The following is a 57671-nucleotide window of genomic DNA, read 5'->3' on the forward strand; positions in this document are numbered from 1 at the left end:
TTGCATTGCCTCGTCGAGGTGGCGCGTATGTTACTCAGCGCTTGTTGTGCTGTCAAGCACTCCGCCATCACTTGGCTAACTGCCCCACTTTCAACCGCCTGCCCCTGAAAAGCAGTTCCTACCCTGGCAGAACGCACACTGAGGGTGCCTTGTGCACTCAGGAGGCGCCATAACGGTGCAAGCGGTTATTTTTCCTGTACTTAGCCTTGCCATTGGCAACCTACAAAATCCTTAAAAATCTTTTATTTATAATAAAATCGATTTTCTTGGCACACCCCTTGCTACCTCATTATGTTCCTTTGCTGACCCATTCCCCATTAATGAGGTGTGCGATGTCCTTATCCCGCCGCAAGTTTCTTACCACAGCTGCAGTCTCCTCCACTGCTGGCCTAGTGCTGGGCGCCCCTTCGATCGCCCGCGCACAATCCTCAGAAAGCTTTAACTGGCGTATGACCAACGCCTACCCACCCGGCTCGCCCTTCTACGTGGAAGGCCCTGGCAGCCCCACTGATGTGATTGCCAAAATCAACGCCATGTCCGGCGGGCGCCTTAACATTCAACACTACGCGTCCGGTGAGCTGATCCCAGCCTTTGAAGGCTTCGAGGCCGTTCAAAGCGGCACCATCGAAATGAACGCCGCTAATAGCTACTTCTGGTCGGGCACTACGTTCGCCGCTCAGTATTTCACCACGGTGCCCTTTGGAATGAGCTTTATGGGCCATATGGCGTGGCTTTATCACGGCGGTGGTTTGGAGCTTTGGCACGAAGTGTATGAGCCGTACGGCATGGTGGCCTTCCCGCTGAACAACACCGGCGTGCAGATGACCGGCTGGTTCCGCGAACCAATCGAGGATATTAGCCAGCTTAACGGCCTGCGCATGCGCGTTCCCGGCTTAGCAGGCCAAGTCTACTCCTCGCTGGGTGTCGATGCCCGCGTACTGCCCGGTGGTGAAATTTTCCCGGCACTGGAGCGTGGCGTGATTGACGCAGCCGAGTTTGTCGGTCCCTTCCAGGACCGCCGCATGGGTCTGCATAACGCTGCCAAGTTCTACCACACCACTGGCTGGCACGAACCGGCTACCACCGGCGAGCTGCTGATTTCCAAGTCCCATTGGGATAGCCTGCCCGAAGACCTGCAGATGATTGTCAAGAGCGCCTGTATGGCCGCCTGCCTGGAAAGTGTGACCTGGTCTGAAGCCGTCAACGGTGAGGCACTAACGGATCTGGTAGAGAACGAAGGGGTTTCCGCCAGCATGCTACCCGAGCCGGTCATCGCGGCGCTCCGCGAAGCCACTATGGACACGCTTTCAACCGAAGCCGATGCCGACCCACTCGTGCGCAAAGTGCACGACAGCTACATGGCGTTTAAAGCCAATCACGACCTCTGGGCGGGTGCCAGTGAACGCGCGTGGCTAAATGACATTATTGGAGTCTGATATGCGCGCCGTGGCAACGTTTGTCCACGGAGTCGAGGCAGTGGTCCGGCTATTTGGCTTGATCGCTGCCTGGACCTGCGTGGTACTGGTTGGATTAGTCGCCGGCGACGTGCTGTTGCGCTACGTGTTTCGAATTGGCGCGGTCTGGCTACAGGAGCTCCAGTGGCACTTGATCTCGCCCATCGCCCTATTCGGTATGTCGTATCTACTGCTGATGGGCGAGCAGGTGCGCGTGGACGTTTTTTACGAGCGCTTTCCAGCCGGTGTGCAACGGGTGATTGAAGTCATCGGCGGGCTATTGCTGCTGGTCATGGGGCTGTATATCGCCTGGCTGACGCTGCCCTGGATTGCCCAGTCGTTCGTCCGTGGTGAAGCGTCGCCGAACCCCGGCGGCCTGCCCCTACGCTGGCTACTCAAATCGCTGATTCCATTTGGTTTTGTCCTTCTCGCACTACAAGGGCTGGCCCACGCGCTGCGTCATATTTTCGCCCTGCCCACACGAGGTGAATAACACATGTCTCCCAATGAATGGCTAGCGATCGGCATGATCGTGGCTTTTTTCGTGTTCTTGCTAATTGGCATTCCGGTGGGTATCAGCATCGCGGCCACGGCTTTCTTTTTTGGCTATATCGGCTTTGGCCCGATGCTGTTTAATCTACTGCCGTCGCGTATTTACGGCGTGATTACCAATTACACCTTCATGGCCATTCCACTGTTTGTGTTTATGGGAGTGATGCTGGAGAAGTCGAAACTGGCTGAAGAGTTGATTGATGTGATCGGCCACCTGTTCGGTGGCCTGTCGGGCGGCATGGGCGTGGCAATTATCTTAGTCGGGGTGCTGTTAGGCGCCGCCACGGGCATTGTTGGCGCCACTATCGTCACCCTTGGATTACTCACGCTGCCGACGCTGCTTCGCCGCGGCTACCCTAAAACCCTGGCCACCGGCATGATTTGCGCGTCCGGCACCTTGGGGCAGATTATTCCGCCTAGCTTGGTGCTGATTCTGCTCGCGGAAATTCTCGGTGAATCGGTCGGTACGATGTTCGCTGCCGCCATGGTGCCGGGGCTAACGCTGGCGGCGGTGTATGTGATCGCCATCCTGGTGGTCGCCAAGCTCAACCCTAACCTAATGCCGCCAATTCCCGCTGAGGAGCGGGCAGCCATGAGCCGGCGCCAGCTCATAGGTAAAGTGATCACCGTGGTGGGCCCGCCGGTGGGCTTGGTATTTGCCGTATTAGGTTCGATTATTGGTGGCATTGCCGCCCCTACCGAGGCCGCCTCCATGGGCGCGCTCGGGTCACTGGTATTTGTCGCCTGCTCTGGGCGGCTAACCTTTGGGCTACTTAAAGAAGTTGCCAAAGGCACGCTGGTGATCTCGGCGATGGTGTTCTTTATCTTAATCAGCGCGCAGGTGTTTGGCCTGGCGTTTCGCGGCTTGGGCGGCGAGCACTTGGTTGCCCGTATGTTTGACTGGGTACCCGGTGGTGAGTTGGGCGCCATGCTGTTTATGCTACTGCTGATGTTTGTACTGGGCTTCTTCCTGGAGTGGATTGAGATCAGCTATATTGCCCTACCGTTGTTTTTGCCGTTCTTTGTCCAGATGGGCGTCGATATGGTGTGGTTGGGCATTCTGGTCGGCCTGGTACTGCAAACCTCGTTTCTCACCCCGCCATTTGGCTGGGCGCTGTTTTTCCTTAAAGGCGTCGCCCCCAAAGGCGTTACCACGCTGGATATTTACAAAGGTGCGCTACCCTTTATCGGTTTACAGTTTGTCGCCGTGGCGCTGGTGTTTGTCTTTCCCAGCATTGCGACCTGGCTGCCCAAAGCGATTGGCTGGTAGCAACGCCGCATCAAAGATTTTAATAACAATCACTTAAACATAAAGGATACGCATTATGCTGCACACCCAACGTAGTTACGGCGGCAGCTGTGTCGCCCCTCATCACCTAGCCGCCAGCGCCGGGCGCGACGTGCTGAAACAGGGTGGCAATGCAGTTGAGGCAATGGTCGCCGCTGCCGCTGCCATTGCGGTGGTTTACCCGCATATGAACGCTTTGGGCGGCGATGGCTTCTGGTTAATCCATGAGCCGGGCAAAGCGCCCATTGCCATTGACGCCTGCGGCCCGGCAGCAGGATTAGCCGACGCGCATTTCTACGCCGGTGAATTGCAGATCCCCGAGCGCGGCCCTAAAGCCGCCTTGACCATGGCCGGCACTATTGGCGGCTGGCAGGAGGCGCTAAATGTTGCCGCCCATTGGGGCAAGTCACTGCCCCTAACAACGCTACTGGCCGATGCCATTCATCATGCCGAAGCGGGTGTCGCCGTTACGCAAAGCCAGGAAGCGCTCACCGCCAAACACCTTGAGCGCCTGTCTCAAAGCCCTGGCTTTAGTGAGGCCCTGCTGCTCAACGGCAAGGTGCCCCGTGAAGGCGAACGACTGCGCCAGCCGCGCTTGGCCGCCACCTTTAAACGCTTGGCGGAAGCGGGGTTAGATGACTTTTACCGCGGTGAGCTGGCCGCCAGTATGGCGCGGGATTTAGAAGCAGTGGGTAGCCCACTGCGTCTGGCAGACTTTCACGCCTACCGTGCCCAACAAGTCACGCCATTGGAAGTAACGCTGCAAGATGCCACGCTGTATAACCTGCCCGCGCCCACTCAGGGCATGGCCTCATTAATGATTTTGGGCATCTACGAGCGCTTAAAAGCCGCCGAGCCAAACGGCTTTGATCACTTGCACGGGGTAATTGAAGCGACCAAGCGGGCTTTCATTCTGCGCGACCAAAACGTCACCGACCCCGGCCGCGTGCCGACACCGCTGCAGGGCTTACTCAGCGCAGAGAATATCGGCTTGGAGGCGGCGCGCATTGACCCCCAGCACGCCCTGCCCTGGCCCCACGAACCCGCCCCTGGGGATACCATCTGGATGGGCACCGTGGACAGCGAAGGCCGTTCGGTGAGCTTTATTCAGAGTATCTATTGGGAGTTTGGCAGCGGCGTGGTGCTGTCGGAAAGTGGCGTGCTGTGGCAAAACCGTGGCATCAGCTTTTCGCTTAACCCCGACGACCTGCGCGCCTTAGCCCCTGGCCGCAAACCCTTCCACACCTTAAACCCGGCGCTGGCCAAGTTTAACGATGGCCGCACCATGGTCTACGGCACCATGGGCGGCGAAGGCCAGCCGCAAACCCAGGCGGCGGTGTTCTCACGCTATGCGTTGCACGGTATGCCTCTGCAGCAGGCGATCACCTCACCACGCTGGCTACTGGGCCGCACCTGGGGTGACACCAGTACCAATCTGAAACTGGAGAACCGTTTTGACGAAGCCCTAGTCAACGCCCTGGCTACAGCGGGCCACGATGTGGAAGTGCTGCCCGAGGCGTTTAGCGACACCATGGGCCATGCGGGCGGCATCGTGCATCATCCGGATGGGCTGATAGAAAGTGCCCACGACCCGCGCAGTAACGGCGGTGCGGCCAGCGTGTGAACACTCTCCACGCCGTTTTCAGCAGGCTGAACTTGTGTAAGTGACTGGCTGTCACTTACATAAGTGATAAGCTAGTCTGCTTATAAAGCCTCTGCAGAGTGGCAAACCAGAGGGAGAGGAGAACCCCATGGCGAAAATCGAAAAATCCCCTGACGAGTGGCAACAGCAGTTAACACCCGAGCAGTATCGGGTGGCACGCGAGAAAGGCACCGAACGCCCCTTCACCGGCGACTATCAGGTGCGCGATGCGCAGGGTATTTACCACTGCGTGTGTTGTAATGCGCCGTTGTTTGAGAACGAGCATAAGTTTGACGCTGGCTGCGGCTGGCCAAGCTTTGATCGGCCGCTGGGCACCCGTTGTGTGGAAGAGCATACCGACACTACCCACGGCATGCGGCGCACCGAGGTGGTCTGCTCTCACTGCGATGCACACCTAGGCCACGTCTTCCCCGATGGGCCACCCGAGACCACCGGCTTGCGCTACTGCATTAACTCGGTATCACTGGAATTTCACCCCGACGAGTAATCGCCGCTAAAACCCTCTCAAGGAAAACCAGCAAGGCGGGTGCTACAATAGCAGCCCGCTTTTTTGTGCTTGTAGGAGAGACTCATGCTCGGCTGGTTCCCAGGACATATGAACAAGGCCCGCCGCCAGATTGCGGAGGTGCTGCCAGAGATCGACGTCGTGATCGAGGTACTCGATGCGCGCCTACCCTACTCCAGCGCCAACCCGATGCTGGCCGAGCTAACCCGCCATAAGCCGGTGCTGAAAATTCTTTCGCGTGCGGATCTTGCTGATCCAGAGCGGACGGCCGAATGGGTGGCCTTTTTTGATGCCCAGGAAAACATGCGCGCCTTGGCCGTCACCACCACCAACACCCGTGAATTAAAGAAGATTCCCAAGCTGTGCCATGAGCTGGCCGGTGCCGTGCGCGCCGACCGGGATGTACGGGTAATGGTGATGGGTATACCGAATGTCGGAAAATCCACACTGATTAACGGCTTGGCCGGGCGCAAAATCGCCAAAACCGGCAATGAGCCCGCGGTAACCAAGCGCCAGCAAAAGGTGCGCATTGATGGGCGTGTGGCGCTTACCGACACGCCTGGGGTGCTATGGCCCAAAATTGAAGATCAGGCCAGCGCCTATCGCCTCGCGGCTACCGGCGCCATCCGCGATACCGCTATTGAATACACCGATGTGGCGATTGTTACCAGTGCAGAGCTAGCCAAGCGCTACCCGGAAGCGCTCACCAGCCGCTACAAGCTCAAAGAGCTGTCACCTTACGCCGCACCGGACATCCCCCATGACATTGATGCGGATGGCCCGAAAAAACCCGATTTTCTAGCCATTGCCGGCTTCGATGGCAATGCCATCTTGAAAGATATTGCCGCTCGCCGGGGCGGTCTTCGCCCTGGCGGCGCCGTGGACCTGCATCGTGGCGCAGAAGTGCTGCTCCACGAGCTGCGCGATGGCAAACTGGGCCGACTGACGCTGGAAACCCCCGCGGATATTCCGCCGCCGCCAATGCAAAACGACGAAGACAATCAAGCACTTTCCGACGCATAATAGCTTAAAGCCCCCCTACGCCGTTGGGCGTCGTGGGAGGCACTATCGCGCTGGACACTTTTGGGCCACTTTTGGACAAACACCTCATGGACACCCCGCAGTCGCAGGAATCACAGCCGTTAAAGAAATCGCACAAGCTGCACAATGTCTGCTACGACATTCGCGGCCCGGTACTCGACCACGCCAAGCGCCTGGAAGAAGAGGGCCAGCGGATTCTTAAGCTTAACATTGGCAACCCGGCGCCGTTTGGCTTTGAAGCCCCGGAAGAGATCCTCCAGGATGTGATGCGTAACCTGCCTACCGCCCAGGGCTACTGCGACTCCAAAGGGCTCTACTCCGCGCGCAAAGCGATTATGCAGGAGTGCCAGCGCAAGCAGATTCCAGCGGTGGGTATTGAAGATATCTTCATCGGCAACGGCGTGTCTGAGCTGATCGTCATGGCCATGCAGGCGTTGATCAACGACGGCGACGAAGTGCTGATTCCGGCCCCGGACTACCCGCTCTGGACCGCGGCCGCTCACCTTTCCGGCGGCCACGCGGTGCACTACCTGTGCGACGAGCAGGCCGACTGGACGCCCGACATGGCGGACATTCGCGCCAAGATCACCAGCCACACCCGCGCCATTGTGTTGATCAACCCCAACAACCCCACCGGTGCGGTGTATCCCCCCGCGGTGGTCAAAGAAGTGCTGGCAATCGCCAAGCAGCACCATCTGGTGGTGTTCTCTGATGAGATCTACGACAAGATCCTGTATGACGGCATTGAGCACACCGCCACCGGCGCGCTGGCGGATGATGACCAGTTGGTGATTACCATGAACGGTCTCTCCAAAAGCTACCGCTGTGCGGGTTTCCGCTCTGGCTGGATGACCATTTCCGGCACCCTGGCCAAGCTAAACGCCAAGGACTATATCCAGGGGCTGAATATGCTCGCCTCGATGCGCTTATGTGCCAACGTGCCTGCCCAGCACGCGATTCAAACCGCGCTGGGGGGCTATCAGTCGATCAATGATTTAATCCTGCCCGGCGGGCGGCTACTGGCCCAGCGCGATATCACCGTTGAGAAGCTGAATGCGATCCCCGGTGTTTCCTGTGTCACGCCCAAAGGCGCGCTTTATGCGTTTCCGCGGCTCGACCCCAAGGTGTTTAATATCAAAGATGACCAGCAGCTGGTGCTGGATCTGCTGCTGCAGGAAAAAATCTTACTGGTTCAGGGGACGGCCTTTAACTGGCCGGAACCCGATCATGTGCGCATTGTGACCTTGCCCTGGGCAGATCAGCTGGGCGATGCACTCGACCGCTTTGCCAATTTCTTGTCGCGCTATCGCCAGTAAGTCTGGGTAACTTAAACATCGCTATGACTTGAAACTGCCATGAACAGCACGTATCTAAGCCATTATTCTAGCAACGCTTCGATCAACCTTAAGGGAGAACCCCCACCATGATGCGAATTTTGCTGTTTTTAGGCACCAACATAGCGGTCTTGCTGGTCGCCAGCATTACCCTGCGCCTGCTAGGCGTCGAGAGCTATCTACGTGGCCAGGGCATCAACTTCACCAGCCTGCTGATTTTCTGCTTTATCTTCGGCATGGCGGGTTCCATCATCTCGCTGTTGATTTCTAAATGGATGGCCAAGCGCAGTACCGGCGCGGTGATTATCGAAAAGCCCTCCAACAGCACCGAGCAGTGGTTGCTGGATACCGTCGCCGAACTCGCCCACCAGGCCGGCATTAAAACCCCGGAAGTCGGCATATTCCCCGCCCAGCAGTCCAACGCTTTCGCCACCGGCTGGAACAAAGACGATGCGCTGGTGGCCGTTTCAGCTGGCTTATTGAACCGCATGCAACCAGAAGAGGTACGCGCGGTACTGGCCCACGAAATTGGTCACGTGGCGAATGGTGATATGGTCACCCTGGCGCTGATTCAAGGCGTAGTGAACACCTTTGTGATGTTCTTTGCCCGGGTAGTGGCGCACTTGGTCGACAATTTCCTACGCAGCCGTAGTGAAGGCGGTGGTGGCCTGGGCTTTATGGGCTACTTTGCGGTGGTCATGGTCGCTGAGATCGTGTTTGGTCTTTTGGCCTCGGCTATTGTCGCCTGGTTCTCACGCTTTCGTGAATACCGCGCCGATGAAGCGGGTGCACGCTTGGCGGGCACTAACGCCATGGTCAGCGCGCTGGCGCGCTTAAAAAGCGAAACTGAAATGCCCGATCAAATGCCCGATACGCTGCGTGCCATGGCCATCACCAAAGGCCAAACGCGCTCGCTGGTGGAGAAAATGTTTGCCAGTCACCCGCCGCTGGATGAGCGTATCCGCGCGCTAAAAGAAGCCGCTTATCGTCAGTAAGTGTTTCAGCAACTCCCTACATTTAAGGCCCGCATCTGCGGGTCTTATTATGCTGTGCGTCTAGCATCTGGCTAATCAGCTACGCTTATAGACTTGCTTTCGGTGACCAACCTTAACGACAGTCACGATAAGAAGTTCATCTGCCACTTCATATATAATTCTATAAACGCCCTGCCGGACACGATAGCGCTCTTGCCCTGAAAGCTTTTCACTACCGACAGGGCGAGGATTTTCTTGCAATTCCTCTATGCGCTGAAGAATGCGGGTAACGTCTTTGTTGGGAATGGGCCGAAAATCTTTGGCGACAGATTGCCTGAAGACGAGCTTATAATTTGCCATGAGCCTTCAAATCGTCCAGCAACGCCTCATAGCTCATTGTTGGTTCGGAAACCCGCTCCTCGAATGCCGCCAAGTCCTCCTGATCTTCAGCCAATGCCGCCCGAACAGCATCGTTAACGATATCTGATAACGAACGATGCGTATGCGCGGCCTTCAAACGCAACGCCGCATGTAACTGAGGATCAAAATAAACCGTAGAACGCTTCGATGTCTCACTCATGATATTGCCCAAAGCCAGTAACGTCTTAGCACTATAGCGTTAGAGCATCAAAGCGTCAAAAATACCACTAGCCATCGTTTAGTTACTACTTACATCAAACCCTGCCCCACGCAGTATGACCTCTAGCGCCACCGCCTCCCCTGACAGCTGCACATTGAGCGTGGCGAATTCACGCCGCAGTGGGTAGTTGGCGCGGTAGTCATCAAAGCCTTTGCGCATGCCGTGATGCTGGGTTTGGCGCTGTAACGCATCGTGGTCGCGGCGTACGTCGTACACGGCGCGCATGCAGAGCCGCAGGGCATCTTCGGGCGGTAGTGCGTCTTGCAAATGCAGCGATGCCAGCGCGGGCGATGGGCAAATATCGGCAAAGGTTAGGTCGCTTGGTTGGTCGCAGTCACGGGCCAGCGCCTGCTGAATCATCCAGGTGCCACGTAGCTTGCCATCCAGGCTATGCCCGGCAATATGCGGCGTTGCCAGGGAGACCATGTCGCGTAAACTCGCATCGATGTCCGGCTCCTCTTCCCACACATCCAGCACGGCACTGATATCGCCCTTGCCCGCCAAACGACTACGCAGGGCTAGCCCATCCACACAGTCGCCGCGCCCGGCATTGAGCAACACGCTGCCCGGCGCTAGTTCATCGATACGTTGAGCGTTGAATAGCTGATAAGTCGCGTGCGGGCCTTCACGGGTCAGTGGCATATGCAGGCAGAGCACGTCACAGCGCTCGATCAGAGCGTCCAAAGAGTGAAACGCCTGCCCAGGCGCCGCTTCCGCTCTGGGCGGGTCACAGGCAAGCGTTGCCACACCCATGGCGGTTAGCCGTGCCTGCAGTCGGCTACCCACATTGCCTACCCCCACAATGCCCACGGTCCGCTCGCCAAGCGCCCAGCCATCGCGCTCCGCCAGGGTCAATAAACTGCTCAACACGTAATCCACCACCGCTTCGGCGTTGCAACCGGGGGCGCTGGCGAACGTTATATCGCGCTGGGCAAGCACCGCCTGATCGATATGATCGGTGCCGATGGTGCAGGTGCCAATAAAGCGCACGGAGCTATCGGCAAGCAGTTTATCGTTGACCTGGGTAATCGAGCGCACGATAAGCGCATCGGCATGCTTTAGATGGGCGGCGTTGATCTCCCGCCCTGGCACGCGGGTGAGCTTACCGAAATGGCTAAAGCAGGCATCAGCAGCGGGGATGTTGGCGTCGATGACAAGTTTCATAGGCGTTTGGGTATCCGGGCTTTACAATACGCCCGCGACGGCTTGATGGGCAGGCGTGTTTCAAGGCTATCTTTTAAGGACTATCTAAGGAGAATGTTGTGATCGTACGCTGGGAAACCAACCATGACTATGTGTTGGTTCATATTCACCAGGATATGTTTGGTGACTGGATTTTCAGCCGTGCCTGGGGCCAAATCGGCACTCAGTTCGGCGGCCTGAAACATCAGCTAGCCGATACGCTGGAGCAAGCCCATATGTGGCTTGAGGATGAAACCACTATCCAGTCCTCGCGGGGTTTTCGCAAAGTGCTGGAAGTGGCCGACCATACCCCAGAAGGTCAGGAGGCCATGCGCCAACTCTCGCTACTGGATATGCTTTAGCCACTCATTGCAGCCCAGGGATTAGCCCAGAAAACGCCGCCCGTTACGCTCATGGGCACTGTTGGGCTGCGTAGTATCTGGCGGCGCTGTCAACGCCGCCAGAGCCACCTCATCCAGCCAGCCGCGTTCGCGCAGCCAGACGCTTAATCGCTCCGGTTCAAAACCGCGATCAAGCTCATTGCCACGACTATCCACCAGCACCGGGATTCGCACGCCGTAGCGCTCAACCAAGGCGTCGTCGTCGCTAATTTCGATGTGATGTAGCCACACCTTTTGATTGGCCAGCGCGGCCACCAGTGCTTCTAACTGGCTGCACAGATGGCAACCCATCGTTGTGTATAGCGATAGCTGAATCATGCAGAAGCTCTCTTATAACGCCTTATGGCGAAGTAAAAACACATGGTGCAAGTTCGTGCGTCGCTGAAAATCAGGGTCAAAGCTACGCCCGGTGATGTCTTCTACTGCAAATTGCTCGCTAAGCGCTTCATCGAGTTTAAAGCGGCGTTGGTTATTAGAAAACACCAGGGTGCCACCGGGTGCCAAGCGCGCCATGGCCAGCTCCACAAGCCGCGGGTGGTCACGCTGCACGTCGAGGGTATCGCGCATTTTCTTGGAATTTGAAAACGTCGGTGGATCCATAAAGATCAAGTCAAACTCGGCGTTGGCGGTTTCCAGCCAGCGGAAGCAGTCGTCGCGAACCACGCGATGCAGCCGCGTGTCGAGCTTATTCAGCGCAAAGTTGTCCTTGGCCCATTCCAGGTAGGTATTGGACATATCCACGCTGACACTGTCACTGGCGCCGCCTAATGCCGCTTGCACCGTCGCCGTCGCCGTGTAACAAAACAGGTTTAAAAAGCGCTTACCGCTGGCCATTTCGGCGATCATACGGCGTACCGGACGGTGGTCAAGAAACAGTCCGGTATCCAGGTAGTCGCGCAGATTGACCCATAGCCGCGCATCGCCTTCCTGCACTTCAAAACGCTCCCCGCTGGCGGCGCGTTTCTGGTACTGGGCGCTGCCGGTTTGGCGTTCTCGGCGTTTGATATAGATCTTGCTGGCATCAACGTTGAGTGCCTCGGGCATCACTTCCAAGGCGTCGTACAAGCGCTTCTGCGCCTGAGCCGGGTTGATCGAACTCGGCGCCGCGTACTCTTGAACATGCACGCGGTCGCCGTAGCGGTCTACCGCCAGGGCATACTCGGGCATATCGGCGTCATAGACGCGATAGCTGGTTTCGCCGCTCTGTTTCAGCCATTTCTTCAAGCGCTTCTGATTTTTGATCAGCCGATTGGCAAACATCTGGGCATTGTCTTGGTTTTTATGAGCAGCCTGCTCTTCGCTCGCCACCTCACTGGGCGTGGCCTCTGCCTGGGTCTCAGGCAGTGCGGGCGCAACATCGCTTGCCGCAGGCGAATGCTCGGCACCACCAATTTCCATAAGCAGCAGCTTGGCGTCCAAGGCGCCATTTTTGAGCGCGTACTGCTTGTGCGCGCGCATCCCCAGCCGGTGGCCGAGATCTGGGTTGCCGGTGAACACCGCCAGGGTCCAGCCGGGGAACAGCGCTTTGGCTTTTTCACCGAGCTGGGCATAAAGGCGCACCAGCTCAGGCAATTCGCCCAGGCGCTCGCCGTAAGGCGGGTTGGTAATCAGCAGGCCGCTTTCCGCGGTGAGCGTTTCCGGCCGGGTAAGCTGACCGAGACTTTGCCCGTGTAGGCTAATCAACGCGGGAATACCTGCCCGCATGGCATTGGCTTTCGCCGCAGTGAGTGCCGCTGGGCTCTGGTCGAAGCCTAATAGCTGGGCTTTGCAGCGTTTTCTACCGATCGACGCGCGTGCTTCGGCTTCACGCTTCTGCTCCCGCCACGCTTCGTCATCGTGCCCTGCCCAGCCGTGAAAGCCGAACCGCTCACGGTTCAGGTTTGGCGCCTGGTCGGCGGCCATCATGGCGGCTTCAATCAGCAGCGTGCCCGCGCCACACAGCGGATCGATCAACGGCTCCCCTGCTTTTAAGCGCTCGGGCCAGCCCGCACGCACCAATAGCGCCGCGGCTAGGTTCTCTTTTAGCGGTGCATGGCCTACATCGCGGCGATAACCCCGGCGATGCAAACTCTCCCCAGAGAGGTCCAGGCCGATGGTTAAGTTCATCCGGTGCAGGTGCGCGTAGATACGCAGATGCGGGGTTTTGGTATCAACGTTAGGGCGTTCCTGCCCGGCCAGCTGGAGGGCATCGACCACGCCGTCTTTAACGGTTTGCGCGCCAAAGCGGGTATGGCGGATATGTTCGCTGCGACCGTGAAAATCCACCGCCAGCGTATTACCCGGCGCCAAGTGCTGGGACCACGCGATCCGCGCGACCACGTCACGCACCTGCTCGGCGGTGTCGATCATCGACTCGCGCACCAGGGTTAAAATAATCCGGTTGGCCAGTCGCGACCACAGGCATACGCGGTAGGCGGTCGCTTGGCTGGCGGTGAAATATACCCCCGCCACCGTGGTTTTGCCCGGCGTGGCCCCCAGCGCTATGAGTTCATCGTGGAGCAGGCCTTCTATGCCTTTAGGGCAGGTGGCTAGCAGGTTTAAAACGGTATTTTGGTTCGACTCGATCATGATAATAGCGGCGCTTAACGGCGCGATATTCCTGTATATAACAAATGAGTTTACGTTTTATGACAATTTGGTAGTCGACAGATAGCCCCATCATGGTCTAACAATAAGAGAGTAGCTACTGAAAAACGCATGCGTTTCTTGTCAGGGTCGGTTCAAAACCAGACCTTTGGCTTGTAAGTATTTTTTGTAAGAGACTGCCGCCCGACCCGTTCAGCTCGTGAGTGCTAGACAGTTGGGTCAATGCGGCATCTCGCTCTTGAAGCAAGCTCTCGGAATAGGGTTGTTTTCGATAACTCTCTATTTCTTATTAAAGGCTTTCGTGAAAAGAGGTTAGCCAATGAAACGGCAAAAACGTGATCGCTTCCAGCGGGCTTATGTCCACGGCTATAAAGCGGGTGTATTGGGTCGTTCTCGTGATGATTGTCCCAGTCAAGAGATCAATTTACGCGAATACTGGATGAGCGGTTGGCGTGAAGGTCGCGGCGACCAATGGGATGGGATGACTGGCATTTCCGGCATCCATAAAAATCCCTTAGTCACGGCCTAACGTTTTATTTTTCAAGGCTGTAAAAAGAAAGATTTTAAGTGAGCCCACCTTAGTGTGGGCTTTTTAGCGGCTGGCGTTCCAGTGGCTGGCATCCCAGCGGCTGGCGCCCCAGCGGCTGGCGCCCCAGCGGCTACCCCTTGAGTGCGCGGGCACATTCACTTACCAGCGCCGGGCCTTGATAAATCAGACCTGAGTAGAGCTGGACTAAATCTGCCCCGGCGGCGATTTTGGCCTGGGCGGCAGCGCCGCTATCGATACCGCCGACGCCGATAATCGGCAGCGTGGGCAAGTGCTCACGCAGTTGGCGAATTACCCGGTTAGACGCTTCAAACACCGGCTTGCCTGATAGCCCACCGGCCTCCTCCGCCTGTGGATCATCCTGCACCGCCTCACGGGAAACTGTGGTGTTGGTGGCAATCACGCCATCCAGGGCATTGCGCTCGATACTTCCCGCCATGAGCGCTACTTCTTCAGCGCTCATATCCGGGGCGATCTTAATTAACAGGGGCACTTCTCGCCCGCCGCTGGCATTTAGCTCGGTGGCACGTGCCCGAATGGGCGCCAGCAGCGCATCCAGCTGTTCACCAAACTGGAGGCTGCGCAGCCCTGGGGTATTCGGCGAAGAGACATTGACGGCAATATAGTCCGCATAGGGGTGCACCGCGTCCAAACAGATCAGGTAGTCATCCAGCGCCTGCTCCACTGAGGTGGTAAGGTTCTTGCCAATATTGATACCCACAATGCCGCCGTAATGGCGATGCTTAACCTGCTGGACAAGGTGCGCAACGCCTTTGTTGTTAAAGCCAAAACGGTTAATGATCGCCTCATGCTGCGCTAACCGAAACAGCCGGGGCTTGGGGTTGCCCGGCTGCGGCTTGGGCGTCACCGTACCCACTTCGACAAAGCCAAAACCTAGCGCCCCCAGGGCATCCAGATGGTCGGCGTTTTTATCCAACCCAGCGGCCAAGCCGACTCGATTAACAAACCGCAGCCCCATCAGCTCAACAGGATCATCCACCGGCGGGCCAAACAGCCGCGCCACCCCGCCCACACGATGCAGTGTGTCCAACGCGCCCAGCGCCATACCGTGGGACCTTTCTGGGTCAACGCGAAAGAAAATCGAGCGGGCGAGGTTGTACATGGCAAGTCTCTTGAAGCAGGGTCAAAATGGGCGCGGCGTTGAAAATGGCTGCTAGTATAACGCAATAAAGCGCGCCCTGGTTGAAAACCAAGACACGCTTTATATAGGTAGGCACGCTTTAACCAAACGAGCTAACCCAGTGGGTTTACGCTTCGCTATCGCTCTCGGCGAGATCCACCAGCTCGCGCACCGCGACGGCGAAGAGCGCAAAGCCACCTTCGCTACCGCCACGCACCTCTTCGATCAGACGACACCAGCGGCGGTGCAGGTCGGCATGCTGGTCCAACCACTGCGCTACCCGCTCCTCGGTATCACGGCTAGCGGCGTCGAGCTTCAACACGCTAATGGCTAGCGCCAGTTGCTGACGCTCAATATCGTCGCGGAAAGTCTCCCGCGCCTGGGCCTGCCAGGCGTCACGCACTTCGAGCTGGGTGACCTGTTGAATCATCCACGGAAGCTCCAGGCGATTGCCAATTTCGTACAGCACCTCTGCCACCCGCTGGGGCTTTTCATTGATCAGGCGCGCCGCTTGGATAATACCCAGCCCGGCGTAGAGGCTTGATGAAGCCGCCACCGTTGAGGCCAATGCGTCGGGCACACCGGCATTGAGCAACGCGTCGCGCCGCGTATCCCAGGCGCTCAACTCCTCACCGCTGAGCAGCTCACCAATGCCTTCTTGCAGCTGCGCCAAACGCGGCGCGAAGTACTCGATAGTGTCTTGGGTTGAGAGTCCCAGGTGCTGACGCACAAACCAGCGCGTGGCGCGACGAATCAGACGCATCAGATCGAGCATCATCGAGTACTGAACGCGGTTGGGCACCTGATTATCCAGGGCTTCAATTCGCGCCCACAGCTCCGGCAAATTGAAGCTATCCCGGGCCACGATGTAGCCGCGGGCGATGTCGGCGCGCCCCGCGCCGGTGGAGTCCATCAGGCGGCGAACGAACACGATGCCCATGTGGTCGACCAGGTCATTGGCGACTTGGGTGGCGACAATTTCACGCTTGAGACGGTGCTCGTACATCTCGTCTTTGAAGCGCTCAACCAGCACTGACGGGAACAGCCGCTCCAGATGACGGCGGATATACGGGTCGTCCGGCACGTCAGAGGTAATCAAATCGCCTTTCAGGGTGCTCTTGGCGTAGGAGATCAGTACCGACAGCTCCGGCAGGCGCATCCCTTGAGCGTTACCGGCGCGCTCTCTTAGCACTTCATCGGTGGGCAGGAACTCCAGCTCGCGATCAATTTGCCCGGTGGCTTCTAGTTCACTGATAAAGCGCCGGTAAGGGCCCAGCGATTGATTGGAGAGAATCGCCGACAGATCCAGCGCCTGGCTTTGACGGTAGTTATCCAAAATGACCAGTTCCGAGACTTCATCGGTCATTTCCGCCAGCAGCAGGTTGCGCTGTTTGTCGGTCATGTCACCGCGCTTGACCACTTCATCAATCAGGATCTTGATATTGACCTCATGGTCGGAGCAGTTAACGCCGCCCGCGTTGTCAATAAAGTCGGTATACACCCGCACGCCTTTGGCGGCGGCTTCCATACGCCCGCGCTGGGTTAAGCCGAGGTTACCGCCCTCGCCCACCACACGGCAGTTTAAGTCATCGCCGTTAATGCGCAGGGTATCGTTGGCTTTGTCGCCGACGTCAGCGTCAGTTTCGTCAGAGCCCTTGACGTAGGTACCAATACCGCCGTTCCAGATCAGATCCACCTTGGATTTGAGCATGGCACGGATCAGCTCGTTGGGCGAAAGACGTGCTTCAACAATCCCGAATACCTGCTGCATTTCCGGCGTGATAGTGATCGATTTAGCGCTGCGGCTAAAGATACCGCCACCGGCAGAGATCAGTTCCTGGCGGTAGTCTTGCCAGCTGGAACGGGGCAGCGCAAACAGCCGTTTGCGTTCGTCAAAGGCGGCCTCGGCATCCGGATTGGGATCGATAAAGATATGCAGATGGTTAAAAGCCGCCACCAGCTGGATCTTGTCGGAGAGCAGCATGCCGTTACCAAACACATCGCCCGCCATATCGCCGATGCCTAACACACTGAACGGATCGCGCTGGGTATCCACATCGAGATTTTTAAAGTGTCGCTTAACCGATTCCCAGGCGCCGCGCGCAGTGATACCCATTTTCTTGTGGTCGTAACCGTTGGCGCCGCCAGAGGCAAAGGCATCGCCCAGCCAGTGGCCATACTCAAGAGAAATTGCGTTGGCAATATCCGAGAAGGTGGCGGTGCCTTTGTCGGCCGCTACGACCAGATACGCATCGTCCTCATCGTGGCGCACGACATTTTCCGGCGGCACCACATCGCTTCCCACCAGATTATCGGTTACGTCTAGCAGCGCGCGGATAAAGATTTGATAGCAGGCGATGCCCTCTTTCTGGACGACGTCACGGCTGGCATTGTCCGGCATGCGTTTACATACAAAACCGCCTTTGGCGCCGACCGGGACGATCACCGCGTTCTTAACCTGCTGCGCTTTCACCAGCCCCAACACTTCGGTGCGGTAATCTTCAAAGCGGTCCGACCAGCGCAACCCACCGCGGGCGACTTTGCCGCCGCGCAGGTGCACGCCTTCGACCCGCGGCGAGCAGACAAAAATCTCAAACATCGGCCGCGGTTTGGGAATACCGGTGACTTTGGAGGGTTCGAGCTTGTAGGCGATGTAGTCTTTAAAGCGTCCGTCCTCGGCGAGCTGGTAGTAGTTGGTACGCAGCGTAGCGAGGATCAGCTCCATAAACCGGCGCAATAACTGATCATCGTTAAGGCTGGCAACGGCTTCCAGATGCTCATTTAAGCTCGCGATGCAATCGTCAGTGGCGTGGCTCTGCTCGCCAGGATCAAAGCGCAGGCTAAACAGCTCCACCAACTTGCGGGTAATGGCCGGGTAGTTGGTCAGCGTGGCAGCGATATAGTCCTGAGACATGCCGAAGCGGATCTGTTTTAAATAGCGAGCGTAGCCGCGCAGCATGGCCACTTCGCGCCAATCCAGCCCCGCGCCGATAATCAGCCGGTTGAAGGCGTCATTGTCAGCTTCACCGGCCCAAATGCGCTTAAAGGCTTCGCTAAACACGTCGCGCATCTCGCTTAGACTGACATCCGCGCCGCTGTGCTCCAGTTCGAAATCGTGAATCCAGTAGCGCTGCTCAGGCGAGCTGATATCGTAGGGGCGCTCGCCAATCACGCGCAGGCCAAGGTTTTCCATCATCGGCAGCACGTCGGAAAGCGGGATCTGCGATTCGCGGTGGAACAGCTTCAGGTTAACCCCGCCGCCTTGCTCCTCTAACGGCCGATAGAGCGACAGCGAGAGGTCGTTCTCGCTATCCAGTGTTAGCAGGTGCTGAACGTCGAATACTGCCGTACGCGCAGAAAAGTCTTCTCGGTAGCTTGCCGAAAACGCCTCGCGGAACTGATCCATCAGCAGGTTCGCGTGCTCTTCACCGAAGCCTTCGATCATGGCGTTCTGCAGCTCGTCGCGCCAGCTACGCGCTAACCTCGCCACCTTGCTTTCCAGGTGTTTAAGATCGTAGTCGCTGGGCGCGTCGCCATTAAAGCGCAGAATCAATTGGATACGTCCCAGTACCGACTCGGACAAGTAGGTATTGAAATCACCAAAGTGGGCGTCTAGTTCGTCGCACAGCACGCTTTGGATCCTCTGGCGCAGATCCGTAGAGAACACGTCACGGGGGACAAACACCAAGCAGGAGTAAAACTTGCCGCTGACATCGGCGCGAATAAACAGCCGCACCTGGCGGCGCTCGCGGATATTGAGAATGCCCAGCGCGGTGTTGGCCAGCGATTCGGTTTCAATCTGAAACAGATCATCGCGGGGGTAAACTTCCAGCACCTGTAACAGCTGCTTGCCGTTATGTCCCTGGAGATTGAACCCGGCGATATCCATCACTGCCTTTAGCTTGCGGCGCAGCAGCGGAATATTACGCGGCGACTCGTTGTACACCGTCGCGGTGAACAAGCCGAAGAAGCGCCGCTCGCCAATGACCGTGCCGTCGTCGTCGTAGCGGTCAACGGTAATGTAATCAGGGTAGGTAGGACGATGCACCCGCGAGTGATGGGCGCTTTTGGCAAACGATAGCAGTTGCGGCACCAGCACATAAGCGTCTTGCTCACCGACGCCTTCTTGGGTGCGAATACGCTCATGGTAGCGCGGCTGATCCAAGCGAAACACCCCTAGCACGCTATCGGCATCACGCTTTAACTCGCCTTCTTCGAGCCGATATTCGTCGTAACCCAGAAAAGTGAAATTGTCTTTGAGCAGCCACTCGAGGAAGGCAATCGCTTCTTCATGGTCGTCGGGGTCAATTTGTGGCGGACAGTTTTTTTCCAGCTCTTGAATCGACGCGGTAATTTTCGCGCACATGGCGTCGTAATCGCCCACGGCGGTGCGCACATCGCGCAGCACATCGTGCAAGTTGCGTTCAATTTTTTCTAGCAGCGCCTCGTCGGTGTGACGATCGACTTCAATCACAATCAGCGATTCGCGCGCCTCAGGCGCCCGTTCATCTTGCGGGGAGGCTAGCGACTGCAGCTGATGACGGTCGTCGCGGTCAACTGCCAGCACACTGTTTTGAATGGCATGCACCGTCAAGCCGCGGCGATTGAGTTCGATACGGACGGAGTCAACCAGAAACGGCATGTCCTCATGCAGCACCGCCACAAACGTATGCGTCGACTGCCAGCCGTGCTCTTCAAAATCCGGATTAAACACCGTTACCTTGGGGTGTTGCGGATCGTGATGCTGCAAAAACTGCCAGATTGACAGCGTTGCGCCATACAGGTCGTCCAGACGACGATCTATCAGATCTTCTACCGGCACGGTGGCATAAAAGTGTCGGGCAAAGGCAATCACAGCCGCTGCGCGAGCGGGCTCCAGCCGCGCATTTAGCCGATCCTGCAACTGCTCTAAAATATCTTGCCGACTCTCTTCAATCGCAACGTAGTGCATCCATCACCTCGACTGCCTAGGCCATTACACGGCCAAAAAACGAAGGACAATAGGCCTTTAGGCCACTATTCCAAGCCCTAAGCTTACGCTACCTATCGTCGTGTCCCTAATCACTTAACACGTTGTTTATGGCGCATACCGTTGACGCATTAGGCTTATTAAACCTCGCGCCGCTTTAACAGCACGCCGCACTCACAGTGATCGGTAAACGGAAACTGGTCAAACAGCGCGAAGCGTTCAATCCGATGCGTGGTGGTCAGTATGGTCAGGTTTTCAGCTAACGTGGCCGGATTGCATGAAATATACACGATCTGGGCGTACTCGCTGAGTTGCTCACAGCTCTGCGCGTCTAAACCGGCTCGGGGTGGATCGACCAGCACGGTGGAAAAATCATAGTCTTGCAATGCCATCTCCGCCACGCGCCGCCCGGCTTTTTCGCCCTTTAGCGCGAGCGAGAACTCTTCTGCCGACATGCGGCCAATCTGCGCGTTGGTGACCCCGTTGGCTTCAAGGTTGAGGTTGGCACTGGCCACCGAAATACGCGAAATTTCCGTGGCCAGCACGCGGCGGAAATTGTCCGCCAGGGCAATGGTGAAATTGCCGTTGCCGCAGTACAGCTCCACCAGGTCTTTCTTTAAGCCTTCCCGTTTTAAGCCCTCCTGTTGCTGACCAGCGGTCACTTCCCGTGCCCAGCTGAGCATTTTTTGGCAGACATGCGCATTGGGCTGGGTAAAGCTGTTTTCGACCTGCTGATAGTGCAGCGTGCGGCCATCGACTTCTAACCGCTCCCAAACGTGGTCACGGGTAAGTACGATGCGCTGCTTGCGGGAGCGACCAATCACCATAATGCCCAGCTCGGCCTCAAGCGCGCGGGCCTCGCGTTCCCACTCATCGCCCAGGGGGCGGTGGTAAATCAGCGTTACCAGCGCCTCGCCCGACAGCGTGGTTAAAAACTCCACCTGAAACAGCCGCCGACGCAGCTCATCGGAGCGAAGGCAGGCCTTGCGCAGCTGCGGCATTAGCTGATTGATGCGTTCACTTGCGACCGCGTACTGATCTAACCGGACCACCCGCTTATTTTTGGGGTTCTCAGGGTCTACCTCGAACATGGCGTAATAGAGATCGTTCTCTGCGTGCTGTATACGAAACTCGCAGCGCTGACGGTAGTAGCCCGGCGGCGATTCAAACACCTCTAACGCTGGCGGCTGAAAAGCGGCAAACGTGGTTTCCAGATAGTCGCGTTTAGCGGCTAGCTGTTCGGCATAACGTTCAGGTTTTACGACGGGGATAGACAAGGCGACTCCTCTTAACAATTCGATCAGAAGTGGATCATGTTCAGCAACTGGGGTGGCGCAAAGCCATAGCGGGCTAAACCAGCGGTGAGATTAGTGGCGGGCGCGGTGGTAAAGCAGCGGCCATCCTGCTGATCGCTATTGAGTTCATCAACCACTTGCGCCACCCGGCGAGCAATCGCATCGCCGGAATCGACCCAGTACAGCGGCACGGGGGCGAGCTGCGTCAGCCAGGGTTTAAGCAACGGAAAATGGGTGCAGCCCAGCACCACGGTGTCCATTGCTGGGTTAGCGGATGAAGAGGCAGCGGCGTGCCACAGCGGCGCCAGCGCCGTCTGCATGCGCTGGCTATCGGGTGGAATGCCTGCCAGGCACGCTTCTGCCTCGACCACCAGGGCATCGGCCGCCACGCGGGTGATCACACAGTCGCTGGCAAAGCTATCGATCAAGCGCTGGGTATAGGGCCGCCCCACCGTGGCTTTAGTGGCGAGCAGCCCAATATGGCGTGTCTGGCTAATCGCTGCGGCAGGTTTGATCGCAGGCACGGTGCCCACGACAGGGATCGCTAACTGCTCGCGCAAGCTCTCTAATGCCAGCGTGCTGGCAGTATTGCAGGCGACGACCAGCACACTGGGCTGACAGGCGTCGACAGCGGCTTGGCAGACCGCCACGATACGTAACGCCAGCGTGACATCATCGCGCAGGCCATAGGGCAGCCAGGCGTTATCGCAGGCGTAGCACAGGGCTGCCTCAGGGTAGTGTTGACGCAGCGATTGCGCCACGGACAGGCCGCCGACACCGGAATCAAAAATTAATACGGGGCCTTTCATGACTCTGCCTGAAAAAAACGGAGCTGCTAGTTTAGCATGCTCCGCCATTTTATCGATTGCCGATATAGTGCGCGGTGGTTGGCCGCAAGCGCTACACCGCGGGCACATCGGCCCCGCGCAGCTCGGCATAGAGTTCCGGGTAGGCTTGCTGGAGTCGCTCCAACTCCTGCTCAGCGCCTTCGGGCAGGGCTTGGCGCAGCTCTTCCATATCGTCTTGGCTAAAGTGCTTATCAATTAGCGGGAATAGCTCTTCGCGCTCATGGCGTAGATAGGCCCGATGCGCCTCGAGATAGGCTTTTAGATCATCGGCAAAACGATCCATCGGTAGCACGTTATCCATCAGGATCATATCAATATCGTTGGCAAGACGCTGTAAGCGCGGCTTTAATTCACGATAGTCATTGGCCATCTGTTCGGGAAGGTCGAGATGCTCCGGCGCCTTCTCTTGTAGCCGTTCAACGCAGATGCGCTCAAGCGGCGTCGCAAATTTTTCCATATAGGTCAAAATATAGTCGACCACTTCGCGCATCAGCTGGAAATTGGGTCGCTCGCCAAGGGCGAGGGTTTTCTGCTTAAGCTGCAGCACATGGAGCATTCTCGCCATATTGGCATGATCTAAGCGCAGTTGGTTTAACATCGAACCGTCTCCTTTATTTTGTCATGCCTACCGTCGGACCTTGCGGGCTAAGGGCATGCGATCATAAGCGCGTGTAATCAGTACGTATTGTCACTAGGACATAGCTTACCCAGAACGTGCCCTAAATAATCGGCGTTATTATCAACAATGCCTCTACAGCGTTATCCTAGCCAGTGTACCTTTGTGGCGAGTTACGCCAAAGGTAGTTCGTCAAGGCACGGTTTACCATCAACACTTGTGGGTACTTTGTTGCTCAACGTCTCGATTCTATAACGGAAGCTTACATGGACCTTTTTGATAGCGCCCAGTCGGTGCCTGCAGACGATGCCCCGCTAGCCTTTCGTATGCGACCCCGCCATTTGGACGATTATGTGGGGCAGCCAGCGCTGGTGGGGCCAGATAAACCGCTGCGCCGCATGGCGGAATCAGGCCTCGTACGCTCAATGATTCTATGGGGGCCGCCGGGCGTGGGCAAAACCACGCTGGCGGAGCTATTGGCGCGCGCCTCCCAGGCCCACCTTGAGCACCTCAGTGCGGTGATGGCCGGGGTCAAAGAGCTCCGCGCCGTGGTCGAGCGTGCTCAACAAATGTCTTCAACGGTTATTCTCTTTTTAGATGAGATTCATCGTCTCAACAAGAGCCAGCAGGACGCTTTATTGCCCCACGTCGAATCCGGCCTGTTGACGCTAATAGGCGCGACCACGGAAAACCCGTCGTTTGAGGTCAACTCGGCGCTGCTCTCTCGGGCGCGGGTTTATGTGCTCAAATCGCTCACTCAGGAGGAGTTGGTCACGGTGATGCGCCAAGCGCTACGCGACGTTGAGCGGGGGCTTGGCAAGCGTGACATTAGCGTTGATGACGAGGTATTAGAGGCGCTAGCCCACGCCAGCGCAGGCGATGCTCGGCGGGCGCTGGGGTTGCTGGAGACCGCCTGCGATTTTGCCACTCAGGAAGCCGGCCGCGAAGTGCTGCATAAGGATGTGCTCGCCGATGTGATTGGCCATCAGGCCAGCGCCTTTGATAAACAAGGCGATGCCTATTACGACCTGCTTTCGGCGATTCATAAATCGATACGCTCCTCCCGCCCTAATGCCGCGCTGCTGTATATGGCGCGCTTTATGCAGGGCGGCGGCGACCCGCTGGACGTGGTGCGCCGGCTGACCGCTATTGCGTCTGAGGATGTGGGTAACGCCGACCCGCGCGCGCTGCCGCTGGTGATTGCCGCCTGGGATGCTTACTTGCGCCTGGGTGATTACGAAGGTCAGCGGGCGATTGCCCATGCGGCGATTCATTTGGCCGTAGCGCCCAAAAGCAACCGCATTGACCGCGCCTGGAGTGAGGCCAAGCAGTACGTACGCCAGCAACCCCAGGTGGAAGTGCCCACTTACCTGCGCAACGCACCCACTAAGCTGATGGAGCAGTTGGGGCATGGCGAAGGCTATCGCTATGCGCACAGCGAGCCCGACGGCTATCCGGCGGGTAGCGCCCACGACTGCTGGCCGGAAGAGCTACCTAAAGAAACGTTCTTTAAGCCAAGTTCGTTTGGCCAGGAGAAACGCTTTGGGGAAATTATGGCGTGGCGGGAAAATCTTGACAAGGAAGTCGATCAGGCGCCCTAAGGCGCCTGATCTGATAGCGGCACTTGTTGTGGTAACGGCAACAGTGAGAGGTAGCTTTAGCTCGCGACCGTTCGAGCTGCCAGCCTGATATCTCCAGACCAATACCCCCTTATTTACAGTCCTTCGCGAATCACATCGGTGCCTTCGGGAATCTCGAAGTCGAACATGTCCGTGGCAATATAGCCATTGAGGGTAATATTACTAAAAGTAATGGAGGTGCGCTGCCCGGTGCTGTCCATCATCCAAAGCTCACTTAACGTTTCGCCTTCAAATACCATGCTCAATTCTTCAAACAGCGTATCGGCAGAGATAGGCACCAGGGTAAAAACATCGTCACCGCCGTCCTGCTCGTGGAAAACCTCATAGTTCTCGGTTAACTCATCAACGCTTCCCGACAGCAATAACGCTGGGGTATGGGTGACCCGGTCATCCATCTCTTGAACGGTGACTTGTTCAAGGTCGGGGTCGTACATATACACATCGTCACCGTCGGAAACCACGGTTTGAGAATACGGTGCGTCTACTTCCCAACGCAGCATACCGGGGCGCGCAAGCCACATTTCACCGCGTGCGCTTTGTAAGCGATCGCCGCTGCCGTCTAGAATCTGCTGTTCAAAAGTGGCTTGGTAGCTTTCTAACGGCTCCAAACGCTCAGTCAAGCGTTCGGCGGCATCATCAGCCCAAGCGGGGGCGCCAAACGTTAAACCCAAGGCGCTGGCGGCCAGTGCCAGTGGTGACGTTCGTTGTGTTTGCGTATCGCGCATAAAATCTCCCTAGGCAACCGTTGCCCGATAACCGTTGCTGAATGTCGGTTTCTAAATAATGACTGTTGCTAGCCCAAAGTGCGTCGGGTCGGCTTAACTGTCCTTGTAAGACGTGAAAAGCGCCGCGGGGTTTCACCCGCGGCGCGACTTCCACGCTTATTGCATAATTGTTCGTGTTTAGTGGCCCACAGGCGGCGGAGCAAGCACTTCCCGTGCACCGTTGGTGCCCATTGATGTCACCACGCCAGCCCCTTCCATGGCTTCAACGAGGCGCGCAGCCCGGTTGTAGCCAATCTTAAAGCGCCGCTGCACGGCGGAAATCGAGGCTTTGCGCGTTTCGGTGACAAACTGGACGGCTTCATCGTAGAGTGCGTCCTGCTCGGCATCGTCGTTATCGCTGCCTTCTGCTTCAAGGCCGGTTAAGGCATCAGCGGTCACGCCACCCGAGAGAATCTCTTCGATATACTCCGGCGCACCGCGGCGTTTCCAGTCATCGACCACCCGGTGTACTTCGTCGTCATCCACGAAAGCACCGTGGATGCGGTTAGGCGGCCCTGAGCCTGCGGGCAGATAGAGCATATCGCCGTGCCCCAGCAGGCTTTCGGCGCCGCCTTGGTCCAGGATAGTGCGCGAATCGATCCTTGATGAGACTTGAAACGCCATGCGAGAGGGAATATTGGCTTTGATCAAGCCCGTCACTACGTCCACCGAGGGGCGCTGAGTCGCTAGAATCAAATGAATACCGGCAGCACGCGCTTTTTGTGCCAGGCGGGCAATCAGCTCTTCGACCTTTTTGCCGACGATCATAAACATATCGGCAAATTCGTCGATTACCACCACGATGTAGGGCAGTTTTGCCAACACTGGATGCGGCTGGTGCACTTCCCAGGGTTGCGGCTCCCAAAGCGGGTCTGCCACCTGGGCACCGGCGCGCTCCGCTTCGTCTAAGCGGCCGTTAAAGCCGGCGATGTTACGCACCCCCATGGCCGCCATTAGCTTGTAGCGGCGCTCCATCTCGGCGACACACCAGCGCAGACTGTTAGCCGCCTCTTTCATATCGGTGACCACCGGCGCCAATAGATGGGGAATGCCGTCGTACACCGACAGCTCCAACATTTTGGGGTCGACCATAATCAGCTTCAGCTCGCTGGGCTTCGCTTTCAACAGCATCGAAATCAGCATGGCGTTGACGCCTACGGATTTGCCCGAGCCGGTAGTGCCCGCGACCAACAGGTGCGGCATCTTGCCCAAATTAGCGACCACGGGGCCACCGCCAATATCCTGGCCTAATGCCATCGTCAGCGGCGAGGTTTCCTGCTGGTAGCGGTCGGAGTCGATGACTTCGCGTAGGCGAATCATGGCCCGGTTGGGGTTGGGGATTTCAATCCCCACCGTGGGGCGCCCGGGTATCACCTCCACAACCCGCACGCTCTTGACCATTAATGAGCGCGCCAGGTCTTTAGCTAGGTTGCTGATTTTGGATACTTTGACGCCCGCAGCGGGTTTGATCTCAAAACGCGTAATCACCGGGCCCGGCCAAGTATCCACGACTTCGGCCTTCACCCCGTATTCGCGCAGCCGGACTTCCAGCAGCTCGGCCATATCGGCCAGCTGCTCGTCGCTATAGTTGGGCTGATACGGCTCTGCGGGGGTTAATAGCTGCAGGCTCGGCACATCGCCCTCGGGTTCGTCCACGGTTTCAAAGGCCGGCCGCTGGCTTTGCAAATGCTCCACGGTCCACAGTGCGGGGCCTTCATCGCTTTCCGGCGCGCTTTCTTGCGCACTTTCCTGCGGTGAAAACGTCGGCTCCTGACGCGCTGCGGGAGTGGGCAGCTCGTCCTTCACCTTTTGATTGTTCACTACTTGACTGTTCACCACTTCGTCGTCCATTTCTTCGTCATCCCACACCGGCTCTGGGACGACCTCAGGCACGCGCTCAGCCCGCTCAGGCTTACTGACGGTGGTCTCGCTGTCGTTGGATTCAGTGGTGAAGGATGGCTCGCGACGGGTGCCTTCAGGCGGTTGCTCAGTAGGCGTGCTTTCAGCGGGCGCTTGATCGTTAACAAAGACGTTGTTTGCCGCCGGGGCCGGCACTTCCTCCTCACGCGACGCGCGCAGCGGGAAGGAGGGTTTGGGCTCATCAGCGGCCTCAGGCGCAGGTGCCGGGGCGTCAGCCTGCACAAAGGCGTTTTCCCTTGGTGCTGCTGAAGGTGCAAGCTTCTCGGGCTCTTCCTCTGCGCTGTCTGCTGGCGGCCTTACGTGTTCTTGGGCAGGCGGCTTTGCGGCGGGGGTATACGTTGTTGCCGGCACATATTTATTGCTCGAAAACGCCGCGGCTGCCCAGGGAATTGAGGTATCTGTGGTTTCGGTTTCGCCTTTATTCACATCACTGGCGCTATCAATAGCGCTCTCGGCAAGCGGCACTGATAAACCCGGCTCGCGACGTTCGCGACCACCAGGGCGTTTTGCGACGGGTTCCGGCGCTGGCGCTGGAGCGGGGCTAGCGGGCTTGGCCGCTTCAGGCACTGTTTCGGGCCTTGGCTGCGTTTTTGCGGCCACCTTTGCCTTTGCCGCTGCGCGCTGGGCAGCCCGCTCACGGCGTAATTGCCGACGCGCTGACAACCAACTACCCAGGCGACATAGCCGCTTACCGAGTTCATCGGCCACCTGTAGCCATGACATACCGCTAAAGAGGGGGAAGCCGCTTAAAATCAGCGCCGCGGCAATTAAGCCAACGCCACCACTGCTGACCAGCGGCCGTAGCGCGCCCACCAGCCCTTCGCCCAAAATACCGCCAGAGGCGTAGGGCAGCATGCTGTTGGGGTGATAAAAATGCAGCGCGCCCAGCATGGTGGTGCCAAAAATCAGCAGTAATAACCCACCGGCATGGACGGCGATGGCGACGGGGTCAAGCTCAAAACGTACCTGACGCGAGCGAATCAGCCACCAGGCGGCGAAGCCAAACATTCCCGGCCACCACAGCGCACTGGCGCCGAGCAGCGAATAGAGCACATCCGCCAGCCAGGCGCCCACTTGCCCCATCCAGTTGCGCACGTCCGTTTCCGGCCCTTGATACGACCAGCCGGGATCAGACGGTTGATAACTAAATAGCGCTAATAGTAAGAACACACACAGCGCCAGCAGTACCACCACCACGCCTTCACGCACGGAGCCTTGTAAGCGCAGGCCAAAACGACGAGCTTTATCTTTCGCGGCGTTGACACGCGCAGAAGAAGCCGATGACGATGGTTGACGCGCATTACGCTGCGTTCGCTTGTTGACTGCTTTATTCACTTTCAAGCGACTCTCCCTTTACACCTCAATGGCGTCTTTAATCCACTTGCGAGTTTGCATGATACCGAGCATCCTTTCGCCGTCACAGAGCCTTTAGCTAAACGCCCAGTACAAACGCTCATTACAAACACTCCGTACACGAATTCCGTACAAGAACGCTGTAACGCACGTAGCAACAGGAGCAAGTAATGCTACCTTGGCTTTCCTCGCCATACCCTACCTTTCCATCTGCTACGACGGCGCTGGATTCCCCCAACGGCCTGCTCGCCGCCGGTGGCGAGCTTTCCCCCGCCTGGCTGGTGGCAGCCTATCGGCAGGGCATTTTCCCGTGGTTCAGCGACGACGACCCCATTCTGTGGTGGAGTCCGGACCCGCGCATGATACTCCTACCTGAGCAATTTAAGCAGCGCCGTAGCCTGACGAAGCGACTGCGCCATGGTGGCTTTCATGTCACCCTGGATCAACACTTCGACTCGGTGATTCAAGCCTGCGCCGCCCCACGTGGCGAAGAAACAGGCACTTGGATCACCGACGACATGCACGACGCCTACTGCCTGCTACACGCCCAGGGCATTGCCCATAGCATTGAAGTGCACCAAGGCGGCCAATTAGTCGGCGGCCTGTACGGTATCGCCATGGGGCCGGTTTTTTTTGGCGAATCAATGTTTTCCCGCGCCCCGGATGCCTCGAAAGTGGCGCTGGCACACCTGGCCAAGGCCATGCGCGAGCAGGGCGGCACACTTATCGATTGCCAAATGCACACCCCTCACCTGGCGAGTCTGGGCGCTATTACAGTCGCTCGCGAGGCATTCATCAACTATCTTAAAGACTGGTTGCCTGATAAGGCGTTTAGATTACCCGCATCGCCCGATGAGGCGCCGGTGATTCCCGCGTCGCCCTGGCTAAAAGCCATTGGTGCGGAGGATAACGCCTATTGACGCATTCACTCAGTTTTACCAGGAGGTAAGCCGTGAGCAGTAATACTCCGCGTCGGCCAGTGCGGGATTTGCGCTTCTTCCTTACCGTGCCGCATGCCTGTAGCTATTTGCCAGGCAGAGAAGCGACGACGCTGTTTCTCGACCCTCAGGAGTCGCCGCTGCCGGGAGTCTACGACTCGCTGGCTCTGCTGGGGTTTCGGCGCAGCGGCCGCCACCTTTACCGTCCTCACTGCGAGGGGTGTAACGCCTGCCGCTCGGTGCGCATTCCGGTGGAACAGTTTGCTGCCAATCGCACACAGCGTAAAATTTGGCGCCGCAACGCCGATATTAGCGTTCGCGTGGTGCCCGCTCACTTCTCTGCCCAACACTACGCGCTCTACGCTGACTATATTCGCCAGCGTCATGCCGACGGCGACATGTACCCGCCGAGTCGTGAGCAGTACCGTACCTTTCTGACTCTTGATGAGCCCTATGCCCACCTGATGGAGATGTATCGAGACGATGAACTGGTAGGCGTGGCTGCCTTTGATCAGCTGGAGCACGGCCTTTCGGCGATTTACACCTTTTTCGCCGTTAGCGACGCCCTCGATAAGCGCTCGCTGGGCACCTTCGCCATCCTTCAGCTCATTGAGCTCAGCAAAGAAAAAGCGCTGCCGCACCTGTATTTAGGGTATTGGATCGAAGAGTGCCGTAAGATGCGCTACAAGCAGGCGTTTACACCGCTGGAAATACTCGACGGGCGCCATTGGCGACCGTTAATTGGTTAATCATGCCAGCTTTTTTGCCTTGACGGCGTGCTTACGGCACAATATAGCGCTGTTTCTTGAACGCTCGCCTAGCGGCACTTGAATCCTGATGTATTGTTAGCTTATTAATAGGTACATTACTAACCGGTACTTTATTAGCTAACCGTTTACTAACTCATAAGTGGGGAAATGCCTATATGGCACGCGAAGATCATATTGAAATGGAAGGCGTTATCGTCGATACCCTTCCGAATACCATGTTTCGTGTTGAACTGGAAAACGGCCACGTTGTTACTGCTCACATCTCCGGCAAAATGCGCAAAAACTACATCCGCATTCTAACCGGGGACAAGGTCAAAGTAGAGCTGACGCCTTACGATCTTTCCAAAGGCCGTATTGTCTACCGTTCGCGCTAAGTGGCTGTCGTGCTTGTTGTTAATAGCTGGAAGCTGATGGCTGACAGTTGATAACTGAGCGTTGACAGCGGGCGCGTGCGGCTGGCAACAGCGTCTACGCCGCTTCACTAAAGCTGTTCACTGAAACACCAACGCCCCGTCAAAGACAGGGCGCTGTGTTTTTACGCATCAAGCTGCATGGTTAAATCGACTTAGCGCCCTTTTCAGGGCGCATCGGCCATTTCGATCTCCATTGAGAGGTGCAGTTCGCCCTCTTCCAAACTGACGTGAACAATCCCGCCGTTGTCTGCCAGATCGCCAAACAGAATCATCTCCGCTAACGGCTTCTTCAGCTTCTCTTGAATGAGACGCGCCATGGGGCGTGCGCCCATATCAGGATCGTAGCCTTTATCCGCCAGCCAATCCCGTGCCATATCGTCGACTTCCAGCTGCACGCGCTTCTCATCCAGCTGCGCCTGCAATTCGATCAAGAACTTGTCGACGACATTGCGTACCACCGAAACCGGCAGCGAACGGAACTGGATAATGCCGTCCAGGCGATTGCGGAACTCGGGTGAGAAGGTGCGCCGAATCACTTCCATCGCATCGGTGGAGTGGTCTTGACTCTGGAAGCCAATTGAGCGGCGCGACGCCTGCTCGGCCCCGGCGTTAGAGGTCATGATCAAGATAACGTGGCGGAAGTCGGCTTCGCGGCCGTTGTTATCGGTTAAGCGACCGTGGTCCATCACCTGCAGCAGCAGGTTAAAGACTTCCGGATGCGCTTTCTCAACCTCATCCAACAGCAGCACACAGTGCGGCTGCTTGGTAACGGCCTCGGTTAGCAGACCACCCTGGTCGTAACCAACATAGCCCGGAGGCGCACCAATCAGGCGCGACACGGTGTGGCGCTCCATGTACTCGGACATATCAAAGCGCACCAGCTCAATGCCCATGATATTGGCAAGCTGCTTGGCCACTTCGGTTTTACCCACGCCCGTCGGCCCGGCAAACAGGAAGCTACCCACCGGTTTATCCGGCGATTTAAGCCCGGCCCGCGACAGTTTAATTGCTGCAGACAGGGTATCAATCGCTTCATCCTGACCGAAGACCAGCATTTTCAGGTCGCGATCCAGCTTCTCAAGCAGCTTGCGGTCGGAACTTGAAACACTCTTCGGTGGAATACGCGCAATCGATGCCACCACAGCTTCCACTTGCTCAACATCGATTGTTGCAGCACGCACTTCTGGCGGCAACAGGCGCTGATGCGCCCCGGCCTCGTCGATCACATCAATCGCTTTGTCGGGCAGGAAGCGGTCATTAATGTAGCGGTCCGCCAAGCGCGCGGCACTTTCCAGCGCACCATCAGTGTATTTCAGCTCGTGGTGCTCTTCAAACCGCGAACGCAGCCCCTTGAGGATTTTGATGGTGTCGTCTACCGACGGTGCCATCACGTCCACTTTCTGGAAGCGCCGCGCCAGCGCGCGATCTTTTTCAAAGATACCGCGGAACTCTTGGAAGGTGGTCGAGCCAATGCAGCGCAGCTCGCCCGAAGAGAGCAGCGGCTTGAGCAGGTTAGACGCGTCCATCACGCCGCCAGACGCCGCACCGGCACCAATCACAGTATGAATCTCATCGATAAAGAGTACCGCGTTAGGCTGCTTGCGTAGCTCACCAAGCAGGCTCTTGAGGCGTTTTTCAAAATCGCCGCGGTATTTGGTGCCCGCGAGTAGCGCGCCCATGTCCAGCGAGTAAACCACCGCGTCGGCAATCACATCGGGAACGTCTTCTTCGACGATGCGCTTGGCCAAGCCTTCGGCAATCGCGGTTTTACCCACGCCCGCTTCACCCACCAGTAGCGGGTTATTCTTGCGCCGCCGGGCCAGAATTTGCACCACGCGCTCAAGCTCATGGTCACGGCCAATCAGCGGGTCAATTTTACCCAGCCGCGCCTGCTCGTTGAGGTTGGTGGCGTAGCCGGTAAGCGGATGTGCAGCTCCTTCACTAGTGCCCTCTTCAGCGTCTTCGCTTTCCGAGGAAGAAGGTGACGGAGACGGCCCGTGGCCAGCGACTTTAGAGATGCCGTGAGCGATATAGTTAACCGCATCGACCCGCGCGACACTTTGCTGCTTGAGAAAGTAAACCGCTTGGCTCTCTTGCTCAGAGAAAATCGCTACCAACACATTGGCGCCGGTGACTTCGCTCTTACCAGATGACTGAACGTGGAAGACCGCCCGCTGAAGAACGCGCTGGAAACCAAGCGTTGGCTGGGTTTCACGATCGCCTTGTCCTTCTGGAATCAACGGTGTGGTCGAGTTAATAAAATCCTGCAGATCGGACCGCAGCTTGTCGAGGTTCGCCCCACAGGCCTTCAGTACGTCAACCGCTGAGGCATTATCCAGCAACGCTAGCAGCAGGTGCTCAACGGTCATAAACTCATGGCGCTTAGAGCGCGCCACGGTAAAGGCCGTGTTCAGGGTCATTTCAAGTTCTTTGCTCAGCATGGCAGTCCCCTTTTCGCTACTACCTAGGGCGTATCGCCACCTAGGGCTTGCGTCGGATCAGTTTAATCGACCGGAACTCTCAACATCGGGTACAAATGGCACGGTTGCAAGCCTAGCCGCCAATTTTTTCTCAACGCTCTCAATCGGCGGCTTCAATATCGCTTATCAACGGATGCTCACACTCGCGGGCGTACTCATTGACTTGATAGCTCTTGGTTTCCGCTATATCACGAGTAAAAACGCCACAAGTTGCCTTTCCTTGGGTATGTACCGCGAGCATGACCTGAACGGCCTTCTCGCTATCCATGTTGAAAAATTCTTGCAGCACTTCAATGACAAATTCCATCGGCGTGTAATCGTCGTTATGAAGCACCACCTTATAAAGCGGCGGCTCAGCCAGTTCTGGGTCTGCTGACTGCACCACTACATCGACATCATCATCGGGCATATCTTTATCGGGCATCATAGTTGGCCGCGTCATTCCCGCTTGTACGGATAATGCGATCAAGCATGAACTATCTACGTTAGACATAAGCAGCACGGTTGGTTGTCTCGACACTGGCCGATGGAAGTGACTAAGCGCTTTACACTACAACTCAGACGCCGCCAATCAGCAAGGGTTCATGAAAAGATAAAATATCACAGGGTGCAGCGAAGAGTGCAATAGCAGAGGCTATCTGACGCTCAACACCAACAAACGCTCAACGCCAACACCCCTGCCCGCCGAGCGGACAGGGGTGAAACACAGCGCAAGCAGTAAGGACGCTATTAGCCCTTAGTCGTCATTAGCTCTTAGCCACCATCGACAGCGCGTTGTTGAGGGTCTTGCTAGGACGCATTACCTGCGTCGCCAACGCATGGTCTGGGTGGTAGTAGCCATGAATATCCACCGGCTGGCCCTGAACACTATTGAGTTCGTCGACAATCGTCGTCTCGTTGGCTTTCAGGGTTTCGGCCAAACGGCCAAAGAGCGTCTGCATCTCGCTATCGTCACTCTGCTCGGCCAGCGCTTCTGCCCAGTATAGTGCCAGGTAGAAGTGGCTGCCGCGGTTATCGAGCTCACCGACTTTACGCGACGGCGACTTGTTGCTGTCGAGGAATTTGCCGTTGGCCTGATCAAGCGCTTTGGCCAGCATTTTCGCCCGGGGGTTATCAAAGGTGCTACCCAGATGCTCAAGCGATGCCGCCAAGGCCAAAAACTCGCCCAGCGAATCCCAGCGTAGGTGGTTCTCTTCCAGCAGCTGTTGAACGTGCTTGGGCGCAGAGCCGCCAGCACCGGTCTCAAACAGGCCACCGCCGTTCATCAACGGTACGATAGACAGCATTTTGGCGCTGGTGCCTAGCTCCATAATCGGGAACAGGTCGGTTAGGTAGTCGCGCAGCACGTTACCGGTGACGGAGATAGTGTCTTCACCCTTGCGGATACGCGCCAGCGAGAAGCGCATGGCGTCTTCCGGCGCCATGATACGAATATCCAGGCCAGCGGTGTCGTGCTCTTTTAAGTAGCTTTCGACTTTGTTGATCAGCTGGGCATCGTGGGCGCGCTGGGCGTCCAGCCAGAAAATCGCGGGCGTGGCACTTTCGCGGGCACGGTTAACCGCAAGCTTCACCCAATCGCGCACCGGGGCATCTTTGGTTTGGCACATCCGCCAGATATCACCCTGCTCCACGCTATGCTCTAGCACCACGTTGCCGCTGGCGTCGGTGACGCGCACCGCACCGTCGGTAGGAATCTGGAAGGTCTTATCGTGGGAGCCGTACTCTTCGGCTTTCTGCGCCATCAGGCCCACATTGGGCACGCTGCCAATGGTGGTGGGATCAAAAGCACCGTGCTGCTTGCAGTCTTCGATGACTGTTTGATAGATACCGGCGTAGCAGCGATCCGGAATCACCGCTTTGACGTCGTGCAGCTGATCGTCGGCGCCCCACATTTTGCCGGAGTCGCGGATCATCGCTGGCATGGAGGCGTCGATAATCACATCGCTGGGCACGTGCAGGTTAGTAATGCCCTTATGCGAGTTTACCATCGCCAGGCGTGGGCGCTCGGCGTAAAGCGCCTGAATCTCATCCTGAATCTGGGTTTGGCGCTCTTCGGGCAGCGTTTTAATCGCCGAGTAGAGATCGCCAATACCATTATTGGGATCAAACCCCGCCTGCTTCAGCATGTCACCATGCTTGCTCAGCACATCCTGATAAAACTCGCTGACCACCATGCCAAACATGATCGGATCAGAGACCTTCATCATGGTGGCTTTAAGGTGCAGCGAGAACAGCACGTCTTTGGCTTTGGCGTCGGCGACTTCTTCGGCCACAAAACGACGCAGCGCGTTACTGCTCATGACCGCGCCGTCGACGACTTCGCCTTCCAGCACCGCGGTTTTCTGTTTGAGTACCGTGGTGCTGCCGTCGTTTGCGACCAGCTCAATTTTAAGGTCGGTAGCGCTGTCGATTAACGCGGATTTCTCGCTGCCGTAAAAATCGCCGTCACGCATGTGCGCGACGTGTGACTTGGAGTCGCTGCTCCACTCGCCCATGCGGTGGGGGTATTTGCGAGCATAGTTTTTAACTGACAGCGGCGCGCGACGGTCAGAGTTGCCTTCGCGCAGTACCGGGTTGACGGCGCTGCCTTTGGTCTTGTCGTAGCGGGCCTGGATGTCTTTGTCTTGATCACTTTGCGGCGCTTCCGGGTAGTCAGGCAGCTTATAACCCTGCGTCTGCAACTCGTTGATCACCGCCTTTAACTGAGGCAGCGAGGCGCTAATGTTCGGCAACTTGATGATGTTCGCTTCGGGGGTCTTGGTCAGCTCGCCAAGCTCGGCCAGGTGATCGCCGATTTGCTGCTCTTTACTCAGGTAATCGGGGAACTGAGCAATAATCCGAGCAGCCAGGGAAATATCGCGAGTCTCTACCTGAATGCCAGCGGAATCGGTGAACGCATCGATAATCGGCAGTAGGGAGTGCGTCGCGAGCGCAGGGGCTTCGTCGGTGAGCGTGTAGATGATCTTCGGCGTTTTGGTCATTTTTGCGTTAACCTCTTTTGTCACTACGATTACAAGCAATCTTGGAGCGCAAGCGTAACCATGGTCGCCCCAATAAGGTAGCCGGAGTATACCAGCGCTGCCCGCCGTGCGCATGGTCGACATACGAAGGGCCAAGAGTGACCGCAAAGAACCGACAGATGAGCACAGAGATGTCATGAGCAACCTTTACCTACTGCATAAGCCCTTCCAGGTACTGAGCCAGTTCAGCGACCGCGAAGGGCGCCAAACATTGGCACACTACATTGATATAAAAGATATTTACCCCGCAGGGCGGCTTGATTATGACTCTGAAGGCCTGCTGCTGCTTAGCGACGATGGCGGGTTAATTCACCGCATTTCTCACCCGCGCCACAAGCAGCCCAAAACCTACTGGGCCCAGCTCGAAGGGCAAATAGATGAGCCCGCACTCAAGGCGTTACGCCAGGGCATACCGCTGAAAGATGGCCCAACGCGGCCGGCCAAAGCACGTTTGATCGAGCCTCCTGCCATCGCTTCTCGCCAACCGGCCATTGACCCTAAGCGGCATCCTTCGACGAGCTGGCTGGAACTCACCATCAGCGAAGGCCGTAACCGCCAGGTGCGCCGTATGACCGCTCACGTCGGCTTTCCGACACTGCGCTTGATTCGCGCCGCGATTGGCCCCTGGAAGCTAGAGGGGTTAGCCCCCGGCGAGTGGCGCAAGGAAACCTTGCACGCGCCCCGCCCGGCCAATACGCCTGCTCATAAACGTACGCGCCCCGCTACCCAACGTCGGACGCCATCATGAGCAATATTCACAGCACGGCGGCCTGCGTGATACAGCGGGGTGAGCGTTTCTTAATGGTGGAAGAAGAGCGCGGCGGGCCGCAAAGCGTATTTAATCAGCCCGCTGGCCACGTTGAGCCAGGGGAAGGCCCAGTGCAGGCCATTGTGCGCGAAGTCATGGAGGAAACCGCCTGGGAAATACGTTTGAGTGCCTACCTGGGTCTGTATGTCTTCCACACACCCGAGGGAAAAACCTTTCACAGCCATGGGTTTATGGCCGAGCCACTCAATCAGCGCGACCTCGCGCTTGATCCCGATATTTTCGCCACGCACTGGCTCACGCTTGAGCAAATACGCGCGCTAGATCAGCAGTCACGCCTGCGCAGCCCCTTGGTACTCCAACGTGTTGAAGATGCGCTTGCCGGGCGTTGCTATCCGCTGGCGGTGATTCGCGAGTGAAGCACTCGAAGCACTCCCCTCCCATCGTGTATAATCTTCGCCTAATTGCATACTGCTCATACTACGTTTAGCACACCACCTTTACTGAGGATGCCTATGTCATCCAACACTGAGTCATCGACTACCGAGCCTACCGCTAACGGCAAAGTGATTGTCGGCATGTCCGGCGGCGTCGACTCGTCCGTTTCGGCCCTTCTCCTTATGCAGCAAGGCTATGAGGTGGAAGGCCTGTTTATGAAAAACTGGGATGAAGACGACGGCACCGATTACTGTACCGCCAAAGAGGATCTCGCCGACGCCGAGGCCGTCTGCGAAAAGCTCGGCATTAAACTGCACACCGCCAATTTTGCGGCGGAGTATTGGGATAACGTCTTTGAGCACTTTTTAGCCGAATACAAAGCGGGCCGCACGCCTAACCCGGATATTCTGTGTAACCGGGAGATCAAGTTTAAGGTCTTCCTTGAGTACGCCGAAATGCTGGGGGCCGACAAAATTGCCACCGGGCACTATGTCCGTCAAGGGCATGTCCGCCAAGGCATGAGCGAAAGTCGTCCGCGCCTGCTGAAAGGGCTGGATGGCAATAAAGATCAAAGCTACTTCCTGCATGCCGTGCCGGAGGCCGCTATCGCGCGCACCCTGTTCCCCGTGGGTGAACTGGAAAAGCCCGCCGTGCGTGCCTTGGCTGAACAGCACGAGCTGATTACCGCCAAGAAAAAAGATTCTACCGGCATCTGCTTTATCGGCGAGCGGCGCTTTCGTGACTTCCTGCAGCAGTATCTGCCCGCCCAGCCTGGCACGATCGAAACCCCGGAAGGCGATGTGATTGGCCAACATATGGGACTGATGTACTACACCCTGGGCCAGCGCCAGGGGCTTGGGATTGGTGGGCTTGCCGACTACTCGGAAGAGCCCTGGTACGTGGCGGAGAAAGATCTTGACCGCAATGTGCTGATCGCGGTGCAGGGTAAGCATCATCCGCTGCTCTACTCCGACACCTTAGCTACCGAGGCGATGGACTGGGTGGCGGGTGAACCGCCGGTGCAACAAGGCCGCTTTACCGCCAAAACGCGTTATCGGCAGAGCGACTGCGGCTGCGAGATTCGCGCCTTACCCGACGGCAGCGTGGAAGTCACTTTTGATGACCCGCAGTGGGCGGTAACGCCCGGCCAGTCGCTGGTGCTTTACGATGGCGACATTTGCCTGGGCGGCGGCGTCATCCGCGCCACCTGGGAAAAAGCCGCGGAGGCCGCTGCATGAATCCAACCCCGATTCATCGCGCCCCTGACTCCCCGGCCACGCGACAAGCACTTGCACTGGCGGGCGTCTTCCAGGCCGCCAGCCTGGTTGACGAACTCGCCCGCACCGGCCAGGTGGAACCCCGCGCCTGGGAAACGTTGATTCATGCCACCGTGAATCCCAACCCGGAAAGTTTTGAAGCCATTTACGGCGGCCACCCTAATAATCTTCGCCGCGGGCTGGATACGCTGGAAGCCTTAGTCGGCCGCCAGCAGGCCAACCCTGTGGTGCTGCGCTACGGCTTTTCGCTGTTGCTATTGATGAATAAGCTGCGCACCAATAACGACATGATGGATGCCTTGGGCCAAAAACTCACGCGCATACAGGGTCAAGCCGAGCACTTTGGCTCCACCCATGAAAACGTGGTGGCCAGCCTAGGCGAAGCGTACCAAGAGACGATTTCCACGTTTAAAACCCGTATTGTGGTGCAGGGCGACCCGTCGCTACTGCAAAGCCGCATGATGCCCGAACGCGTGCGCGCCTGCCTGATGGCCGGTATTCGCTTTGGCCTTTTGTGGCACCAGCAAGGCGGGCGGCGCTGGAAGCTAGTGTTCCAACGCAAAGCGCTACGGCGTGCGCTGGACAGCCTTAGCTAGTCGAGTTCCCTATCGACCGCCCCGCTGTTTGTGGACCGCTTTTTTTGAATCGCCTGTTCTGAACAATCTGCTCTCGAACCACCTGGAAACCATGCCATGCAACTCTCCGCTTTGACCGCTCTCTCGCCCGTTGACGGCCGCTACGCCAACAAAGCTGCCGCCTTGCGCGAACACTTCAGCGAATTTGGCCTGATCCGCGCCCGTGTGATTGTGGAAGTCCGCTGGCTGCAGCGCCTGGCCGGGCACACCAAAATTACCGAAGTGCCGCCCCTTTCCGCTGAAGCGACCGCGTTTCTTGAGCAATTGATTCGCGAATTTTCGATCGACGATGCCGAACGGATCAAAACAATCGAGCGCACCACCAATCACGATGTCAAAGCGGTGGAGTATTTCTTAAAAGAGAAGATTGCTGACCAGGCCGAGCTGCATGCAGTCACCGAGTTCATTCACTTTGCCTGCACCAGTGAAGACATCAACAACCTCTCTTATGGCGTGATGCTCAGCGATGGCCTGAACGCCATGCTGCCCACCCTGCACGAGGTCGCCGACGAAATCGCCAAACTGGCGATTGCCCACGCCGCGCAGCCCATGCTATCGCGCACCCATGGGCAAACGGCCACCCCCACCACGCTGGGTAAAGAGATGGCCAATGTGGCGTATCGCCTCAAGCGCCAGCTCAAGCAGATTGAAGCGGTAGAAGTGCTGGGTAAAATCAATGGCGCCGTGGGTAACTACAACGCTCACCTGACCACTTACCCGGAGATCGACTGGGAAGCCAATGCGCGCACCTTTGTGGAAGGCCTGGGGTTAACCTTCAACCCCTACACCACCCAGATTGAGCCCCACGATTATATCGCCGAACTGTTCGATGCCATTTGCCGCTTCAATACCATTCTGATCGATTTTAACCGCGACGTATGGGGCTATATCTCGCTGGGCTACTTTAAGCAGCGCACGGTGGAGGGTGAAATTGGCTCATCGACCATGCCGCATAAAGTCAATCCGATTGATTTTGAGAACTCCGAGGGCAACCTGGGGCTGGCCAACGCGGTGCTTGGCCACCTTGCGCAAAAACTGCCCATCTCGCGCTGGCAGCGTGATCTAACCGACTCCACCGTGCTGCGTAATTTGGGCGTCGGCCTGGCGTATGGCTTGATCGCTTACCACGCCAGCCTAAAAGGCATCAGCAAGCTCGAAGCCAACCCCGAGCGCTTGGACGCCGATCTGGATAACAGCTGGGAAGTGCTCGCTGAGCCGATCCAAACGGTGATGCGCCGCTACGGCATTGAAAAGCCTTATGAAAAGCTCAAGCAGCTGACACGTGGCAAACGCATTGACCAAGCGGGCTTTGCAGCGTTCATTGATACGCTTGAGCTACCCAGCGAAGTCAAAACCGAGCTCAAGGCGCTGTCACCCGCTAGCTATATTGGTAATGCTCAGGCTCAGGCCGAAGCGCTGACACAACGGTTAGACTGTTTATAACGTAACGCCACTTTATTAAGCCAACTTACTAACGTCAGGGCATGCCATGAACCATCACGATAAGCCGTTAACCCTGCTGGGCGATCTCTCTGCCGCCGACTTTCTGGCCCATTATTGGCAGCAAAAGCCGCTGCTGATTCGCGGCGCGTTTCCGGACTTCATTAGCCCCATTGAAGCCGATGAGCTGGCTGGACTCGCCTGCGAGCCCGGCGTAGAGGCACGCTTAGTCGAAGAGGAAGGCCCGGATGGTCCTTGGCAGGTCTCCCAGGGCCCCTTTGATGACGCCACCTTTGAACGCCTGCCGGAAACCAACTGGAGCCTGCTGGTGCAGGCCGTTGACCACTACGTGCCTGCCGTGGCGGCGCTGATGGATGAGTTTGATTTTCTACCCCGCTGGCGGCTCGATGACGTGATGATCAGCTACGCGCCTCCCGGCGGCAATGTGGGCCCGCATATCGACCAGTACGATGTGTTTCTACTCCAGGCCAGCGGCCACCGCCGCTGGCAGCTGGGGGGCAAACTGACCGAAGATGCGCCGATTATCCAAGGCATTGACCTGCGGATTCTGAAGGACTTCAACGTAGAGCCGGACTCCGACTGGGTACTGGACCCGGGCGATATGCTCTACCTGCCCCCCGGCTGGGCGCACCATGGCGTTAGTCAAAGCGATGACTGCATGACCATCTCGATCGGTTTTCGCGCCCCTTCCGCCGACGAGGCCATCACCTCCTACGCCGACTACCTGGGCGAGCAGCTGCCCGCCTCCCAGCGCTACAGCGATGCGGGCATGGCGCCCCCTGAACAAACGGGTGAAATAGACGATGCGGCGGTTGAGCGTATGCGCCAGCTGATTATCTCAACGCTCGACAATCCTACCCAGCTCGCCCAGTGGTTTGGTCGCGTTATGACCCAGCCAAAATATATCGATCAAGTGGTACCGCTGGAAACGCCGCTGACCGAAACGGCGCTTGTCGCTCAGCTACAAGAGGGCGAACCGCTTTACCCTATGCCCGGCTCGCGCTTCGCCTGGCGCAGCGATGCCAGCGGCATCACGCTGTTTGCCGATGGCGACGGCCATGCCTGCTCTAAGGCGTTGGCGCAACGTGTCGCCGACAACACCCCGCTCTACGCCGATGACCTTGAACTTGAAGGCGCCGCCGCCCTGTTCACACAGCTGGTCAATACCGGCAGCCTCGGCTTTATGAGCGACGAAGAAGGCGATGACGACCAGGAGCATTGATCAATGGCGGTGGCAAGTATTAGCACCGGCGACTGGGCAACCCTTGGCCCGGCCGCCAGTGAAATCCGGCGCATTGTGTTCATTGACGAACAGAACGTCCCCCAGGAAGAGGAGTGGGATGGCCTTGACCCTGAGTGCCAGCACTTTCTCGCCATGCTCGACGGTCAACCGGTAGGCACCGCCCGCCTGCTGCCCGATGCGCACATTGGTCGTGTCGCGGTGCTTGCTGATGCCCGCGGCAGCGGCATCGGCGTATTGTTAATGAAGGCCGCGATTGAGGCGGCACGTCATGCGGGCCACTCACAGGTGGCGCTCAGCGCACAGGTGCACGCCTTGGCGTTTTACGAGCAGCTAGGCTTCGTCGCCCACGGCGAGGCGTTTCTTGATGCGGGCATTCCTCACCGGGAAATGACGCTTTCACTCGCTTAACAAGCCATCTTGATTGAACAAAAGCACTGCCTCGGCAGTGCTTTTTTTATGCTCTTTGGACGAAAAACCACTACACAAACCCCGTGCTTTTGCCCCTCTATGTAGTCGGGTTACAACGCGCCGTGCCCCCAAGTGTCAATTGTTGAATACGCCCATCTAGTGGATAGTTGTTGCATTGCAGCGTTAAGGCGATGTAGCGAAATCTTCAAGCCCGCCGCGCTGTACCAAACGTCTCTAGCGCTGATTTGCAAAATGCGATCAGCCTTTAAGAACGGCGATGACAACCAAAGAGGGTAAGCTCATGACAGGACTGCTTGACGATATCAAAGCCATGGCGCAACTGCGCGAAGCCCAAGGCGGCAAATGGGAAGCGATTAAGCCTGAGTACGCCGCTCGTATGCGCGCTCAAAACCGCTTTCACACCGGCCTGGACATTGCTCGCTACACGGCCAAAATCATGCGCGAAGACATGGCCGCTTACGATGCTGATACCGCCCAGTACACCCAGTCGCTGGGCTGCTGGCACGGCTTCATCGGTCAACAGAAGCTCATCTCGATCAAAAAGCACTTTGGCACCACCAAGCGTAGCTACCTCTACTTATCAGGCTGGATGGTGGCCGCACTGCGCTCCGAGTTCGGCCCGCTGCCCGACCAGTCAATGCACGAAAAAACCTCGGTTGCCAACTTGATCGAAGAGCTCTACACCTTCTTGAAGCAAGCCGACGCCTGGGAACTTAACCATCTGTTTCGCGCCCTGGATGAAGCCAAAGAAGCTGGCGACAGCGGCAAAGAGCAGGAACTGATCAGCAAAATCGATAATTACGAGACCCATATCGTGCCGATCATTGCCGATATCGACGCAGGCTTTGGTAACGCAGAAGCCACTTACCTGCTGGCCAAGAAGTTTATTCAAGCGGGGGCCTGCTGCATTCAGTTGGAAAACCAGGTGTCTGATGAGAAGCAGTGCGGCCACCAAGACGGCAAAGTAACCGTTCCCCATGAAGATTTCCTGGCCAAAATCAACGCCGTGCGTTACGCCTTCCTGGAGCTGGGTATCGACGATGGGGTTATCGTCGCGCGTACCGACTCCCTCGGCGCTGGCTTGACGCAAAAAATCGCCGTTACCAATGAACCTGGGGATCTTGGCGATCAGTACAACAGCTTCCTGGATGGCGATGCTATTGAAAACGCCGCCGATATCAATAACGGCGACGTGGTCATCAAGCAAAATGGCAAGCTGGTCAAACCCAAGCGTCTCGCTTCGGGCCTCTACCAGTTTAAGCCGGGCACTGGCGAAGATCGCGTGATTCTGGACTGCATCACCAGCCTGCAACACGGCGCCGACCTGCTGTGGATTGAAACCGAGAAGCCTCACGTGGGCCAGATCGCCAGCATGGTTAACCGGATTCGCCAGGTCGTGCCCGATGCCAAGCTGGTTTACAACAACTCGCCGTCGTTCAACTGGACCCTGAATTTCCGCCAGCAGGTGTTCGATGCCTGGCAGGAAGAAGGCAAAGATGTGTCGGCTTATCAGCGCGACAAGCTGATGAACGCCGAGTACGACGACACCGAGCTGGGTCAGCTGGCCGATGAGTGGACGCGCAACTTCCAGCGCGACTCGTCGCGCGAAGCGGGCATCTTCCACCACTTGATCACGCTGCCGACCTACCACACAGCCGCCCTGTCCACCGACAATCTGGCCAAAGGCTACTTCGGCGACGAAGGCATGCTGGCCTACGTGAAAGGCGTTCAGCGTCAGGAGATTCGTCAAGGCATTGCGACGGTTCGTCACCAGGATATGGCCGGCTCCAATATCGGCGATGACCACAAAGAGTTCTTCCAAGGCGATGCTGCGCTCAAAGCCGGTGGCACAGACAACACCATGAACCAGTTTGGTTAATTAAGCATTTTACCGCTTGGATTTAGCCAGCGAACCCCACAGCAGGAGGCCACACCGGCTTCCTGCTGTGGTTTTTTTGGGGGTATTTGCACGCTGTTTTCTTAATCCGCTGTTAAACTCTTGGGTGTGCTCTTGCTTGGCTCTTTTTTTCTTGCCAGCACTGATCTTTTCAAATGATAGCTGGTCAAAGCGTTTGACATCCGCTATCTTTAGCGAACACTGTTCTATAACTACTAGCCACTCGGTTATGGTTATGCGCATAGCAATACCCCGGAGGTTTTAATGAAACGTCTTCTTCTACCTGTTGTCGCTCTGAGCATTCTCGCGCTGGCTGGCTGTGCCAACACATCCCGCTACTCTGGCGATGTCTACAGCGGCAACCAAGCTAAAACGAGCCAAAGCGTCACTTATGGCACTATCGTGGCGGTTCGCCCGGTACAGATTCAAGCTGATAGCCGTGCTGGAGGGCTTCTAGGCAGTGGTGGCGGTGCCATCATTGGCGGTCTTTTAGGCAACCAAGTAGGTGGCGGCTCAGGCCGTCAGTTGGCAACGGTTGCTGGCGCTTTAGGCGGTGCAGTGGCAGGCACGGCCGCTGAAGACGCCACTAACCGCGTCAATGCGCTGGAGATGGAAATTCGCCTTGACGACGGCTCCGACGTCGTCGTCGTTCAGCGTGCAGATCGCCAATTCCAAGCCGGCCAGCGCGTTCGCTTGATCGGTAGTGGCGCTAACCTGAGCGTTGCACCCTATTGATGTAAAAAAGTTGATCAATAGCGGTTAAACGCCACAAAAAAAGCCCGACCATCTACCCTGATGGTCGGGCTTTTTTATGACGGTAGAGACTGCTGTAGGCTCAGTTATGAGCTCAATCAGTGGTTAGCTTTACTACTCGCCCAGCTAGCCAGGGCCGTTATACCCCAACCGATTAGCCCCAGCAGTATAGTCACCAGCAGTATATCAACCGGCTTAACTAACGTCGTCGCGCCCAATACGCTCAGCGTCAATACCCATAGATAACGGTTTTCCCCATGGCTTTTCAAAAAGCCGGGCAATACCTTATCTAACCCCTGGCTGACGCCACTGTCCCAGCGCTGATACGTAAAATACGCAATCAGGCAGAACGCGATAAGCCAAATAATCAAGATCGTCATTGCATGCTCCGCAAAATGATAAGGAAAAGGAAATAAGTGATGGTCGTAGGGTATCCCTGGTCACCTTAACGCGCAATACCGCTCTAAGCCGTGGGTAGGAAAAAGCGCCGCTACCCCCTGACAAGCCGGCGTACACGCGTTACCATATTGGAACATGCACTCCCCCGAAAGGTTATTCCATGCAAATTGCGCAAAACTCGGTTGTCGCGTTTCACTACACTCTGACCAACGATGCTGGTGAAGTGTTAGACAGTTCAGAAGGCCGTGAGCCGCTTACCTACCTCCACGGTGCCGGCAACATTATTCCGGGCCTTGAGAAAGAGCTGGAAGGACGCGCTGCGGGCGAAAAACTGAACGTTGCCGTATCGCCTGAAGAAGGTTACGGCGAGCTGCAAGAGCAGCTAATGCAAGAAGTTCCTCGCGATGCGTTCCAAGGCGTTGAAAGCGTTGAGCCGGGCATGCAGTTCCAAGCCCAGACCCAAGGCGGCCCGTTGATGGTTACCGTCAAGAAAGTCGAAGGCGATACGGTCGTGGTTGATGGCAACCACCCGCTGGCCGGTCAGCAGCTCAACTTTGACGTTGAGATCGCTGAAGTCCGTGAAGCCAGTGATGAAGAAGTTGAGCACGGCCACGTGCACGGCGAAGGCGGCGTTGAGCACTAATTGCTCGCGCGCTTTTGTTCTAAAAGGGTGACCCTGTCGGGTCGCCCTTTTTTTATGCCTGCCAATAAACCTGATTATTCATCGGGTATCAGCACTAGCTGCCCGTGGCGAACGCTTCTTGATGACGTTACTTCGGCGGCAAACTGCTTGAGCGCACGCCCTTGGCCTTTGAGCAGCGCCACTTCCAGGCAGCTGTCGTGGTTAATGTGCACATGCAGGGTCGACAGCGTGAGGTGGTGATGGTCGTGGGAGTGGCGCGTTAAGCGCTTGGAAAGCTCGCGAGCGGCGTGATCGTAGACATACACCAGTGCCCCCATACAAAGCGAGTCCGGCGCGGCCTCTTCTCTGAGCTGCTTTAAGCCACCGCGGGTCAAATCGCGAATCGCCTCTGAGCGATTTTGGTAGCCATGTTCGCGCATCAACGCATCCACTTCTGCCAGCAGCTCCTCATCAAGCGTTACCGTTACACGCTGCATTCACGCCCCCTGTCCTGATTAACTTTTCATGTGCTGCTGCCAGCGGTAGTATGATGTTCTTATATAAACATCATACTAGCGACGTTAACAGCATAAAGGATAAAGCGATGGCTAAACCCACTCGGCCTATCTTACTGAGTATTGCGCTAAGTTGCTTAGCCAGCGGTTGTTTAGTCGTCGCCAGCACCGCACAGGCAAAAGAGACATTAATTTTAGCGATTGGCGGCGAACCCGAACAAGGCTTTGACCCGCTGCTAGGCTGGGGGCAGTATGGCAATCCGCTATTTCAGTCGACGCTACTCTCCCGCGACAAGCATCTCTCGCCGCAGCCAGAACTCGCCACTGCGTGGTCGTTGTCCGAAGACCGCCTGACCTGGACGCTAACACTGCGCGACGATGCGCGCTTTGCCGACGGCACGCCGCTGACCGCCGACGACGTCGCCTATACCTTTAACGCCGCTGCCCAAGCAGGCGGCCGGGCTGACCTTAGCGCACTTGAACAAGCCAAGGCCGTGGGTAGCGATACCGTTATGCTACAACTGCGTGCACCACGTATTACCTTTCTTGATCAATTAGTCACCCTAGGCATTGTGCCTCACGCCGAGCGCCAAAACAGCTATAGCGACGGGTACGGCAGGCAACCAATGGGCTCCGGCCCTTATCAACTGGTCGAGTGGCAGGAAGGCGAGCAGCTGATTGTGGAACGCAACCCCTACTTCTACGGCCCTACTCCCGCCTTTGATCGGCTGGTGTTTCTTTTCACCGGCGAAGACGCCACCCTCAGCGCGGCCCACGCGGGGCAAGTGGATATCGCCGCGGTGCCACCGGCGCTGGCGGCCAATGTACCGGCGCACATGCAGCGACTGACGATGGAAAGCGTCGATAACCGCGGCATTCTGTTCCCCATGCGGTTTACCAACGGCGAGCATGCGGCGTCAGGGGCGCCAATCGGCAACGATGTGACCGCTGACCTGGCAATCCGCCAGGCCATCAACCTTGCCGTTGATCGCGATACGCTGGTGGAAGTGGCACTGCACGGCTATGGGCGCCCTGCCTTTGGGCCCGCCGACGGCCTGCCCTGGAGCGATGAAGAGGAGCAAATGGAAGCGCCCAACCTAGCCCACGCCGCCGATATACTCGACGCCGCGGGCTGGCAGTTGCACGACGATGGCCTGCGCTATAAGGATGACCTACCCGCCCGCTTTCGGCTTACTTACCCCGCCGGCGATACTACCCGGCAACTGCTCGCCGAAGTAAGCGCAGAAATGGTGCGCCCGCTGGGGATTGAGATGCAGCCCACCGGCCGCCATTGGGATGACATCCAGCGCGAAGCGCTGCACCAAGACGCCATCCTGTTTGGCTTTGGCAGCCACAGCCCGCAAGAGATTTACTACCTCTTCCACAGTCAGCACGCAGGCAACGGCTTCTACAACAGCGGTTTCTACGCCAACGCGGCGGTAGACGCCCACCTGGATGCCGCCCAGGCCGCTGAGAGCATTGAGCAAGCTAACCGTGAATGGCAGGCGGCGCAGTGGGACGGCGCTACCGGCTACGGCGTACGCGGCGATAGCAGCTGGGCCTGGCTGGTCAACCTTGAGCACGTCTATTTTGCCAATACCTGCTTAGACGTGGGTGAGCTGGGCGTGGCCCCTCACGGGCACGGCTGGCCAGTCACCGCCAACCTACTTGAGTGGCGCTGGACGTGCGATTAACAGCGTTGATAGCTAAGCGCCTTGTTCGTCTGGCGCTGGTATTGCTGTGCGTGGCGCTGGTGTCGTTTGGACTGATGATGGCCTCACCCATTGACCCCATTGATGCCTACCTGGGCCCGCAAATGGCCCAGGTCAGCCCTGAACAGCGCGCCCTGATTGCCCAGCGCTGGGGCTTTGATGAGTCAGCTGCTATTCAGTTTGGCCACTGGCTGCGTCAGCTAGTCAGCGGTGATTTAGGTTGGAGCCACGTGTATAACCAGCCGGTTAGCGAAGTTATCGGCCAGCGCTTTCAACGCTCGATTATACTGCTGGGCAGCGCCTGGCTGCTCTCAGCGTTGCTGGGGTTTAGCCTCGGCGTAGCGGCCGGTGCCAAGGAGGGCTCCAAGCTGGATAACGCCATTAGCACTTACGCCTTCATTACCGCCTCCACGCCCGCCTTTTGGCTGGCGATACTCGCCGTGCTGCTGTTTTCGGTCACCTTAGGCTGGACGCCGACCTGCTGCGCTGGCCCAACTGGCATCTTGAGCCAGGAAGTTACCCTCTTGAGCCGCTTGCACCATCTAGTGCTGCCGGTGACCACGCTGGCCCTGCTGGGCATCGCCACTATCACCCTGCACACCCGCGCCCGCATGCTTGAATTAATGCGCTCAGCGGTTGCCACCCATGCTTTCGCCCAGGGTGCTAGTCGCTTAGACGTCGCCTGGCGACACGGCCTCCGGCACGCCAGTTTACCGGCGATGACCCTGGCGTTTGCCTCGCTGGGCGAACTGTTTGGCGGCTCTATTTTGATCGAGCAGGTTTTTGCTTACCCAGGCCTAGGCCAAGCCACAGTGGCGGCGGGCTTGCGCAGTGATGTGCCGCTGCTATTAGGCATTGCGCTATTTACCGCGCTGTTTGTCAGCGTTGGCAATCTAATCGCCGACAGCCTGTACGCCGTCATTGACCCACGCATTCAGTCAGGTGGCCTATGAGCGAAGCGCAACCACGGCTGCGTGCCGCCTTGAGCCTGGGCGTCACTACGCTGTTGGTGCTGGGGCTGGTCGCCAGCCAGTGGCTGCTGGGTGATTCCGCGCAGCAAATGCAGTTTGACGCCCGGCTGGCCCCACCCAGCCTTAATCACTGGCTCGGCACCGATGCACTGGGGCGGGAGCTCTGGGCGCGCACCTTGGCCGGGCTGGCACTCAGCTTTTGGGTGGGCTGTCTGGCGGCGCTACTGAGCACGCTGATTGCACTTAGCCTGGCGGCACTGGCCACGCTATCACCGCGGCTGGATGCGCTGGTTAGCTTGGTGATTGATACGCTGCTCAGCGTGCCCCACCTGATTTTATTGATGCTGATCGCTTTTGCCCTGGGTGGCGGCACCCAGGCGGTAATTATTGCCGTGGCGATTACTCACTGGCCGCGTTTGGCGCGGGTGCTGCGCGCCGAATTACTGCAGCTACGCCAAGCCCCTTACGTACTCATTTCGCAGGCGCTGGGCAAGTCGCGCTGGTTTGTGCTCCACGCTCACCTGCTGCCCCACCTTATTCCCCACTGTTTGGTCGGCGCCCTATTGCTGTTTCCCCACGCGATTCTGCATGAAGCGGCGTTAACCTTTTTGGGCTTTGGCCTAAGCCCCAGCCAGCCTGCCATTGGCGTACTGCTGGCCGAGGCCATGCGCTACCTAAGCGGCGGCTACTGGTGGCTGGGGGTATTTCCAGGCTTGGCGCTGTTGATGATGGTGCTGAGCTTCGAGCGCCTTTCCAACCACCTGCGCCGGGCGCTTTAGCGCATTTAAGGCAACTGTTAATGGAGGCTTGCCATGTTAACGATTGACCAACTATCGCTGCAGCTACCCGTGTACGCCTCCTGGTGGAAGCGTGAATGGACGACCTGTCTAGATAAGCTCTCGCTGCACTTTTCAGCAGGCGAGGTGCATGCCGTGGTGGGTGCCTCAGGCGCTGGGAAAAGCCTCTTGGCCTACGCGATGATGGGGTTGCTACCCACACCCGCACGTTTGAACGGGCAGCTTTACTATCAAGGGTCTCCTCTTGATAGGCCACGCCAACGCCAACTTCGCGGCCGAGAGCTGGCGCTTATACCCCAATCGCTAAACGCTTTAGATCCGCTGGTACGCACCCAGCGCCAGGTGGCCTGGGCGGCGCAGCGCTCAGGGCAACCCTCCAAGAGCGCCCGGCACGCCGCCCAGCTGGCATTGGATCATTACCAGCTGGACGCCCGCGCCCAGCAGGCCTACGCCCATGAGCTTTCCGGCGGTATGGCTAGACGCGTGTTGACGGCCATGGCCCATGTGAGTCAGGCCCAGCTGGTGATTGCCGATGAGCCCAGCGTGGGTCTCGACCCGCACCAGCGCCAGCGCGTGCTGGCGGCGCTGCGCGAGCTCGCCGACCAGGGCAAAACGGTGATCCTGATTACCCACGACCTACGCCATGCGCTCCCCATTGCCGATCGCGTCACTATTATGCGCCACGGCAAGCAGGTCGAGACCGCGGCTGCCAGTGCCTTTCAAGGTAATGGCGACTCGCTGACGGCTGTTTATTCGCAGGCATTGTGGCAGGCACTGCCCGACAATAGCTTCTCAATCCGCGGGACCCGTAAAGCTCAGCAAGATATCCAAAAGGAGGCTAACGTTGCTTGAAGCCCGCGAGCTTAGCTTTCAGTTTTCACCCGGTGTATCGCTACTGCAAGCGGTCTCGCTCACGCTGAGCGCGGGTCAGTGGGTAGGCTTGAGCGGCGACTCTGGGGCAGGCAAATCAACCCTGGGGAAACTCTTGGCGGGCTACGTAACCCCCCAGGCGGGCCATATCAGCTTAGATGGCGAGGCGCTGCCCAGCAGAGGCTTGCAACCCGTGCAGTGGCTGCCGCAATCGCCGGAACTGGCGGTGAACCCACGCTGGCGGGTAGGCAAAATTCTACGTGAAGCCTGGGCGCCGTCTAACGCCCAGTGCCAAGCGTTTGGCATACAGCCCGGCTGGCTGTCGCGTTTCCCCCACGCGCTCTCCGGCGGCGAACTACAGCGAGTTTGCGTACTCCGCGCACTCGCCCCGGGGGTACGCTTTCTAATCGCCGATGAAATCTCAACGATGCTCGACCCGATTACCCAACTTGAACTTTGGCAGGCGTTAAAACAAGAGGCGGAAAAACGCCAGCTGGGCGTGCTGGTGATTAGTCACGACACCGCGCTACTGGAACGGCTCTGCCCACAGCGCTACCACTTACACGATGGCCAACTGACGTCATGGTCAGCTGAATAAAAGGGTACCTCGTCGCTCCTCTCTACCACCTGATAGCTGCACTTATGATAGCTATGGGAGTTGCACTTGTGGGAGGCAGCTTTAGCTCGCGACCGTTCAGGCTCCCAGCCTCATCAAACCAAGGGGTGCCTGCGGCCCCTTCGCCGAAATGTCGGACCATCACTGAAGCGCCCTCCCACAATCAACCTGCCAGCCTGATAGTGGCACCAGTGGGAGGTAGCTTTAGCTCGCGACCGTTTTACTCTGGTGACGTTCAAAGCGCCACAGGCCGAAGGCAAGCAGCAGCGTGATGCTCAGCAACAGCCAGGAGCCGACGCTTACTCCCAGCCAACCGGCCCAGCGCCAAAATGGCTCCAGCCAGAAGCCGCCTAAGCTGGCGCCCAGATAATAAAAAACCAAATACAGCGCTGAAGCACTGCCCCGGGCACCCTGGGCATAACGCCCTACCCAGCTAGATGCCAACGAGTGGGCCATGAAAAAGCCGAAGGCATTAACCGTTAAGCCAAGCATAATCAGCACCAGCGAATCCGCCAGGGTAATCGCCGTGCCCAGCATTAAAATCACCACGCCCACCATCATGCACGCCGCCGGGGAAAAGCGCCTGGCCAAACGCCCGGAAATCATCGAGCCGAAAGTGCCGCCCAGGTAGGTCAAGAAAATCAGCCCCAAACCGCTGGCAGCTAGGCGATAAGGGTCGGCTGCTAACCGAAAGGTGATATAGCTGTATTGGTTGATAAAAATCAGGAAGTTGATGCCGCCCAAAAAGTAGGCAGCGAGGAGCACCGGGCTGCGCAAATGGCCCCATAAGTCGTCCACGGCTTTACGCAGTTCAAAACGCTGGGGGGTAAAGGCGCGGCTGTTGGGCAGCAATCGCCAAAACACCACGCAACCTATCAGCGTCATCACCCCTACCGCTAAAAACGCCGCGGTGGAGCCACCGAGATCCCCCGCCACACCGCCCACAATACGCCCACTGATGCCGCCGAGTGAGTTGGCGCCAATGTAGAGCCCCACGGCGCTTAACAACGCAGGCTTTGAAAACTCATCGCCCATCCAGGCGATCGCCACCGCAGGCAGCCCACCCAGCACAAAGCCCTGCACCAGACGCAACAGCAGCAGGCTTTCAAAGGTAGGCGCAAAGGCCAAGGCAAGGGAACAGCCGCCCGCGAGCAGCAAGGTAATGCGCATGATCGCTTCGCGGCCGATGGCATCCGAAAGCGGCCCAAATACCAGTAGCGCCAAAGCGAGCGAGAGCGTTGAGACCGACATAAGCAGGCTGACGCCCAGGGTCGAGACGTCATAGGTGTCTTTCAAGCCGGGCAACAGCGGCTGCGGCACATACAGATTAATAAACACCAGAAATGAGCCGAGGCAAAGCGCCAAGGTGGCGCGCCACCAGGCGCGCGTTTTGGCTTCAATCATGCCTTTCCTAGAATAATGACGTTAGGCTACTGGAAAACACTGCCGCCCACTTGGGCCAGATGCGTTGGCTCCAGCGCGCGACGTGACTGCCAGTAGTAGCGCTGCCAATAACTATTATCCAGGCTGGAAATAATCACCCCTTGCGAGGTCGAGGCGTGCAGGAAGTAGCCATCGCCCACGTAGATACCCACATGGTTATAGCGACCCGGCGGGCTGAAGAACACCAGATCGCCCGCCTGCAGCTCTTGGCGGTCGATCGGGCGTCCCTCGTGTATTTGGCCACGGGTGGAACGCGGAAGCTCTAAATTAAAAGTGTCGCGAAAAACATTGCGCACCAGGGCGGAGCAGTCAATCCCTCGCTCGGAGGTGCCGCCGAGCCGGTAAGGTGTACCCGACCAACGCTGGTGCTGAGCCAGCAGCGCCTGGCGAATGACGGAGGGCGGCGGTGCTGGCAAACTGCGCAACTGGTCATTGATGGGATCGACCGGCGACATTTTCGGCTTCGCCCCCATTCCCGGCATTTTCATGGCGAAGTAATTATCCGGCGCCTGGGTATTGCTTTGTCGCGCAGAGCCTGCGCAGCCAGCGACCAACGTAACCACAAAACAGACACTGACAACACGAACAGCGATCACAGCGGGGCGTGGCAACGCAACCATGCGATTAACCTCGTGATATTGAAAAAAGGGCGAAATAACAAAATAAATTTTTCCTAAGCACGACTATAAGCTAATTATCATCGGTTTGGCGAGCTTCAATGTAACGTGCGCTGATCACCCGGCAGCGTATCGATATGCAGCGGCGCAAAATGGCGCGGTTTATTACCGGGGAAGTCCAGGCTTACCCATGGCCCCGCCAAAACCGGTGCACCGCAGATCCAGGCCACCAATGCCTGACGAAAACCGGCTAAAAAGCTTTCGCGCTCTGGGGTTTCGCCCATAAAAAACGAAAACCCGGCGTACATACCCAAAGCGTACTCATGCCACCCAGCGTAATGGTCCGCCGCTAATTGATAAGCACGGTCCAGCACGTTGGCAAAGGCAGCGCTGTCCAGCCAGCCTAACTGCCGGGCGGCAATCGCCAAATCAATCAGTTGGGCAATGTCCCAGGCGGCCATATCTGTCTCATTACAGCCATCTTCATTGTCGCGGACACGGCACAAGCGCAGCAGGTGGTGGCGATTATCTTCAGCGCAGTGGCCAGATTCCATAATCGCGATCTCGGCGTCCAACCGCTCGCGGTTAAGCGTGTAGGGCGCATAGTTAATTTGGTATTCCTGGCGATCGCCCGATTCGAGCATATAGGCCAAGAACTCGCGCATATCCTCGGCACTGCTCAAGTGATAGTGGCTTTCCACCCACTCACGGATCTCGGCGCATTCGCGCGCGCTCTCAGGCTGCGGCTCGCTCCACACCGCACTGTTCAGTGGCCCCACCAGCGACATGGCGGTGAAATGACTCAAGGTGGGGCGGCTCCCCGGCTCGCACCAGGCATCGTGGCGCCAATCCAGCCAGTGAAACAGGCTGCCGGGGTCTTCAATATGCCAAATGATTTCGTTCACCAGCGAGTCATGCTCGGGCTCGGGCAAGCAGCTCTCCCAGGCAAACCAAGCCTCTAACAGGCGCTTGGCATTGGGGTAAAAACGACACAGGCAGCTGCGCAGTGAACTGGCGTAATCTAGCAAAGGCGCCCGATCAAATAAGCCGCTGTCGAGCGACATATGCAGATAGAAGGCGAATTTTTCAGCCATATGGATCGTGGCGGCATGACGACTGACGCCCTTCACGGCGTTACGCTGCTTAAGCTCTTCCGGCGTCGGCTGACCAAACACGCTTTGCGAAGGCGGTAGAACGCCGTGCACCGCGTCGGCCGCCAGTTGATTAAGATGATGTGCCTGGGCGGGCAGCCAGTAGCGCGCCAGGGCATGAGCGCCTTCATCTGCATGCAAGCCCAGCGATTCCTGCAAATACACCGCCGCGTCGGCACGCTGCTCTTCCGGTAGCGCGGCTGAAGGGTCTATTTGGCGCAGCATGGCATCCGGTTCGCGCACGCTGGCCAAGGCTAATAACCAATGGTGGGAAGTATTGCGCCACTTGCAAATGCGCGCTTGGGATGCCTTGCGCGTGGGCGCGTCCAGTAGCTCTCCCGGGGGACGCCGCCAGGGGCTATGGGCGCTGTGCAGCAGTAGCTGATGTCGTTCGCTGGGGGTTTTACCCCGCCGGTCGATGCCGTCAAACAGGCTCTGACCCCGGTCGTAGGCGTTAAGCACGGCGTACCAATCGTGATAACGGCGGCTGAGTAGATCAGCAGCGTGCCCCGCTAGATCATCGGCCTCGTCCTGACTAAGCCAACTGCAGCAGGCCCCGGCCCACGCCAGTTCAACTAACCGCAGCCAATCCCAAGCCGCCCACTCCAGGGGCTCTCCCTGGGTCACAAACTGATTTAATACCGGCGCATAAGGCGACTCTTTGACCACGCCGCGCTGCCACTCCATGCGCTGGGCGTTGTCCATGCTCAAAAGCTCGCGGGCTTCGATATCCCAGCGCTGGCGCTCGCCTTGAGCGCCTAGCCAGAGCATGACGCCCAGCAACGCATCGCGGTCATGAACCTCCCATACCTGGTCCAGCCACTCGGTGGCTTCAGGCCAGTCGGCGAAGCTGGCGGGATAAACGATGATCGGCCGAAACAGCGCGCACAGCCGCCAACTTTGCGCCTGGGGCTGCTGAGGCCATAGCGAGGCGGGGGCAGGCAGTTCCCTCAAGGCGTTTTCGAGCACCTCCCAGGTGATGCCATCGCCATCCGTTTCAAGCGTTGCCAGCGCCTGGCAGGCATCAATAAAGCGGTCGTCGGCACCCACTTCCCAACCCCGGGCGCCTAACGCACGCCGCAAGTCAGCCAGCCAAGCGCGCAGGTCGCTATAGTCACGGGCAATGCGGCGGGTGACGTGATGCGCCCACGTTTGGGCTTGGTCCGCTTCCAACCAGCCCGCGGCACCGGCCAGCGCGGCCCATTCCAACGCGCAGAGCAGGCGGTCGGCATGGCCTGCTGGAGCACCCAGCCCGTGGAATAGTTGTTCGGCGAGCTCGCCCCGGTTGGCAATCCCCAGTTGCAGCAGGCGCTGTTCCGCCGCGCTAGCATCGACCGCCAGCGGATCAGGCGTAAACGCCCAATCACACAACACGAGCTGTTGAGCCCACCAGGCATTTAACGCGTCGATCAAGAGGCACCTCGGAATAACACAATGTCACCAGCAATACGCCGGAATAAAGATGCCAGTGTAACGGAAAGTGACGCGAACACCGATAGCACTAGGCATCGGTATTGATGATCGGTAGCTATCATCGGCAGGTATAAACGGCACCGCCCGGCATAAAGCCGGGCGGACGTCATACGGGTAGCAACGCAACAGCTACGATTGTTTGACCTTGCTAATCACCCACAGGAGCACCACGGCCCCCACGGTCGCGGTCACCAGCGAACCGATAAAGCCACCGGAAGTAAGGCCTAAAAGGCTGAACAAAAAACCGCCTACTACCGCACCGACGATACCCACACCGATATTACCCAGGATACCGAAACCGCCGCCGCGCATGATGTTGCCAGCAATCCAACCAGCCAAACCACCAATAATTAACCACGCAATAAAGCCCATATAGTCTCCTTACTATTTTAATGACGGGTTTCAATGACGCATTTTAGCTACGTATGTTAGTAAGCATAATAGCTACGCGTTTTACCTTCGAGTCACGCTTGTTCTACCATAGCACACAGCGTTACTGTTCGGCGCCTCCTAGTCTAGCGGCTAGGCAACCCTAAAGGAAAAATCATGATCCCCTACTCGCTCAAACACTTGCTTAGCAGCACCCAAGGTCAACAAACCGCTCAGTGGGAAGGCCGCGACGTGGTGTTATTCAATATGCCGTGGGGTGAGCTGGCGATCAGTCTACAGGGCGCCCAGGTGTTGCACTTCTGCCCTGCTGGCGATACCGATTGGCTATGGCTGACGCCGACCCCCCAGGCGCTGCCAGGCGCTATCCGGGGCGGTATTCCGCTCTGTTGGCCGTGGTTTGCCGACGAGCGCTACGCCGACGAAAGCCCCCATCACGATGGCCCCTTCCATGGCCTCGCCCGCCACGCTAGCTGGCGCTTGGATGCGGTTGACGAGCACGCCGAAGGCATTGAACTCCACCTTTCCCCCGAACATCCCCTGCATACAATGCTCACCGCGCGTTTGGTGGTACAAGCCAACGCCCAGCGCTTAAACGTTGAGCTGATTAGCGAAAACATCGGCGAAACGCCAATCAAAACCAGCGGCGCGCTGCACACCTACTTAGCCGTTGCTGACACCCATCAGTGCCGCCTCGAAGGCCTTTCCGGCGCGCGTTACCTCGACAAACTGCGCGATTTTGCGGAATCTGAACAGCAGGGCACGCTGGCCGTTCAGGGCGCTGTTGACCGCATTTACCACACCAACGAAGCGGTGATGCTCAATGATGGTGAGCGCAGCCTGCGTATCGGCAAACAGTCGAGCG

The 57671-nt window shown here is 57.6% G+C and carries 51 protein-coding genes (1 of these 51 running past the window's edge); 30 read left to right on the forward strand and 21 right to left on the reverse strand.

Annotated elements, in window-relative coordinates; translation table 11 throughout:
- Positions 1-332: 332 nt before the first annotated feature.
- The 8 genes from HVA01_RS09385 to htpX all read left to right on the forward strand — a co-directional run bounded on the left by HVA01_RS09385 (position 333) and on the right by htpX (position 8832).
- Positions 333-1436 carry a TRAP transporter substrate-binding protein gene (locus HVA01_RS09385; RefSeq protein ID WP_146875060.1) on the forward strand — a complete coding sequence of 368 codons (1104 nt, stop codon included), beginning with the start codon at positions 333-335 and terminating at the stop codon, positions 1434-1436.
- On the forward strand, positions 1417-1947 hold the full coding sequence (locus HVA01_RS09390) for a TRAP transporter small permease subunit (RefSeq protein ID WP_246129570.1): 531 nt from the start codon (positions 1417-1419) through the stop codon (positions 1945-1947). Before HVA01_RS09385 ends, HVA01_RS09390 begins: the two co-directional genes overlap by 20 nt.
- Before the next feature lie 3 nt (positions 1948-1950).
- Positions 1951-3276 carry a TRAP transporter large permease gene (locus HVA01_RS09395; RefSeq protein ID WP_146875061.1) on the forward strand — a complete coding sequence of 442 codons (1326 nt, stop codon included), beginning with the start codon at positions 1951-1953 and terminating at the stop codon, positions 3274-3276.
- Positions 3277-3331: 55 nt separating this feature from the next.
- Positions 3332-4918, forward strand: a complete 1587-nt coding sequence (locus tag HVA01_RS09400; RefSeq protein WP_146875062.1) for a gamma-glutamyltransferase family protein — start codon at positions 3332-3334, stop codon at positions 4916-4918.
- Positions 4919-5045: 127 nt separating this feature from the next.
- A complete protein-coding gene (msrB, locus tag HVA01_RS09405; protein ID WP_146875063.1) occupies positions 5046-5444 on the forward strand; it encodes a peptide-methionine (R)-S-oxide reductase MsrB in 399 nt (132 codons plus the stop codon).
- An 84-nt stretch (positions 5445-5528) separates the two neighbouring features.
- A complete protein-coding gene (gene ylqF, locus HVA01_RS09410; RefSeq protein WP_146875064.1) occupies positions 5529-6485 on the forward strand; it encodes a ribosome biogenesis GTPase YlqF in 957 nt (318 codons plus the stop codon).
- A gap of 86 nt (positions 6486-6571) precedes the next feature.
- A complete protein-coding gene (locus tag HVA01_RS09415) occupies positions 6572-7819 on the forward strand; it encodes a pyridoxal phosphate-dependent aminotransferase (protein ID WP_146875065.1) in 1248 nt (415 codons plus the stop codon).
- A 107-nt stretch (positions 7820-7926) separates the two neighbouring features.
- Positions 7927-8832: a protease HtpX gene (gene htpX / locus HVA01_RS09420; RefSeq protein WP_146875066.1), complete on the forward strand. Its 906-nt coding sequence runs from the start codon at positions 7927-7929 to the stop codon at positions 8830-8832.
- A 75-nt stretch (positions 8833-8907) separates the two neighbouring features.
- Here the strand turns inward: htpX and HVA01_RS17850 are convergent, their stop codons facing one another.
- From HVA01_RS17850 to pdxB, 3 genes are all read right to left on the reverse strand, one after another.
- Positions 8908-9171, reverse strand: a complete 264-nt coding sequence (locus tag HVA01_RS17850; protein WP_146875067.1) for a type II toxin-antitoxin system RelE family toxin — start codon at positions 9169-9171, stop codon at positions 8908-8910.
- A complete protein-coding gene (locus tag HVA01_RS09430; protein ID WP_146875068.1) occupies positions 9158-9391 on the reverse strand; it encodes an RH3 domain-containing protein in 234 nt (77 codons plus the stop codon). The genes HVA01_RS17850 and HVA01_RS09430 overlap by 14 nt, the downstream gene beginning before the upstream one ends.
- Positions 9392-9469: 78 nt before the next feature.
- Positions 9470-10615, reverse strand: a complete 1146-nt coding sequence (gene pdxB, locus HVA01_RS09435) for a 4-phosphoerythronate dehydrogenase PdxB (RefSeq protein ID WP_146875069.1) — start codon at positions 10613-10615, stop codon at positions 9470-9472.
- A gap of 98 nt (positions 10616-10713) precedes the next feature.
- On the opposite strand from pdxB, the gene HVA01_RS09440 reads away from it, so the two are divergent.
- Positions 10714-10995, forward strand: coding sequence for a hypothetical protein (locus HVA01_RS09440; protein WP_146875070.1), 282 nt, complete (start codon positions 10714-10716; stop codon positions 10993-10995).
- Positions 10996-11016: 21 nt separating this feature from the next.
- Here the strand turns inward: HVA01_RS09440 and HVA01_RS09445 are convergent, their stop codons facing one another.
- Both HVA01_RS09445 and rlmKL read right to left on the reverse strand, forming a co-directional pair.
- Complete coding sequence (locus tag HVA01_RS09445) at positions 11017-11352, reverse strand: glutaredoxin family protein (RefSeq protein ID WP_146875071.1); 336 nt, start codon at positions 11350-11352, stop codon at positions 11017-11019.
- Between the two features lie 12 nt (positions 11353-11364).
- The gene (gene rlmKL, locus HVA01_RS09450; RefSeq protein WP_146875072.1) at positions 11365-13602 is read right to left on the reverse strand and encodes a bifunctional 23S rRNA (guanine(2069)-N(7))-methyltransferase RlmK/23S rRNA (guanine(2445)-N(2))-methyltransferase RlmL; all 2238 of its coding nucleotides are present in this window, start codon (positions 13600-13602) and stop codon (positions 11365-11367) included.
- A gap of 337 nt (positions 13603-13939) precedes the next feature.
- Here rlmKL and rmf point away from each other — a divergent pair, with 337 nt between their 5' ends.
- Positions 13940-14149 (forward strand): ribosome modulation factor, encoded by a 210-nt coding sequence (gene rmf / locus HVA01_RS09455; RefSeq protein WP_146875073.1) that lies wholly within the window; start codon positions 13940-13942, stop codon positions 14147-14149.
- A gap of 130 nt (positions 14150-14279) precedes the next feature.
- Here the strand turns inward: rmf and HVA01_RS09460 are convergent, their stop codons facing one another.
- The 5 genes from HVA01_RS09460 to HVA01_RS09480 form a co-directional block, all read right to left on the reverse strand.
- A complete protein-coding gene (locus tag HVA01_RS09460; protein WP_146875074.1) occupies positions 14280-15290 on the reverse strand; it encodes a quinone-dependent dihydroorotate dehydrogenase in 1011 nt (336 codons plus the stop codon).
- A gap of 145 nt (positions 15291-15435) precedes the next feature.
- Positions 15436-20259: an NAD-glutamate dehydrogenase gene (locus tag HVA01_RS09465; protein WP_146875075.1), complete on the reverse strand. Its 4824-nt coding sequence runs from the start codon at positions 20257-20259 to the stop codon at positions 15436-15438.
- A 158-nt stretch (positions 20260-20417) separates the two neighbouring features.
- Positions 20418-21554, reverse strand: a complete 1137-nt coding sequence (trmA, locus tag HVA01_RS09470; protein WP_146875076.1) for a tRNA (uridine(54)-C5)-methyltransferase TrmA — start codon at positions 21552-21554, stop codon at positions 20418-20420.
- 23 nt (positions 21555-21577) lie between these two features.
- Entirely contained in the window at positions 21578-22381 is an 804-nt protein-coding gene (gene murI, locus HVA01_RS09475; RefSeq protein WP_146875077.1) for a glutamate racemase, read from the reverse strand.
- A gap of 91 nt (positions 22382-22472) precedes the next feature.
- Complete coding sequence (locus HVA01_RS09480; protein WP_146875078.1) at positions 22473-23018, reverse strand: hemerythrin domain-containing protein; 546 nt, start codon at positions 23016-23018, stop codon at positions 22473-22475.
- A gap of 284 nt (positions 23019-23302) precedes the next feature.
- On the opposite strand from HVA01_RS09480, the gene HVA01_RS09485 reads away from it, so the two are divergent.
- Positions 23303-24637, forward strand: a complete 1335-nt coding sequence (locus HVA01_RS09485) for a replication-associated recombination protein A (protein ID WP_146875079.1) — start codon at positions 23303-23305, stop codon at positions 24635-24637.
- A gap of 113 nt (positions 24638-24750) precedes the next feature.
- Here HVA01_RS09485 and lolA read toward each other — a convergent pair whose 3' ends face one another.
- Entirely contained in the window at positions 24751-25401 is a 651-nt protein-coding gene (gene lolA / locus HVA01_RS09490; protein WP_146875080.1) for an outer membrane lipoprotein periplasmic chaperone LolA, read from the reverse strand.
- 177 nt (positions 25402-25578) lie between these two features.
- Complete coding sequence (locus HVA01_RS09495; RefSeq protein WP_146875081.1) at positions 25579-28701, reverse strand: DNA translocase FtsK; 3123 nt, start codon at positions 28699-28701, stop codon at positions 25579-25581.
- Between the two features lie 182 nt (positions 28702-28883).
- Between HVA01_RS09495 and aat the strand changes: the two genes are divergently transcribed.
- The 3 genes from aat (at position 28884) to infA (ending at position 30795) form a co-directional block, all read left to right on the forward strand.
- On the forward strand, positions 28884-29633 hold the full coding sequence (gene aat, locus HVA01_RS09500) for a leucyl/phenylalanyl-tRNA--protein transferase (protein ID WP_146875082.1): 750 nt from the start codon (positions 28884-28886) through the stop codon (positions 29631-29633).
- 32 nt (positions 29634-29665) lie between these two features.
- Positions 29666-30400 (forward strand): arginyltransferase, encoded by a 735-nt coding sequence (locus HVA01_RS09505; protein ID WP_146875083.1) that lies wholly within the window; start codon positions 29666-29668, stop codon positions 30398-30400.
- A 176-nt stretch (positions 30401-30576) separates the two neighbouring features.
- Positions 30577-30795 carry a translation initiation factor IF-1 gene (infA, locus tag HVA01_RS09510; protein WP_007111068.1) on the forward strand — a complete coding sequence of 73 codons (219 nt, stop codon included), beginning with the start codon at positions 30577-30579 and terminating at the stop codon, positions 30793-30795.
- Positions 30796-30998: 203 nt separating this feature from the next.
- On the opposite strand, the gene clpA is transcribed toward infA, so the two are convergent.
- The 3 genes from clpA to HVA01_RS09525 form a co-directional block, all read right to left on the reverse strand.
- Complete coding sequence (clpA, locus tag HVA01_RS09515) at positions 30999-33275, reverse strand: ATP-dependent Clp protease ATP-binding subunit ClpA (protein ID WP_146875084.1); 2277 nt, start codon at positions 33273-33275, stop codon at positions 30999-31001.
- A gap of 139 nt (positions 33276-33414) precedes the next feature.
- A complete protein-coding gene (gene clpS / locus HVA01_RS09520; protein ID WP_371860142.1) occupies positions 33415-33807 on the reverse strand; it encodes an ATP-dependent Clp protease adapter ClpS in 393 nt (130 codons plus the stop codon).
- 253 nt (positions 33808-34060) lie between these two features.
- Positions 34061-36295: an NADP-dependent isocitrate dehydrogenase gene (locus HVA01_RS09525; RefSeq protein WP_146875085.1), complete on the reverse strand. Its 2235-nt coding sequence runs from the start codon at positions 36293-36295 to the stop codon at positions 34061-34063.
- 175 nt (positions 36296-36470) lie between these two features.
- On the opposite strand from HVA01_RS09525, the gene HVA01_RS09530 reads away from it, so the two are divergent.
- The 9 genes from HVA01_RS09530 to HVA01_RS09570 all read left to right on the forward strand — a co-directional run bounded on the left by HVA01_RS09530 (position 36471) and on the right by HVA01_RS09570 (position 45215).
- Positions 36471-37082, forward strand: a complete 612-nt coding sequence (locus HVA01_RS09530) for a pseudouridine synthase (protein WP_146875086.1) — start codon at positions 36471-36473, stop codon at positions 37080-37082.
- On the forward strand, positions 37079-37519 hold the full coding sequence (locus tag HVA01_RS09535) for an NUDIX hydrolase (protein WP_146875087.1): 441 nt from the start codon (positions 37079-37081) through the stop codon (positions 37517-37519). The genes HVA01_RS09530 and HVA01_RS09535 overlap by 4 nt, the downstream gene beginning before the upstream one ends.
- Before the next feature lie 96 nt (positions 37520-37615).
- Complete coding sequence (gene mnmA, locus HVA01_RS09540; RefSeq protein ID WP_146875088.1) at positions 37616-38776, forward strand: tRNA 2-thiouridine(34) synthase MnmA; 1161 nt, start codon at positions 37616-37618, stop codon at positions 38774-38776.
- Positions 38773-39411: a high frequency lysogenization protein HflD gene (gene hflD / locus HVA01_RS09545; protein ID WP_146875089.1), complete on the forward strand. Its 639-nt coding sequence runs from the start codon at positions 38773-38775 to the stop codon at positions 39409-39411. The genes mnmA and hflD overlap by 4 nt, the downstream gene beginning before the upstream one ends.
- Before the next feature lie 96 nt (positions 39412-39507).
- Positions 39508-40893, forward strand: a complete 1386-nt coding sequence (purB, locus tag HVA01_RS09550; RefSeq protein WP_146875090.1) for an adenylosuccinate lyase — start codon at positions 39508-39510, stop codon at positions 40891-40893.
- Between the two features lie 46 nt (positions 40894-40939).
- On the forward strand, positions 40940-42133 hold the full coding sequence (locus HVA01_RS09555; protein WP_146875091.1) for a cupin domain-containing protein: 1194 nt from the start codon (positions 40940-40942) through the stop codon (positions 42131-42133).
- Between the two features lie 3 nt (positions 42134-42136).
- Entirely contained in the window at positions 42137-42562 is a 426-nt protein-coding gene (locus HVA01_RS09560; protein ID WP_146875092.1) for a GNAT family N-acetyltransferase, read from the forward strand.
- Positions 42563-42863: 301 nt separating this feature from the next.
- Positions 42864-44462 carry an isocitrate lyase gene (locus HVA01_RS09565; RefSeq protein WP_146875093.1) on the forward strand — a complete coding sequence of 533 codons (1599 nt, stop codon included), beginning with the start codon at positions 42864-42866 and terminating at the stop codon, positions 44460-44462.
- A 282-nt stretch (positions 44463-44744) separates the two neighbouring features.
- Entirely contained in the window at positions 44745-45215 is a 471-nt protein-coding gene (locus HVA01_RS09570; protein ID WP_146875094.1) for an outer membrane lipoprotein, read from the forward strand.
- A gap of 116 nt (positions 45216-45331) precedes the next feature.
- Here the strand turns inward: HVA01_RS09570 and HVA01_RS09575 are convergent, their stop codons facing one another.
- Entirely contained in the window at positions 45332-45613 is a 282-nt protein-coding gene (locus HVA01_RS09575) for a hypothetical protein (protein ID WP_146875095.1), read from the reverse strand.
- Between the two features lie 179 nt (positions 45614-45792).
- On the opposite strand from HVA01_RS09575, the gene HVA01_RS09580 reads away from it, so the two are divergent.
- Positions 45793-46275 carry an FKBP-type peptidyl-prolyl cis-trans isomerase gene (locus tag HVA01_RS09580; protein WP_146875096.1) on the forward strand — a complete coding sequence of 161 codons (483 nt, stop codon included), beginning with the start codon at positions 45793-45795 and terminating at the stop codon, positions 46273-46275.
- Between the two features lie 74 nt (positions 46276-46349).
- Here HVA01_RS09580 and nikR read toward each other — a convergent pair whose 3' ends face one another.
- A complete protein-coding gene (gene nikR / locus HVA01_RS09585) occupies positions 46350-46751 on the reverse strand; it encodes a nickel-responsive transcriptional regulator NikR (RefSeq protein ID WP_146875097.1) in 402 nt (133 codons plus the stop codon).
- A 107-nt stretch (positions 46752-46858) separates the two neighbouring features.
- On the opposite strand from nikR, the gene HVA01_RS09590 reads away from it, so the two are divergent.
- Genes HVA01_RS09590 through HVA01_RS09610 form a run of 5 tightly spaced genes read left to right on the forward strand, consistent with a single transcriptional unit; the run spans position 46859 to position 51717 of the window.
- On the forward strand, positions 46859-48463 hold the full coding sequence (locus tag HVA01_RS09590; protein WP_146875098.1) for an ABC transporter substrate-binding protein: 1605 nt from the start codon (positions 46859-46861) through the stop codon (positions 48461-48463).
- Positions 48454-49434: an ABC transporter permease gene (locus HVA01_RS09595; protein ID WP_146875099.1), complete on the forward strand. Its 981-nt coding sequence runs from the start codon at positions 48454-48456 to the stop codon at positions 49432-49434. The genes HVA01_RS09590 and HVA01_RS09595 overlap by 10 nt, the downstream gene beginning before the upstream one ends.
- Positions 49431-50231: an ABC transporter permease gene (locus HVA01_RS09600; protein WP_146875100.1), complete on the forward strand. Its 801-nt coding sequence runs from the start codon at positions 49431-49433 to the stop codon at positions 50229-50231. The genes HVA01_RS09595 and HVA01_RS09600 overlap by 4 nt, the downstream gene beginning before the upstream one ends.
- A 33-nt stretch (positions 50232-50264) precedes the next feature.
- Positions 50265-51101 (forward strand): ATP-binding cassette domain-containing protein, encoded by an 837-nt coding sequence (locus tag HVA01_RS09605; RefSeq protein WP_146875101.1) that lies wholly within the window; start codon positions 50265-50267, stop codon positions 51099-51101.
- Positions 51094-51717: an ABC transporter ATP-binding protein gene (locus HVA01_RS09610; RefSeq protein ID WP_146875102.1), complete on the forward strand. Its 624-nt coding sequence runs from the start codon at positions 51094-51096 to the stop codon at positions 51715-51717. The genes HVA01_RS09605 and HVA01_RS09610 overlap by 8 nt, the downstream gene beginning before the upstream one ends.
- Before the next feature lie 222 nt (positions 51718-51939).
- Here HVA01_RS09610 and HVA01_RS09615 read toward each other — a convergent pair whose 3' ends face one another.
- The 4 genes from HVA01_RS09615 to HVA01_RS09630 form a co-directional block, all read right to left on the reverse strand.
- On the reverse strand, positions 51940-53139 hold the full coding sequence (locus tag HVA01_RS09615) for an MFS transporter (protein WP_146875103.1): 1200 nt from the start codon (positions 53137-53139) through the stop codon (positions 51940-51942).
- 26 nt (positions 53140-53165) lie between these two features.
- Positions 53166-53798 carry a C40 family peptidase gene (locus tag HVA01_RS09620; protein ID WP_146875104.1) on the reverse strand — a complete coding sequence of 211 codons (633 nt, stop codon included), beginning with the start codon at positions 53796-53798 and terminating at the stop codon, positions 53166-53168.
- 95 nt (positions 53799-53893) lie between these two features.
- A complete protein-coding gene (locus HVA01_RS09625) occupies positions 53894-56359 on the reverse strand; it encodes a DUF1266 domain-containing protein (RefSeq protein ID WP_146875105.1) in 2466 nt (821 codons plus the stop codon).
- 189 nt (positions 56360-56548) lie between these two features.
- Entirely contained in the window at positions 56549-56791 is a 243-nt protein-coding gene (locus tag HVA01_RS09630) for a GlsB/YeaQ/YmgE family stress response membrane protein (RefSeq protein ID WP_146875106.1), read from the reverse strand.
- A gap of 174 nt (positions 56792-56965) precedes the next feature.
- Here HVA01_RS09630 and HVA01_RS09635 point away from each other — a divergent pair, with 174 nt between their 5' ends.
- Positions 56966-57671, forward strand: the 5' portion of a protein-coding gene (locus HVA01_RS09635; RefSeq protein WP_146875107.1) for a D-hexose-6-phosphate mutarotase. It continues 164 nt past the right edge of the window; 706 of the gene's 870 nt are visible here — the first part of the coding sequence; the start codon lies at positions 56966-56968; its stop codon lies beyond the right edge, outside the window.

This window comes from Halovibrio variabilis, from assembly GCF_007991175.1.
GTDB lineage: Bacteria > Pseudomonadota > Gammaproteobacteria > Pseudomonadales > Halomonadaceae > Vreelandella > Vreelandella variabilis.

Bases quoted from the DNA above. Each gene is read 5' to 3' on its own strand.
- HVA01_RS09630 (WP_146875106.1), bottom strand. From the start codon at position 56,791: ATGGGCTTTATTGCGTGGTTAATTATTGGTGGTTTGGCTGGTTGGATT.
- mnmA (WP_146875088.1), top strand. From the start codon at position 37,616: ATGTCATCCAACACTGAGTCATCGACTACCGAGCCTACCGCTAACGGC.
- HVA01_RS09390 (WP_246129570.1), top strand. From the start codon at position 1,417: ATGACATTATTGGAGTCTGATATGCGCGCCGTGGCAACGTTTGTCCAC.
- purB (WP_146875090.1), top strand. From the start codon at position 39,508: ATGCAACTCTCCGCTTTGACCGCTCTCTCGCCCGTTGACGGCCGCTAC.
- murI (WP_146875077.1), bottom strand. From the start codon at position 22,381: ATGAAAGGCCCCGTATTAATTTTTGATTCCGGTGTCGGCGGCCTGTCC.
- infA (WP_007111068.1), top strand. From the start codon at position 30,577: ATGGCACGCGAAGATCATATTGAAATGGAAGGCGTTATCGTCGATACC.
- HVA01_RS09385 (WP_146875060.1), top strand. From the start codon at position 333: ATGTCCTTATCCCGCCGCAAGTTTCTTACCACAGCTGCAGTCTCCTCC.
- HVA01_RS09615 (WP_146875103.1), bottom strand. From the start codon at position 53,139: ATGATTGAAGCCAAAACGCGCGCCTGGTGGCGCGCCACCTTGGCGCTT.
- HVA01_RS09555 (WP_146875091.1), top strand. From the start codon at position 40,940: ATGAACCATCACGATAAGCCGTTAACCCTGCTGGGCGATCTCTCTGCC.
- HVA01_RS09605 (WP_146875101.1), top strand. From the start codon at position 50,265: ATGTTAACGATTGACCAACTATCGCTGCAGCTACCCGTGTACGCCTCC.
- HVA01_RS09590 (WP_146875098.1), top strand. From the start codon at position 46,859: ATGGCTAAACCCACTCGGCCTATCTTACTGAGTATTGCGCTAAGTTGC.
- HVA01_RS09560 (WP_146875092.1), top strand. From the start codon at position 42,137: ATGGCGGTGGCAAGTATTAGCACCGGCGACTGGGCAACCCTTGGCCCG.
- HVA01_RS17850 (WP_146875067.1), bottom strand. From the start codon at position 9,171: ATGGCAAATTATAAGCTCGTCTTCAGGCAATCTGTCGCCAAAGATTTT.
- HVA01_RS09600 (WP_146875100.1), top strand. From the start codon at position 49,431: ATGAGCGAAGCGCAACCACGGCTGCGTGCCGCCTTGAGCCTGGGCGTC.
- HVA01_RS09395 (WP_146875061.1), top strand. From the start codon at position 1,951: ATGTCTCCCAATGAATGGCTAGCGATCGGCATGATCGTGGCTTTTTTC.
- msrB (WP_146875063.1), top strand. From the start codon at position 5,046: ATGGCGAAAATCGAAAAATCCCCTGACGAGTGGCAACAGCAGTTAACA.
- HVA01_RS09465 (WP_146875075.1), bottom strand. From the start codon at position 20,259: ATGCACTACGTTGCGATTGAAGAGAGTCGGCAAGATATTTTAGAGCAG.
- htpX (WP_146875066.1), top strand. From the start codon at position 7,927: ATGATGCGAATTTTGCTGTTTTTAGGCACCAACATAGCGGTCTTGCTG.
- HVA01_RS09575 (WP_146875095.1), bottom strand. From the start codon at position 45,613: ATGACGATCTTGATTATTTGGCTTATCGCGTTCTGCCTGATTGCGTAT.
- HVA01_RS09620 (WP_146875104.1), bottom strand. From the start codon at position 53,798: ATGGTTGCGTTGCCACGCCCCGCTGTGATCGCTGTTCGTGTTGTCAGT.
- HVA01_RS09480 (WP_146875078.1), bottom strand. From the start codon at position 23,018: ATGTTAAACCAACTGCGCTTAGATCATGCCAATATGGCGAGAATGCTC.
- rmf (WP_146875073.1), top strand. From the start codon at position 13,940: ATGAAACGGCAAAAACGTGATCGCTTCCAGCGGGCTTATGTCCACGGC.
- pdxB (WP_146875069.1), bottom strand. From the start codon at position 10,615: ATGAAACTTGTCATCGACGCCAACATCCCCGCTGCTGATGCCTGCTTT.
- HVA01_RS09400 (WP_146875062.1), top strand. From the start codon at position 3,332: ATGCTGCACACCCAACGTAGTTACGGCGGCAGCTGTGTCGCCCCTCAT.
- nikR (WP_146875097.1), bottom strand. From the start codon at position 46,751: ATGCAGCGTGTAACGGTAACGCTTGATGAGGAGCTGCTGGCAGAAGTG.
- HVA01_RS09445 (WP_146875071.1), bottom strand. From the start codon at position 11,352: ATGATTCAGCTATCGCTATACACAACGATGGGTTGCCATCTGTGCAGC.
- clpA (WP_146875084.1), bottom strand. From the start codon at position 33,275: ATGCTGAGCAAAGAACTTGAAATGACCCTGAACACGGCCTTTACCGTG.
- rlmKL (WP_146875072.1), bottom strand. From the start codon at position 13,602: ATGATCGAGTCGAACCAAAATACCGTTTTAAACCTGCTAGCCACCTGC.
- HVA01_RS09535 (WP_146875087.1), top strand. From the start codon at position 37,079: ATGAGCAATATTCACAGCACGGCGGCCTGCGTGATACAGCGGGGTGAG.
- HVA01_RS09460 (WP_146875074.1), bottom strand. From the start codon at position 15,290: ATGTACAACCTCGCCCGCTCGATTTTCTTTCGCGTTGACCCAGAAAGG.
- HVA01_RS09530 (WP_146875086.1), top strand. From the start codon at position 36,471: ATGAGCAACCTTTACCTACTGCATAAGCCCTTCCAGGTACTGAGCCAG.
- HVA01_RS09570 (WP_146875094.1), top strand. From the start codon at position 44,745: ATGAAACGTCTTCTTCTACCTGTTGTCGCTCTGAGCATTCTCGCGCTG.
- HVA01_RS09525 (WP_146875085.1), bottom strand. From the start codon at position 36,295: ATGACCAAAACGCCGAAGATCATCTACACGCTCACCGACGAAGCCCCT.
- aat (WP_146875082.1), top strand. From the start codon at position 28,884: ATGCTACCTTGGCTTTCCTCGCCATACCCTACCTTTCCATCTGCTACG.
- HVA01_RS09485 (WP_146875079.1), top strand. From the start codon at position 23,303: ATGGACCTTTTTGATAGCGCCCAGTCGGTGCCTGCAGACGATGCCCCG.
- HVA01_RS09580 (WP_146875096.1), top strand. From the start codon at position 45,793: ATGCAAATTGCGCAAAACTCGGTTGTCGCGTTTCACTACACTCTGACC.
- lolA (WP_146875080.1), bottom strand. From the start codon at position 25,401: ATGCGCGATACGCAAACACAACGAACGTCACCACTGGCACTGGCCGCC.
- hflD (WP_146875089.1), top strand. From the start codon at position 38,773: ATGAATCCAACCCCGATTCATCGCGCCCCTGACTCCCCGGCCACGCGA.
- HVA01_RS09430 (WP_146875068.1), bottom strand. From the start codon at position 9,391: ATGAGTGAGACATCGAAGCGTTCTACGGTTTATTTTGATCCTCAGTTA.
- HVA01_RS09565 (WP_146875093.1), top strand. From the start codon at position 42,864: ATGACAGGACTGCTTGACGATATCAAAGCCATGGCGCAACTGCGCGAA.
- ylqF (WP_146875064.1), top strand. From the start codon at position 5,529: ATGCTCGGCTGGTTCCCAGGACATATGAACAAGGCCCGCCGCCAGATT.
- HVA01_RS09415 (WP_146875065.1), top strand. From the start codon at position 6,572: ATGGACACCCCGCAGTCGCAGGAATCACAGCCGTTAAAGAAATCGCAC.
- clpS (WP_371860142.1), bottom strand. From the start codon at position 33,807: ATGTCTAACGTAGATAGTTCATGCTTGATCGCATTATCCGTACAAGCG.